This window comes from Methanosarcina mazei S-6 (assembly GCF_000970205.1).
GTDB lineage: Archaea > Halobacteriota > Methanosarcinia > Methanosarcinales > Methanosarcinaceae > Methanosarcina > Methanosarcina mazei.
This window is the reverse complement of the sequence record NZ_CP009512.1, coordinates 1035619-1093289: the sequence shown is the minus strand read 5'-3', so window position 1 is coordinate 1093289 and position 57671 is coordinate 1035619. Positions and strand designations below refer to the sequence as shown.

47 protein-coding genes, 3 tRNA genes and 1 pseudogene (2 of these 51 only partly in view) are annotated in these 57671 nt (G+C 41.0%); 16 read left to right on the top strand and 35 right to left on the bottom strand.

What is annotated here, in order from left to right; translation table 11 throughout:
* Positions 1 to 223, top strand: partial view of a PGF-pre-PGF domain-containing protein gene (locus MSMAS_RS04855; protein WP_155395394.1) — the 3' portion only. Its footprint begins 2096 nt before the window's first position; the window shows 223 of its 2319 coding nt (coding positions 2097-2319); its start codon lies beyond the left edge, outside the window; the stop codon is at positions 221 to 223.
* Between the two features lie 354 nt (positions 224 to 577).
* Here MSMAS_RS04855 and MSMAS_RS04850 read toward each other — a convergent pair.
* A tRNA-Ala gene (locus MSMAS_RS04850) sits at positions 578 to 649 on the bottom strand.
* Between the two features lie 226 nt (positions 650 to 875).
* Here MSMAS_RS04850 and MSMAS_RS04845 point away from each other — a divergent pair.
* Together MSMAS_RS04845 and MSMAS_RS04840 are read left to right on the top strand one after the other, a co-directional pair.
* Positions 876 to 952, top strand: a tRNA-Ile gene (locus tag MSMAS_RS04845).
* Positions 953 to 1011: 59 nt separating this feature from the next.
* Positions 1012 to 1085: transfer RNA gene (locus MSMAS_RS04840), tRNA-Ile, on the top strand.
* A 516-nt stretch (positions 1086 to 1601) separates the two neighbouring features.
* Here the strand turns inward: MSMAS_RS04840 and MSMAS_RS04835 are convergent.
* Positions 1602 to 2015 (bottom strand): transcriptional regulator, encoded by a 414-nt coding sequence (locus MSMAS_RS04835; RefSeq protein WP_011032339.1) that lies wholly within the window; start codon positions 2013 to 2015, stop codon positions 1602 to 1604.
* Between the two features lie 1000 nt (positions 2016 to 3015).
* A complete protein-coding gene (locus MSMAS_RS04830) occupies positions 3016 to 3417 on the bottom strand; it encodes a transcriptional regulator (RefSeq protein WP_048042983.1) in 402 nt (133 codons plus the stop codon).
* A 655-nt stretch (positions 3418 to 4072) separates the two neighbouring features.
* On the opposite strand from MSMAS_RS04830, the gene hdrA reads away from it, so the two are divergent.
* The 3 genes from hdrA to hdrB are packed head-to-tail and all read left to right on the top strand — an operon-like array spanning position 4073 to position 8095.
* Positions 4073 to 6490, top strand: coding sequence for a ferredoxin:CoB-CoM heterodisulfide reductase subunit HdrA (gene hdrA / locus MSMAS_RS04825; protein WP_048046348.1), 2418 nt, complete (start codon positions 4073 to 4075; stop codon positions 6488 to 6490).
* Entirely contained in the window at positions 6487 to 7197 is a 711-nt protein-coding gene (hdrC, locus tag MSMAS_RS04820) for a ferredoxin:CoB-CoM heterodisulfide reductase subunit HdrC (RefSeq protein WP_011032342.1), read from the top strand. The genes hdrA and hdrC overlap by 4 nt, the downstream gene beginning before the upstream one ends.
* The gene (hdrB, locus tag MSMAS_RS04815) at positions 7151 to 8095 is read left to right on the top strand and encodes a ferredoxin:CoB-CoM heterodisulfide reductase subunit HdrB (protein ID WP_011032343.1); all 945 of its coding nucleotides are present in this window, start codon (positions 7151 to 7153) and stop codon (positions 8093 to 8095) included. The genes hdrC and hdrB overlap by 47 nt, the downstream gene beginning before the upstream one ends.
* Positions 8096 to 8311: 216 nt before the next feature.
* On the opposite strand, the gene MSMAS_RS04810 is transcribed toward hdrB, so the two are convergent.
* Both MSMAS_RS04810 and MSMAS_RS04805 read right to left on the bottom strand, forming a co-directional pair.
* On the bottom strand, positions 8312 to 9655 hold the full coding sequence (locus MSMAS_RS04810) for a beta-propeller fold lactonase family protein (protein WP_015411062.1): 1344 nt from the start codon (positions 9653 to 9655) through the stop codon (positions 8312 to 8314).
* Between the two features lie 111 nt (positions 9656 to 9766).
* Positions 9767 to 12052 (bottom strand): PKD domain-containing protein, encoded by a 2286-nt coding sequence (locus MSMAS_RS04805; RefSeq protein ID WP_011032345.1) that lies wholly within the window; start codon positions 12050 to 12052, stop codon positions 9767 to 9769.
* Positions 12053 to 12698: 646 nt separating this feature from the next.
* Here MSMAS_RS04805 and MSMAS_RS04800 point away from each other — a divergent pair.
* Positions 12699 to 12950 carry a heterodisulfide reductase-related iron-sulfur binding cluster gene (locus MSMAS_RS04800; RefSeq protein ID WP_011032346.1) on the top strand — a complete coding sequence of 84 codons (252 nt, stop codon included), beginning with the start codon at positions 12699 to 12701 and terminating at the stop codon, positions 12948 to 12950.
* Between the two features lie 524 nt (positions 12951 to 13474).
* Here MSMAS_RS04800 and MSMAS_RS04795 read toward each other — a convergent pair.
* From MSMAS_RS04795 to MSMAS_RS04770, 5 genes and pseudogenes are all read right to left on the bottom strand, one after another.
* Entirely contained in the window at positions 13475 to 14011 is a 537-nt protein-coding gene (locus tag MSMAS_RS04795) for a UPF0228 family protein (protein ID WP_011024107.1), read from the bottom strand.
* Between the two features lie 27 nt (positions 14012 to 14038).
* Entirely contained in the window at positions 14039 to 14806 is a 768-nt protein-coding gene (locus MSMAS_RS04790) for a C39 family peptidase (protein WP_226987673.1), read from the bottom strand.
* A 396-nt stretch (positions 14807 to 15202) separates the two neighbouring features.
* Complete coding sequence (locus MSMAS_RS04785) at positions 15203 to 16462, bottom strand: YVTN family beta-propeller repeat protein (protein WP_011032348.1); 1260 nt, start codon at positions 16460 to 16462, stop codon at positions 15203 to 15205.
* A gap of 82 nt (positions 16463 to 16544) precedes the next feature.
* A pseudogene (locus MSMAS_RS04780) lies at positions 16545 to 17978 on the bottom strand (IS66-like element ISMma13 family transposase).
* A gap of 409 nt (positions 17979 to 18387) precedes the next feature.
* Complete coding sequence (locus MSMAS_RS04770; protein WP_015411066.1) at positions 18388 to 19596, bottom strand: C39 family peptidase; 1209 nt, start codon at positions 19594 to 19596, stop codon at positions 18388 to 18390.
* Between the two features lie 531 nt (positions 19597 to 20127).
* Between MSMAS_RS04770 and MSMAS_RS04765 the strand changes: the two genes are divergently transcribed.
* Complete coding sequence (locus MSMAS_RS04765) at positions 20128 to 20430, top strand: heterodisulfide reductase-related iron-sulfur binding cluster (protein WP_011032352.1); 303 nt, start codon at positions 20128 to 20130, stop codon at positions 20428 to 20430.
* A 94-nt stretch (positions 20431 to 20524) separates the two neighbouring features.
* On the opposite strand, the gene MSMAS_RS04760 is transcribed toward MSMAS_RS04765, so the two are convergent.
* The 3 genes from MSMAS_RS04760 to MSMAS_RS04750 form a co-directional block, all read right to left on the bottom strand.
* Positions 20525 to 20926 carry a UPF0228 family protein gene (locus MSMAS_RS04760; RefSeq protein ID WP_011032353.1) on the bottom strand — a complete coding sequence of 134 codons (402 nt, stop codon included), beginning with the start codon at positions 20924 to 20926 and terminating at the stop codon, positions 20525 to 20527.
* 423 nt (positions 20927 to 21349) lie between these two features.
* Positions 21350 to 21886, bottom strand: coding sequence for a UPF0228 family protein (locus tag MSMAS_RS04755; RefSeq protein ID WP_011032354.1), 537 nt, complete (start codon positions 21884 to 21886; stop codon positions 21350 to 21352).
* 26 nt (positions 21887 to 21912) lie between these two features.
* Entirely contained in the window at positions 21913 to 23121 is a 1209-nt protein-coding gene (locus tag MSMAS_RS04750) for a C39 family peptidase (RefSeq protein WP_011032355.1), read from the bottom strand.
* Positions 23122 to 23549: 428 nt separating this feature from the next.
* Here MSMAS_RS04750 and MSMAS_RS04745 point away from each other — a divergent pair, with 428 nt between their 5' ends.
* Positions 23550 to 23852, top strand: coding sequence for a heterodisulfide reductase-related iron-sulfur binding cluster (locus MSMAS_RS04745; protein ID WP_011032356.1), 303 nt, complete (start codon positions 23550 to 23552; stop codon positions 23850 to 23852).
* Here the strand turns inward: MSMAS_RS04745 and MSMAS_RS04740 are convergent.
* The 3 genes from MSMAS_RS04740 to MSMAS_RS04730 all read right to left on the bottom strand — a co-directional run bounded on the left by MSMAS_RS04740 (position 23849) and on the right by MSMAS_RS04730 (position 26895).
* Entirely contained in the window at positions 23849 to 24061 is a 213-nt protein-coding gene (locus MSMAS_RS04740; protein ID WP_011032357.1) for a hypothetical protein, read from the bottom strand. The genes MSMAS_RS04745 and MSMAS_RS04740 overlap by 4 nt on opposite strands.
* Positions 24040 to 25473 carry a beta-propeller fold lactonase family protein gene (locus MSMAS_RS04735; RefSeq protein ID WP_011032358.1) on the bottom strand — a complete coding sequence of 478 codons (1434 nt, stop codon included), beginning with the start codon at positions 25471 to 25473 and terminating at the stop codon, positions 24040 to 24042. Before MSMAS_RS04735 ends, MSMAS_RS04740 begins: the two co-directional genes overlap by 22 nt.
* Positions 25474 to 25656: 183 nt before the next feature.
* Positions 25657 to 26895, bottom strand: a complete 1239-nt coding sequence (locus tag MSMAS_RS04730) for a C39 family peptidase (protein ID WP_048038924.1) — start codon at positions 26893 to 26895, stop codon at positions 25657 to 25659.
* A gap of 418 nt (positions 26896 to 27313) precedes the next feature.
* On the opposite strand from MSMAS_RS04730, the gene MSMAS_RS04725 reads away from it, so the two are divergent.
* The gene (locus MSMAS_RS04725) at positions 27314 to 27616 is read left to right on the top strand and encodes a heterodisulfide reductase-related iron-sulfur binding cluster (RefSeq protein WP_011032360.1); all 303 of its coding nucleotides are present in this window, start codon (positions 27314 to 27316) and stop codon (positions 27614 to 27616) included.
* Positions 27617 to 27731: 115 nt separating this feature from the next.
* On the opposite strand, the gene MSMAS_RS04720 is transcribed toward MSMAS_RS04725, so the two are convergent.
* Complete coding sequence (locus MSMAS_RS04720) at positions 27732 to 28151, bottom strand: pyridoxamine 5'-phosphate oxidase family protein (protein ID WP_011032361.1); 420 nt, start codon at positions 28149 to 28151, stop codon at positions 27732 to 27734.
* 419 nt (positions 28152 to 28570) lie between these two features.
* Between MSMAS_RS04720 and hacA the strand changes: the two genes are divergently transcribed.
* A complete protein-coding gene (gene hacA / locus MSMAS_RS04715; RefSeq protein ID WP_394295859.1) occupies positions 28571 to 29803 on the top strand; it encodes a homoaconitase large subunit in 1233 nt (410 codons plus the stop codon).
* Between the two features lie 359 nt (positions 29804 to 30162).
* Positions 30163 to 30354 carry a hypothetical protein gene (locus MSMAS_RS04710; RefSeq protein ID WP_011032363.1) on the top strand — a complete coding sequence of 64 codons (192 nt, stop codon included), beginning with the start codon at positions 30163 to 30165 and terminating at the stop codon, positions 30352 to 30354.
* A 111-nt stretch (positions 30355 to 30465) separates the two neighbouring features.
* Here MSMAS_RS04710 and MSMAS_RS04705 read toward each other — a convergent pair whose 3' ends face one another.
* From MSMAS_RS04705 to tnpB, 12 genes are all read right to left on the bottom strand, one after another.
* Positions 30466 to 31464 (bottom strand): hypothetical protein, encoded by a 999-nt coding sequence (locus MSMAS_RS04705; protein ID WP_048045845.1) that lies wholly within the window; start codon positions 31462 to 31464, stop codon positions 30466 to 30468.
* A gap of 226 nt (positions 31465 to 31690) precedes the next feature.
* Positions 31691 to 33253: an archaellar assembly protein FlaJ gene (gene flaJ, locus MSMAS_RS04700; protein WP_048046347.1), complete on the bottom strand. Its 1563-nt coding sequence runs from the start codon at positions 33251 to 33253 to the stop codon at positions 31691 to 31693.
* Positions 33250 to 35097, bottom strand: a complete 1848-nt coding sequence (locus tag MSMAS_RS04695; RefSeq protein WP_011032366.1) for a type II/IV secretion system ATPase subunit — start codon at positions 35095 to 35097, stop codon at positions 33250 to 33252. Before MSMAS_RS04695 ends, flaJ begins: the two co-directional genes overlap by 4 nt.
* 63 nt (positions 35098 to 35160) lie before the next feature.
* Positions 35161 to 35955, bottom strand: coding sequence for an ATPase domain-containing protein (locus MSMAS_RS04690; RefSeq protein WP_011032367.1), 795 nt, complete (start codon positions 35953 to 35955; stop codon positions 35161 to 35163).
* Positions 35956 to 36216: 261 nt separating this feature from the next.
* Complete coding sequence (locus MSMAS_RS04685) at positions 36217 to 36738, bottom strand: hypothetical protein (RefSeq protein ID WP_011032368.1); 522 nt, start codon at positions 36736 to 36738, stop codon at positions 36217 to 36219.
* A 15-nt stretch (positions 36739 to 36753) separates the two neighbouring features.
* Entirely contained in the window at positions 36754 to 37245 is a 492-nt protein-coding gene (locus tag MSMAS_RS04680; protein WP_011032369.1) for a hypothetical protein, read from the bottom strand.
* Positions 37246 to 37575: 330 nt separating this feature from the next.
* Positions 37576 to 38352 carry a hypothetical protein gene (locus MSMAS_RS04675; RefSeq protein ID WP_048046346.1) on the bottom strand — a complete coding sequence of 259 codons (777 nt, stop codon included), beginning with the start codon at positions 38350 to 38352 and terminating at the stop codon, positions 37576 to 37578.
* A 74-nt stretch (positions 38353 to 38426) separates the two neighbouring features.
* On the bottom strand, positions 38427 to 39017 hold the full coding sequence (locus MSMAS_RS04670) for an archaellin/type IV pilin N-terminal domain-containing protein (protein ID WP_011032371.1): 591 nt from the start codon (positions 39015 to 39017) through the stop codon (positions 38427 to 38429).
* 449 nt (positions 39018 to 39466) lie between these two features.
* A complete protein-coding gene (locus tag MSMAS_RS04665) occupies positions 39467 to 40318 on the bottom strand; it encodes a 2-oxoacid:ferredoxin oxidoreductase subunit beta (RefSeq protein WP_011032372.1) in 852 nt (283 codons plus the stop codon).
* Complete coding sequence (locus tag MSMAS_RS04660; protein ID WP_011032373.1) at positions 40305 to 42044, bottom strand: 2-oxoacid:acceptor oxidoreductase subunit alpha; 1740 nt, start codon at positions 42042 to 42044, stop codon at positions 40305 to 40307. The genes MSMAS_RS04665 and MSMAS_RS04660 overlap by 14 nt, the downstream gene beginning before the upstream one ends.
* A 482-nt stretch (positions 42045 to 42526) precedes the next feature.
* Positions 42527 to 42676, bottom strand: coding sequence for a hypothetical protein (locus MSMAS_RS18635; protein ID WP_015411087.1), 150 nt, complete (start codon positions 42674 to 42676; stop codon positions 42527 to 42529).
* A gap of 514 nt (positions 42677 to 43190) precedes the next feature.
* Entirely contained in the window at positions 43191 to 44303 is a 1113-nt protein-coding gene (gene tnpB / locus MSMAS_RS04655) for an IS200/IS605 family element RNA-guided endonuclease TnpB (protein ID WP_048036549.1), read from the bottom strand.
* Between the two features lie 27 nt (positions 44304 to 44330).
* On the opposite strand from tnpB, the gene tnpA reads away from it, so the two are divergent.
* Entirely contained in the window at positions 44331 to 44744 is a 414-nt protein-coding gene (gene tnpA / locus MSMAS_RS04650; protein WP_011032375.1) for an IS200/IS605-like element ISMma19 family transposase, read from the top strand.
* Between the two features lie 192 nt (positions 44745 to 44936).
* Here tnpA and MSMAS_RS04645 read toward each other — a convergent pair whose 3' ends face one another.
* The 6 genes from MSMAS_RS04645 to MSMAS_RS04620 form a co-directional block, all read right to left on the bottom strand.
* Positions 44937 to 45347 (bottom strand): DUF1699 family protein, encoded by a 411-nt coding sequence (locus MSMAS_RS04645; RefSeq protein ID WP_048042970.1) that lies wholly within the window; start codon positions 45345 to 45347, stop codon positions 44937 to 44939.
* Between the two features lie 104 nt (positions 45348 to 45451).
* Positions 45452 to 46753, bottom strand: coding sequence for a histidinol dehydrogenase (gene hisD, locus MSMAS_RS04640; RefSeq protein WP_011032377.1), 1302 nt, complete (start codon positions 46751 to 46753; stop codon positions 45452 to 45454).
* 613 nt (positions 46754 to 47366) lie between these two features.
* Entirely contained in the window at positions 47367 to 49559 is a 2193-nt protein-coding gene (locus MSMAS_RS04635) for an ATP-dependent DNA helicase (RefSeq protein WP_011032378.1), read from the bottom strand.
* A gap of 173 nt (positions 49560 to 49732) precedes the next feature.
* Entirely contained in the window at positions 49733 to 51499 is a 1767-nt protein-coding gene (locus MSMAS_RS04630) for a ribosome biogenesis/translation initiation ATPase RLI (protein WP_011032379.1), read from the bottom strand.
* Between the two features lie 344 nt (positions 51500 to 51843).
* A complete protein-coding gene (locus MSMAS_RS04625) occupies positions 51844 to 52257 on the bottom strand; it encodes an EMC6-like membrane protein (RefSeq protein ID WP_048038149.1) in 414 nt (137 codons plus the stop codon).
* 156 nt (positions 52258 to 52413) lie between these two features.
* Positions 52414 to 53433, bottom strand: a complete 1020-nt coding sequence (locus tag MSMAS_RS04620) for an MBL fold metallo-hydrolase (RefSeq protein ID WP_011032381.1) — start codon at positions 53431 to 53433, stop codon at positions 52414 to 52416.
* 397 nt (positions 53434 to 53830) lie between these two features.
* Here MSMAS_RS04620 and MSMAS_RS04615 point away from each other — a divergent pair, with 397 nt between their 5' ends.
* The 3 genes in view from MSMAS_RS04615 to MSMAS_RS04605 are tightly spaced (at most 10 nt apart) and all read left to right on the top strand, a layout consistent with a single transcriptional unit that may run on beyond the window.
* Positions 53831 to 55561, top strand: a complete 1731-nt coding sequence (locus tag MSMAS_RS04615) for a class I SAM-dependent DNA methyltransferase (protein ID WP_011032382.1) — start codon at positions 53831 to 53833, stop codon at positions 55559 to 55561.
* Positions 55554 to 56873 (top strand): restriction endonuclease subunit S, encoded by a 1320-nt coding sequence (locus MSMAS_RS04610; protein WP_011032383.1) that lies wholly within the window; start codon positions 55554 to 55556, stop codon positions 56871 to 56873. The genes MSMAS_RS04615 and MSMAS_RS04610 overlap by 8 nt, the downstream gene beginning before the upstream one ends.
* Positions 56874 to 56883: 10 nt before the next feature.
* On the top strand, positions 56884 to 57671 hold the 5' portion of the coding sequence (locus MSMAS_RS04605; protein WP_048046345.1) for a type I restriction endonuclease subunit R. Its footprint extends 2371 nt past the window's final position; 788 of the gene's 3159 nt are visible here — the first part of the coding sequence; it begins with the start codon at positions 56884 to 56886; its stop codon lies off the right edge, out of view.

Here is a 57671-nt window from a genome sequence, read left to right as displayed (position 1 = left end):
TGAAGCGGCAGGTAGTGCAGGGAATATTTCCAGAGAGGAAAACGGGCTGGAAACGCGGGCTCTGCAGGGAGAAGATGATGGAACTGCGGGATCTAATGCCGGGACAAATTCGGGGCAGAAAGAAAAAATGAAATTCCCTGATGCTTCTCCTGTATACAGCATAGCAGGCATTCTCTTATTAAGCCTGATATGTATATTGATTTATAAAACGATTCCAAAATGATCAGGCGAAAAGTAAAATGAAACGTTTCACTGCGTTTCATTTTTCATACTTTTTTGTTAAAAAAGGTATTCTTCCGGAATTGACAGCTATAAAGTGAATCATTCTGTAATCACTGCAAACTATGGTAAAACAATTCCCAGGGAGATAATCTTTAATAATAATCTAAAAACGAATTTTAAGACACAATGCCAAAATCTAGTGATAACCATAAAAATCAAAAATCACTAGATTTTGGAACTGAGTCAATTTTAATAATAATTCAAAAAAGAAATCGAATTTTAATAACAATTTAAAAAGAGAGATCAAATTTTAATAACAATTTAAAAAGAGAAATCGAATATAAATATTTTTAAGTGGACCGGTCGGGAATTGAACCCGAGGCCTCTACCATGCCAAGGTAGCGATCTTCCCCTGATCTACCGGCCCATGTTGTGCTTTTGCTTTGTCAGCACTCCTCATACACTCAATATCGTATATAAAACTGTCGCCATAGGGGCTCAGCTTCCTGTAAATAAAATTTAGGACATGCAGAATCCCAAATATTCGAGCAAAAGTTATAAGTAGTAAATCGAGTATTAGAAGTGTTGTCGGATTGGGACGCTTTCCCTAAAAAAGCCTTTCAACTCTGATAATTCGAAATAACCTGACATCTGGGCCCGTAGCTTAGCCTGGTGGAGCGCACGGCTGATAACCGTGAGGTCCTGCGTTCGAATCGCAGCGGGCCCACCACAATCCAATGACCTCTTTTCGGAGAGTTCAGGTTATTAAATTATATATGTATTCCTTTCGGGCCCGTAGCTTAGCTTGGTGGAGCGCACGGCTGATAACCGTGAGGTCCTGCGTTCGAATCGCAGCGGGCCCATATACTTTTTTACTATATTTAATCCCGATTCCCTGTAAATTTTCTATCCTGGTCTAAATTTTCTATCCTGGTCTAAATTTTCTATCCTGGTCTAAATTTTCTATCCTGGTCTAAATTTTCTACCCTGGTCTAAATTTGTTATCCTGATCCTGTAAATTTATTATTTTCTTTTGCATCATTACAGGTATTTTAGAATACCCTTCTGCTGGCTTTGATTCAGAAAGTATCGGGATTGAAAATCTATTGCTGGCCGTAATTTTGAATCAATAACCTTGGCAATAGAGAAACTGATGTAGAAAAGTTACTGAGAAAATTGATGTAGAAACGTTGTGAAAAACGATTGATGTAGAAACATTATGAAGAAAAGTTGTTGCAAGAAAATTGCCCTTAATAAAAAAGTTAGGGTAGGGGTAGTCCCCTTAATTCAGAATGGCTTTCAGATAAAGTGGTTAACGCAATTTGCTGTATGGGAGCTTGCACCCGACTCTGACCCCATTCCGTTCCCTTTCATAAATTTCAGGCTATGTGCTTCAGGCGTTCTATGTTCCTCAGCACAAGTTTGCTTTCGGCTATGATTTCTTCTTCGATCTTGCTGACAATGCGGTCCATAGGGACTGTAAGTCTATACAGCTTGATCGGTCTGCCCTTACCTTTTGATTTCTTTTCTTCCCGGATATCAATCCAGTTGTTTTCGCGGAGGTAGCGCATTGCAACACTGACTTCCGGCTGTCTCAGGCCAGACACCATTTCAATGCTCTGGGAAGAGATTTCCCTTCCCTTTGCAAGACAGGCTAGGGTAAGAGCAATTGGCCTGCTGACATTAATCTTTCTGAACAATTCAATCATTTCGTATTCGCTTGACCCCATACATATAGGGGTTTCATTTGTCATGTCAGTAGTTTCTATAGCTGAACCACTTTCATCTACCATTAAAATCACCCGAAGAACCATTATAGAGTGAATTAATATAAATATCTACTTATGTTTTAAATTTAATATATTCTAAATTATAATTATATCTTATACTGTTACTCCGGTTAACATTACTTTGAATAAGGCTATTCATCATGTTTTATTCAATTAACAGAGGTTAACCTTTCCAGGGCATTCTTCTTAATAAATATACTTAAGTGCCTCAACCTAATTCTTATTAATATAATTTAGTCATATATGAAAATATCTATGCGTAAAATTTATATTTTTGCGTAATTAAAAAGCTTTATTTGCCTTAAAAAACAGTTTTAGTTCACTAAAAATTGCATTTAAGAATATTTTTCTCTGTTTTTCTAAAAAGCTGCTTTTAAATACATTAAATAAAAATAAAACTGAATTTTCAGAACCTTTCATATAAATAAATTTTCTGAAGAAACTTCTAAAAGATGAAAATGTGGATGAAAACCATAAACTTTTTTGATTAAATACTTGTGATCCCGAAGTAATGCAATAATATTGATTATGAAGTTAGCGCTATTGATATGGCCTGGAAGTAGTGATAAGAAGTTAATGATGTTAACAATGAAGTCATAATGGTAGACAAACAGATGGCAGATAGACAACTGAATGAAAAAACTTTATTAAATAGCTGGTTTGAGTAAATGAAACGTTAAACTGTTTTAACGGGATAAAAAATGTATAAAATGGAATGGATAAAAAATGTATAAAATGGAATAAATCAAAAATATATAAAAATGGAATAAAACACAGGTGATTACTGGAACTCCGGGTGGTTGACAAATATTTTTCTGGTATCTCAAAACAGCACAGAAGTAAAAAAGAGATGGTAAAAAAGAATAAGAAGGTTTTAATTAACCTCTCGGGTGTGGAGAGGAATTTCCCATTGATATAATCGTATTTTTGATTTAAGAATATACTTTTTGCATATGTGATTTTAAAGAAAAAACTGCTTTAACCTGTCTTTTTCGCCGATTTTTCAGGATAGATGCTTGAGACGTTCTATGTTCTGGAGAATAGTTTTGCTCTCAGCAATGACGTTTTCTTCAATTGTGTTGATAATCGTTTCCATCTGGACCGTCAGCCTGTAGAGCTTTACAGGTCTGCCTTTGCCGTGGTTCTTTTTTTCTTCCCTCATGTCTACCCAGTCGTTCTCACGAAGGTAACGCATTGCAATGCTGACTTCAGGTTGCCTTAGACCTGATACCATTTCTATACACTGGGAAGAAATTTCTTCCCCTTTTGAGAGACATGCAAGGGTCAGGGCGACAGGCCTGTTTATATTGAGCCTCCTTAGAAGCTCGACCATTTCGTACTCTACCTCTCCCATTTTAAAATCATTGCCTTCTAATGTTAGCCCATTATCTGCCACAACTATCATCTGCCGTTTATACCGGTAATTTCCTTGAGTCTATTCCGGTATCTTATCTTATCCAGTATCATCAGATAAATAGAAATATATTATTTTAAACGAATAATTTTATGGTTTACCGGACATTTAAAAATTGCCAGTGATTTTTTAACGGCAATTCAAATGACTATTTTTGTTTCTGTGCTTAATATATTTCTATTTTTAAATTTAAAATCTGAGACAGTGCCTGAAAAACCTGGCATCTCAGTTGGTTTAAATAATTATAATACTCTCTCCCTATATATAATAATATGTATATAATAACTTTTTGACAATGGGAAACACTAAATTAATTTAAAAGCTTTAGTAATCAACTGGTTAAGGAATAGTCATAATAATGGTTTTAAGCGGGACCTTTTTCAGTTCTTTGTTCAGGTATATATAGGATTAAAACAAATATCTTATACTTATCCGGTTAAGATATTTCCCGGGATAGCTGTTCAATTAAGACGTTTATTAAGAAAGTGGACCTGAGATTAACACTGTACATAAACATCAAAATTCCTCTTTTCTTGCCAAAACTATCCGGTTTCTGCAACAACTATCAAAAAAATGTCCTTTTTGAGACATTTAGCATACCTTTTCTGGCAAGTCTTATATACAAATCCCTGAAAGATTTAGTATAATGACTGACGGGACTACTGACGGGTTGAACAAAGCTGCTGTATTTATCTGCCACTGCAGCGGGAATATCTCGGAACACGTTGATATCAATATAGTGAAAAAGACCCTAAAGGCAGAAGGTTTTTCAGTTTATGATTATGAATACCTGTGTTCAAGCCAGGGACAGGCTCTGATTAAAAAGAAAATTTCGGAAGGGCATGTGGACAGGGTGGTAATAGGTTCATGTACTCCTTCCAAACACGGCACTCTTTTCAAAAAGTGCATACAGGAAACCGGATTGAACAGGGCAGGGCTTGAGATTGCAAACCTGAGGGAACAGTGTGCCTGGGTGCACCCTGACAGAGCAGGAGCTACTGAAAAAGCTCTCTCTCTCCTTAAAGCCAAGCTGAAGCGCCTGGAAAACATAGAGCCGCTGGAAGATATAAAAGTAGACATTGCCCAGCAGGTTCTTGTTATCGGCGGAGGGATTGCAGGGATCACGGCTGCTCTTAACCTTGCAGATAACGGGGTTCCCACTTTCCTTGTGGAGAAAGACTCAAGCATAGGCGGGCAGATGGCTAAAATCGGGAAAATCTTTTCTCCTGATAAACTTGCTGAAGAGTGTGCGATGTGCTCGCTCAGCCCTCTTATGAATGAGGTTGCAGCCCACCCAAGGATTACTCTTTTGACCTGGACAGAAGTAGAAAAGCTTAGCGGAAGCGCAGGAAACTTTACTGTCAAGCTAAAAAAGAAACCGAGATATGTGAAAGACAACTGTATAGCATGTGGGAAGTGCAGCAGGGTCTGTCCCGTCTCTGTTGAAGACGAGTTCAACTGCGGCTATATGGACAAAAAGGCAATTTCTCTTCGTTTCTCTCAGTCAGTCCCCAAGGTTTACTTCATTGACCCTGACAGCTGCCTGCAGTTAAAAGGGGAAAACTGCGGAAAGTGTGCAGAAGCCTGCAAAACAGGAGCTATCGATTTCTCTCAGAAAGAAGAGATCATAGAACTGAATGTGGGTGCAGTTATCGTTGCAACAGGCTTTGAAGAGTATGACGTTTCCCAGAAACCCCAGTACGGGTATGGGATTTTTGAAAATGTTCTTACCCAGATGGAACTTGCAAGAGTCCTGGGCATCAACGGACCTACAAAAGGGGAACTTCTCAGGATCTCCGATTTCAGCAAAGCTTCCAGCGACCCTGCTCCTTCAACATGTGATTCAAGGTGCGAAAGCTCGTCTGATCATCCCTTTGAGGTTGAAACTCCAGAAAGGATAGTCATGATCCAGTGTGTTGGTTCAAGGGACGAAAAGGAAGGAGGAAACCGCTACTGCTCAAGGTACTGCTGTATGGCAGCCCTGAAGCATGCAAGCCTGATAAAGAAAAGGTATCCGAAAACGGAAATCACGATCTGCTATATTGACATGAGGGCTTTTGGCTTTTACGAAAACTACTACCGTGCAGTCCAGGAGACCGGGGTTAACTTTGTGAGGGGGAGGCCTGCAGAAGTCATTGAAAAACCGGATAAGAGCCTTGTTGTAAGGGTTGAAGACACCCTTAGCCAGAAAATAAAGGAAATCCCTGCCGACATGGTAGTACTTTCCGCAGCTATGGTACCATCTCCGGGGACAAAGAAAATTGCCAGTGTGCTGAACCTCAGCCAGGACGAAAGCGGGTTCATCAAAGAGAGGCACTCCAAACTGAAGCCGGTGGACTGTTCCCTTGATGGGATTTTTGTCTGCGGCACTGCTCAGAGCCCCAAGGATGTTACTGATACAATTGCCCAGGCAGGACTTGCAGCCGTAAGAGCAAGGGCTTTCATTACAGACAGCCCGAAGGTGCTGGATAACGAAATTGCAGCCATAAACCAGCTACTCTGCACCCGGTGCGGGGAATGTCTTAAGTGCCCGTTTGATGCCCTTTCTATAAATGAAAATGGGAGGGTTGTTCTTGACCCACTTATATGCACAGGCTGCGGGTACTGTACCGAACTCTGTAGGGAAGGAGCTGTCCAGATTGCAGGTTTTACGAAATCCCAGCTAAAGGCTGAGTTAGAAGGCGTTCTTGAAGAAGGGGACGTACTTGGCTTTGTGAACAGCGGAATATCTTCCCTTACCTGTGACAATATCGGTAACAGTGTGCTCACATATCCTTCAAGTGTTAAATTGATCAAGGTTCCTACCTGCCTGATAGTTGACAGAGACCTGGTGCTGCATGCATTCAGGCATGGGGCGTCTTCTGTTCTTTTTGTGGAAGACCCGCCTGACAGCCCGAGAGCTGAAGTGATATATCCTCTTACTGTCAGCCATTTCGAAAAACTCAAAGAAGAACTTGGAGATTCAGGAAAGAGGATCCATTTCAAAAAAGCGTATGTTCCGAATATCAAAGGGCTTGCAGGAACTTTTACCAGCCTTGCCCGGGAAGGAGAGATGATAAAATGATTCCATATGTAAACGAATATGATACTCCGAACTGTAATACTCTTGCAGAGACAGCAAAAAAGAGTATCAGAACCCCTGAATCTCTGGGGCTTGACCGCTGTATCCAGTGCGGAGCCTGCACAGCTTCCTGCCCTGCAGCCCGGTTTACGGATTACAGTCCGAGGCAAATAGTAAAAAAAGTGCTGGAAAACGACCGCAGTGTACTTGAATCAGATATGATCTGGTCCTGCTTCTACTGCTATTCCTGCAATATGCGCTGCCCGAGGAACAACAGCCCTGTTACAATCGTGCAGGTACTGCGCCAGATGGCTATTAACGAGGGTATCGGAATTGGGAAGCTTGCCTATTTCCTTGAGATAGGAGAGTGCCTTGCAGAAAATGGAGCCAGCAAAGTCCCGGGCGCCGGCGTAAAGAATATGGAAAGAGACCTTGGAGAACGCTGGATTGGGATTAAAAGAAACCTTGAGCCAATCCGTTCCGAACTCGGGCTCAGCCCCAGGGATGTCAGGGACACGCATGGAGAGGTCCAGGCCATTCTTGAGAGCACAGGTTATTTTGAAAGGGAAAAGTGGATTAAAGCAGGGATACAGGAAAAAAAACTTCACGGGTTCCTGAAGGCAGACTGCAGTGATGAAGAAAAAAAGAACGGAGACTTTTGCTTTGAAAGCGATAGAGAGTATACCGGACAGGAAGCTATTACTGTTTAAAAGCTGCATGGTCGGACAGGAATATCCCGGAATAGAAACCGCCACAGCTTACGTATTTGACAGGCTTGGGGTGGATTACTGCATAAACGATGAACAGTCCTGCTGCACAGGTATAGGGCACTACACAGATGTATTTGAAGGGCTCACAACAGCAGCAATTGCAGCCCGAAACTTCGCAGTAGCCAGGAAGTGCGGATATCCGAACATCACCTGCCTCTGTTCAACCTGTTACGCAGTAAACAAGGAAGCATGTGAACTACTTAACAACAATCCAGAGGTCCGGGATAAGGTCAATTCAATATTTAAAGAAAAAGGCTTTGACGACCTTGTTTACGAAAAAGGCGATATGGACCCGCGGGCTAACTTTTATCATGTCGTTGAGGTCCTTCTGAGTAAAGCTGGTCAGATTAAGGAAGAAAAGAGAGTCGATTTCTCAGGGGTTAAAACAGCTGCCCACCACGCCTGCCACTACTATAAGGTCAAATATCTTGATGTGATCGGAAACCCGGAAAACCCCCAGCTTATAGATACGGTGGCTGCCGCCTGTGGGGCATCCCCTGTCAGGTGGTACGAAGACCGCTCCCTTACCTGCGGGATGGGTTTTTCGCAGATCCACCTTAACAAAAACACCTCATTGCAGGTTACCAAAGCCAAACTGGACAGCCTCCAGAGAGCAGGAGTTGAATTAATGCTTCACATGTGCCCGAACTGCCATATCCAGTACGACCGCTACCAGCCTGTAATTGAAAAAGAGTTTGGGGTAAAATACGATATGGTTCACATGAATATTGCCCAGTTCGTAGCTCTCTCACTGGGAGCAGACCCCTACAAAGTATGCGGTTTCCAGACTCATTCCGTGCCTCTGGAAGGTTTTCTTGAAAAGACCGGTATAATCTAAAAACCTGAGTTAAAGTTGAACCGGTCACTTTTTTATTTCGATTTTTTCCAATCACTTTTTTTGACTCTACCGAAATTTATCGAACTTCTTTGAGGAATTTTGGCTTATATATACGTTTTTTCTTGACTTGTGGGGAATTCAATTTTTGGCGTACCATTCGACCCAACAGTCATTGGATCATTAATGCCAGTGACTTTGGGTTGTCCAAGCCCTTTATTACTTCTTCCCGAGTTTCCATCCACCATACAGGCAGGTCAAGCTCCCCAATAATCCGAAGCCTGGAGTAGAGTTATTTTTGTTTGATTCATTTCCATTTGAACTACTACCATTATTAGATTCGGAATTATTATTGTTTGAATTATTTAGTTCGACAGCGTTTTTTTCTTCAGATGATGATAAGTTAGTTTCTTCAACTCCTATGTCTTCAGTTGCATTGGAGGTTGCCCCTATGCTTTGATCAGTCATATTAGAATCCATAAAAGGCACAATTACAACTCCAATAGGATAGTTCATATAATATTTTCCTGTATTCACCATAGCTGTAACTTTGTTTGTGGCTGTGTTAATTATAGAGACATTGTCGCTTTCGGCGTTTGTCACATATACCTTATTTCCATCTGGAGTGACTGCAACTCCTAAAGGAGTAATTCCTACAGGAACTGTGGCTGTAACAGTGTTTGTTGCTGTGTCAATTACAGAAACATTGTCGCTTCGTTTATTTGGCACATATGCCTTTTTTCCATCAGAACTGAATGCAACGTCACAGGGATCGTCTCCTACCGGCACAGTGGTTGTAACTGTGTTTGTAGCTGTATCAATTACAGAAACATTGTTGCTGCCTGAATTAGTTACGTACACCTTATTTCCATCAGGACTGATTGCAATATCAGTAGGATGGTCTCCTACAGGTACAGTGTCTGTAACTTTGTTTGTAGTAGCATCAATTACAGAAGTAGTGTTGTTGCGACTGTTTGTAGCATAAATTTTTTTCCCATCTGGTGTAAATGCAACGTTATAAGTACTCAGCCCCACATTAACCGTGCCCACTACACTGTTTGTGGATGTGTCAATTACAGAGACATTGTTGCTGTCATTATCCACCACGCTGTAACGATTTGTCACATAAACCCTTGATCCTGTCGGATCGACTGCAACTCCCCGAGGATAACCTCCTACATCCACCACAGCTTCAACCGTATTTGTCGCAGTGTCAATTACAGAGACAGTGGTGCTTGTGCCTGACAAGTCCGCCACATACACCTTTGTTCCTGCAGGGTTGATTGCAACTCCAAAGGGCCAGCCTTCTACAGGTACCACGGCTGTAAGATTGTTAGTCGTTGTATCAATTACAAAGACAGTTCCAGTGTCGACTCCCAGACTTGTCACATATGCAAATGGAGCTGCACCTGCTACGCCCGTCAGTATTAAAATTGCAAGTGCAGTTATTCCCAAAACTCTTATGAGGGTATCTTTTCTGCGTGCTTTATTAGACATTGCTACAGGTGGGAGTGAAATCGAAAAAGTGTCAATCGGTATTGTTGATATAGTTTTAATTTTCATCTTTTTTCCCTGATCAGTGTTTGTCTTTCATGCCAGTGCTATTATCAAAAGATTTGGACTTTGGATATTTTTCTAAAATCTCCATAATTTAAGTGAATTTCAGGATAAAAACTACTTTTTATTACTCCCCTTTATCCAGAATGCAACTAGCAGGCTTACAACCCAGTAAACTATTTCGAATCCAGGAGTTATTTTTCTTTCTTTTGTAGGAGCGCCTGTATCTTTTGTTAAGATTACCCCGTCACCACCAGTTTCTTCGCTTCCACTACTGTTTTCTTCAGTAGAACTGCTTGTATTCAGCACGAATATCTTAGCCACTTTTGAGGCTGTTCTGTTTTCATTGATTACTGTCAGGTTAACAGTATAGGTTCCTGCTGAAGAGTAAGTATGGATCGGATTTTGATTTGTTGAATTATACCCATCTCCAAAGTCCCAGTTCCATGAAGTTGCGTTCTGAGAATGGTCATTGAACTGGATCGAGAGAGGAGCGTAACCGGAGGTGATATTGCTACTGAAGTCTGCAACAGTAAATGCTGATTCTGGATTTGCTTTCAGAATAACAAGACCATTAACACCTTCGCTTGCATAGACATAATTGCCGGAAACTGCAATATCTCCAGCAGAACCTGCATAAAGCCCTTTAAGAATTGGAGAAGAAGGATTGCTTATATCAACAACCACAAGACTATCATCAACGGCTACATAGGCGTAATTGCCTGAAATTGAAACACATTCAGCATATCCGGAAGTATTGTAGTTTCCCACAAGAATTGGAGAAGAAGGATTACTTATGTCAATAATCGCAAGCCCATTTTTGCTATCAGCTACATAGGCATAATTTCCGGAAACTGCAACATCGTAAGCAAGTCCGGCAGTATCGTAGCTTCCTTTCAGAATTGGAGAAGATGGGTTGCTAATATCAACAATCAAAAGACCATTTCCTTCATCGGCTACATAAGCATAATTCCCGGAAACCGAAACACTCCAAATACTCCCGGTATAATCATAATTTTCTATGATAATTGGGGAAGTGTCATACATTCCCTCAAGAATTGGAGAAGAAGGATTGCTGATATCGACGATGAAAATACCATTAGCCATATCGATTACATATGCGTAATTGCCGGAAACTGTAATACCTTGAGCCCATCCGCCAGTATTGTAACTTTTATTTAGAATTGGAAAGGAAGGATTACTAATATCAACAATCACAAGACCATCATCATCGGCTACATAGGCATAATTCCCGGAAACTGCAACACCTTGAGCAGATCTAGGAGTATCGCAGCTTCCTTTGAGAAAGGGAGAAGAAGGATTGCTAATATCAACAATCACAAGGCCATTATCCCAATCGGCTATATAGGCATAATTTCCTGAAACTGCAATACTTTTAGCCCTTACGATAGTATCGCAACTTCCTTTGAGAGTAGGAGAAGAAGGATTGCTTATATCAACAATTACAAGGCCAGTATTACTATTCGCTACATAAGCGTAATTCCCGGAAACTTCAATACCATGAGCATATCCGGTAGTACTGCCGTTTCCTTTAAGAACTGGAGAAGAAGGATCGCTTATATCAACAATTACAAGACCATTATCATTATCAGCTACGTAGGCGTAATTACCCAAAACTGAAACATCACAAGCAATTCCTGCAGTATTGTAGTTTCCTTTGAGAGTCGGAGAAGAAGGATTGCTTATATCAACAATCACAAGACCAGTATCGCCATCAGCTACATAGGCGTAATTCCCGGAAATTGAGACACCGTAAATATCTCCGGCAGTATCGTAGCTTCCTTTGAGAACTGGTGAAGATGGATTGCTTATATCAACAATCATAAGACCATTACCCCAATCAGCTACATAGGCGTAATTGCCGTAAACTGCAACATCGCCAGTAGGACCGGCATAACGTCCTTTGAGAATTGGATCAGAAGGATTACTGATATCAACAATCACAAGACCATCATTATCAGCTACATAGGCGTAATTTCCGGAAACTGTAATACAATAAGTATATCCGGGAATATTGTAGCTTCCTTTGAGAGTCGGAGAAGAAGGATTGCTTATATCAACAATCACAAGACCATTATCGTCATCGGCTACATAAGCATAATTTCTGGAAACTTTTATGTCCCTTACAAAACCTTCTGTCATAATCTTACTCACTAAAACAGGTGAAGAGGGATTAGTAATATCCAATATCAAAAAATCCTGTCCCTGGCCAACGTAGGCATAATTACCAGCGACATCAACAGCGTCTGTCGTCCCGCCAAAATGTCCCACCAGTTCCATGTTTACTTCAGGAGCAGCTGCTGCCCCGGCAACTGATCCTGTTATCGTTACAAAAAAAGCAACAAATATAAGCGGATGAATTATTTGTCTATTTATTTCCATTAATTATACATCCTGTCCTTCAAGTTCTCACTCTCGTATTTTTCAAAGATCTCAAACCCTTAACCACAGATACTTTTCTACTTCCATTTTTTATACTTCCATTCAAACAGAATCCAGCTTTCCAAGTATACATTAAGAAATGATAACGGATTTAGAATTAAACTGAAAGTCGTTGACTGACAACCATGGCGTTTTATTGGCATAGACATCTATTCTACTTACTGTGCTGTTATATTTAGTTTGGATGGCATGAAAAGTACTTTTGAACTCCATAAATTCCTCTCACCTAACTCCTTATAAGTTTTCTGTGTAAACTCTCGAACAATTGTTTTTCATACTCATTTTGAGTCTGTAATAATTCCTTGACCTTTGATAGTTTGATGATTTGGCCAGAAATTATATATGTGAACATATTGCCTCATCCTATATTCAAGAATTTATATACAAACGTCAGGGGCACAATTTATACTCACATATGGTGATATTTGTGAATGCCTAACAATCTTACAGCAAAAGATCAGCTTTTGTATCCAATATGAGCCTGTAGAGCCTGTGAATATTCTAAACTTTGACCGGCCTCGCCAAAATTAGATCCTCTCTATAAGACAAATTCTGATAAAACACCGCCCTCACCCTTACTTGCGGAATGGGCTTTTCCCAGCTCCACCTTAACAAAAGCACCTCTCTCCAGGTTACCAAAACCAAACTGGACAGCCTTCAGAGAAACGGAGTGGAGTTAATGATCCATATGTGCCCGAACTGCCATATCCAGTACGACCGCTACCAGCCTGTAATTGAAAAAGAGTACGGAGTGGAGTACGACATGGTACACATGAATATTGCCCAGCTCGTAGCTCTCTCAATGGGCGCAGACCCCTACAAAGTATGCGGTTTTTAGACTCACTCCGTGCCTCTGGAAGGTTTTCTTGAAAAGGCCGGTTTAATATAAAATCCCGTTTTAAAGTTCAACCGGTCATCTTTTTTATTACATCGGGAGTGAAGAGGTCACGGTTTGAAGCGTTTTTAAAAACATGTATCTAAGTTACTGATTATAAATGTAGTCAATAGATACAGTAAAAATACTTTCATTATTTTCAAGCTCGTTGTTAGCTGGCGTTCTAATCTCACTTAGTGGGTTTGTAAACAATCCCAAAAGCGCTACGAGAGTTAGAAATACAATAAAAATAGTGATTACCTTGCCGATTTTACTCATGCCAACACCTATAAAATGAGGGGAGCATAAACCCCACTTATATACGGTTGATTTTTGAATCAGAGACTTCAATTATTTTTATTTCGAACCAGAATCTAAATGCATATACTTTTCCAACGACTTTTGCTTATCCAATCCACTGTAACTTCTTTTTGAACTTCCACTCCCATATTGGCAAGCCAAGCTTCCCAATGACGAAGCTTGGAGTATTACCCTACAATATCATCCAGACCTACAATCAAAACTTTCTCATTTGTTTCGAGTTCATTTTTTATCCTGATTGCATCCCTCTCCAGAATACAATTCTCTCCAACAACCCAGGGCGCTGATCCATCTCCAAACTGGATATAACACACAACAGCCTTTTTCAACTGAAGGTTATTTTTTTCCAGCATTGCGAGAACATTTTCATCTGGAACAAATTCTTCAGATAACATAATTATGTTATAATTTCCTTTTTTGATTTCAACTACAGAAGTCCAGTTTTCATCTTTCCTTAATTCATATATTTTATCTTCATCAACTTCTATGTAGTACATTCCTCGCCCAATATTAGAATTATAGTCTATGGTATAATTCACGGGTATGTCGTAATTTTCAAGAATGGCTTTAACTTCCGCCTCACTAGTTTCATTTTCAAATTGAATAAGTAAACCAGGTGTTTTAACTTCTTGAGATTGCATCATCAGTGCTAAGAAGGTTAGAAGAGCAATAAAAACAACTACTACTTTGCTAATTTTATTCACATCAATCACCGAAAAAAATGAGGAGTTTTAACTCCTCACATATATACGTTTATTTTCAGAACCGAATGCTTCCCAATAAGGTACACAGAAATATATGGGATTAGGATCACCTATACGCAAATATTCATTCGAACCACTTATTTTGTATCCACGACACATTCGAACATGACCTGGAACTCCACTCGCGAAGGGTCTACCATTGTTAATTTCATTCATAGCTCCAGCAAAAGATACAGTGTCTGTACTGAATGAATCAGGTTTATTCATTCCGTTGCTTGAACGATAATAAAGTAACTGATTGGGATAAGTAACCCCATTAGGAGCTACCCCATTCATCATTTCATATATAGTAGTTTGGTGAGGACTTTCATCATTGTAATATTTAGTAAGCATTTTGGCAGTTGCTGGAGCACAGTAGTAACTCGTTATTTGCGCATACACAGTAGCACCAAGATCTACTTCAACATCAGTTCTCGATTTTGTTATATCGGCACTGAGTTTTTTAATATTTTCTTCAGTGACTGCCGCATTAATACTAACCCCCTTATTAACTGCTGCTTGTTCTATAGATTTAGCAAGTTCATCACTTTTTTGCCAGTGTCTTAGGTTGTTGTCTATCCCATTCTTCAATCTCTGTTCATATATTGACCATATTCCGGGTTCAGTTTCAGTTGCAGGTTTATCTGGTACCACATCAAGGGTATAAGCATCCACAAATATCCGATGTTCAACTCCTGTAGTCTTGTCCTTTACTATAGTCATTGCTCCTACGATAGGATAATCGTATACAACCATCTGTGTTGATTTGATTTCCCCCTCAGGGTATTCATTTTTAGGACTCGTTACGAAATAACCTAGGTAACGCATAATTATGTTAGAAGTTAATCGAGCTGCTTGCTTGTGGAAATGGTTGAGGACAGTCTAAAAAGTTACCTATGTTATTTCGCGGTGGGTCCTTAGTGGGTTTGTAAACAATCCCAAAAGCACTACGAGAGTTAGAAATACAATAAAAATAGTTATTTCCTTGCTGATTTTCATACCAACACCTAAAAAAGATGTGAGGTTTTAATCCCTTTTATATATGGTTAATTTCAGAATTAATGGTTTACAAATGCTTGTGTATCAATCCGGATAGGAAATGAACAAATGTCGCCAAGGACTTTTGAATATCCGATCCCTCCGATCCCCCTGTTACTTCTTTCTGAACTTCCATCCACCGTACAGGCCGGCCAAGCCTCCCAATAACCCGAATCCTGGAGTAGAACTATTTTTGCTCGATTCATTTTCACCTGAGCTACTACCGTTACCCGATTCAGAATTATTATTGTTTGAACTACTGAGTTTGAGAGCGTTTTTTTCTTCAGATGATAAGTTAGTTTCTTCAACTCCTGAATTTTCAGTTGAACTGGAGTTTGTCCCTGTACTTTGACCAGTCGTATTAGAATCTATAAAATGGCCAAAAGCAACTCCTGATGGATGATATCCTACATTTACAATGGCTATAACATTATTTGTGGCTACGTCAATTACGGAGAGGTTATTGCTGTCATAATTCGCCACATATACTTTTGTTCCATCTGGATCGACTGCAACTCCATTTGGATGAGTTCCTACAGAAATTGTAGTTGTAACATCATTAGTTGCTGTGTCAATTACGGAAACCGAATCATCTTCCCAGTTCGTTACGTATACCCTTTTTCCATTCGGAGTGACTGCAACTCTACCAGGACGATTTCCCACAGAAATTGTAGTTGTAACATTATTAGTTGCTGTGTCAATTACAGAGACATTATTACTGCGAGCGTTCAACACATAAACTTTTGTTCCATCTGGAGTGACTGCAACTCCAATCGGAAAATTTCCTACATTTACAGTGGCTATAATATTGTTTGTAGCCGTGTTAATTACAGAAGTAGTGTTGCTGCGACGGTTCGTGACATATAGTTTCGTTCCATCTGGATTGATAGCCACTGCCCAAGGATCAGTTCCAACATTTAAAGTATCTATCACACTGTTTGTGGCTGTACTAATTACTGAGACAGTGTTACTGTCACGGATCGCCACATATGCCCTCGTTCCTGTCGGGTTAATGGCAACTCCACAAGAACTTCCTCCTACATCCACTGTGGCACTTCGTGTATTTGTTTCTGTGTTAATTACAGAGACAGTAGTGCTACCTATACTTGAATCTGTCACATATATTTTCGTTCCATCTGGTGTGGCTGCAACTTTGCCAGGGTAGCCTTCAATCTCCACCATGGTTGTAAGATTATTAGTTTTTGTGTCAATTACAAAGACAGTGCCAATGTTGATGTTTTTCCCCGGACTTGTCACATATGCAAATGGAGCTGCATATGTGATATTCGCCTTTACTATAAGTGCAAGCGCCATTATTACAAAAGCTTTTATAAGGATACGCTGACATGCTTTATCACATATTATTTCTTTCATTTTAGCCTCCCTTTTATAGACTCTTACAGTTGAGATAATTTCAGGATGGAATAACTTTATTTATAAATTAAATTGTAACTATTCAGGTTATAGTTAACGGCGCTCCCTTGAGCGCCGCTATAATACCCTCCAAAACAAGTAATCCGTTCTTTCTAATTGTAGAGATGTAAGCTCTCATTCTGCAGAAAGCTTGCGCTCCTTGTGTTGTTCTGAAAGTTCCTGATATCTTTTGCTGTAGTTTCATCATCCTGATATCTCTTTCTGCCTGATTATTCTCAAACGGAACTTTCAAATCTTTCAGGAATCTCAGGATCTTTTCTTTGTGTTCTATAAACCTATCCAACAGATTCCTTGCTTTTGTCTTTGGATTCTTTCCACGTTTTCCTTGTTTTTCAGGATTTAGAGATTGTGGATTTTCCTCAATCCCTTTCATGATTATAGCATCAAACCTTTCTTCCAATGCTTTAATTTGCTCAAAGTCCAGTTCTTTGACTTGCTCCTTACATTCATCAGTATACTTTTTCATCTCAGTGAGTAATTTATTCATTTCTTTAGCCCACTGCTGTTTATAGTTCTCTTCAATTCCAGTAAGTTCTCTCTGTAAATGAGCATTACAGAGAGCATGATCACAGTCATAAACGTTGTAAGGTTTCCATCCGTCGTGAACTGCTACTCCCTTAAACTCCGGAAGAATTCCCATAGCGTCTATTGCTTCTGCTCCTCTTTTTGAGTGAGGTAAATAACAGGTGTATTTGTCATTAGAAGCTACATGAAGCCAGTGTCTTTTTCCTTCGATTTTCATACCAGTTTCATCAAAATGGACAACATAAGAAGTCATTAATTTCTCTCGAATAATGTTTTCAAAACACTCTAAATTCTGGAAACATTCTTTTTCTGCTCTAATTATCGTAGCAGGACAGATTTTTATTCCCATAATATCCTCAAAAAACTCAGAAATTCTTTCATAGGGGATAAAATGGTGATTTTTACAGTAAATAGCTGAAGCTAAAATATTTGGACCATACTGAACTGGATATTTTACTGATTCAGGAAAAACAGCTTTATTTATTCTTCCACAGTGAGGACAGGTCTTAATCTGGCTTTTGTGTTCTGTAACAATCAGGTTTACAGGAGGAATATCAAAGACCTGTCTTTTCTCATAGGCTTCAACTTCAACATTCTCAAGAGTATGGCCACATTCTTTGCAGCAACTCAAAGAATGTTCTATTACCTACTCAGGATCATCAACCATTTCAAGAGTTGTTCCAGGATGACCATCTTGACCTCCAGGTTTCTTTCCGCTCTTTTTACGGAGACTCTTGGGATTAGGTTTCTCCTTGACAAAAAAATCAGTAGAAGGAGGGCGACTGCTGTTACGACTGTTTTGGTTTAAACGAGATTCTAAGGCTATCAACCTTTCAGTAAGTTCTTTAATTTGAGTTTCAAGACTCACAATGTAAGCAATGACTTCAGGGTTTGAAGCACACAAAGCAAGAATCTCTTCACGTGTAAGCATGATAACGAAACAAAATAGGATTCAATTTATATCCAATTTTTCCTCGAAAAGAGGAAAAATTGTAGCCTTTAAAAGGCTGCCTGAATAGTTACATTAAATTTTATATTTCGGAACACATCTATTTTTTGCTTTTTAAGTATCTTTGTCAATTTTGGCAAAACTTCAACTTAAACAAATATATGAAGTGCCCTTCCTGTATATCATTTCTACAGAGGAAGAAAAGTTCTATGAATTTCCATAGAGCATTATTTCACAGAAGGAGGTAAGAGTAAATTTATAATTTTAGCACAATATTATTTTTGGAATAGGATCTAATAATTAAAGGAGTTCGATAAACTCCACTCTTTGGCTTTTATATATACATATAATCAACCATTGGAACCAAGGTTTATCGAACTCCCGAGGAATTTTACCTCACATATACACGTCCAACTTCTGGGCCACCGTAAGTGCATTCATATCTTACTTGACCGGATGACCCAACAGGCCACGGATCATTAATATGCAAATGGAAATACCCATCTTGATATAGGTATCCTCGACAAAGTCGACAATGTCCAGAAATCATACTGAAAAAAGGTCTTCCGTTGTCAATCTCGGTAACAGCGTCAATATTATAAAGTGCGGAAGTCCTGACAGTTGGCGTTTTATCCCATTTATCTTCAACCCATTCCTCAATGTCATCATATGAGAGCCCATCATCGGGTACCCCATCCAAATAGTTGTAGATAGACGTTTGTGAAGGGGCAGGGTTCGGGTCATTAAAGTACATACAAAGCATTCGGATACTAGTTGGAACACAGTAGTATTCAGTTTCTTGTCCAAGATGGGGAACATAAATGTCTCCACTTGTTATAGATTTTATCGCTGCATCGCCACTGAGTTTTTCAATATTTTCTTCCGTGACTGCCGCATTAATATTAACTCCTTTATTAGTCGCTGCTTGTTCAATAGATTCTGTGAATTGACTACTTTTCTCCCACTCTTTTAAATTCTCTTCCACTCCACTCTTCAATTTCATTTCATACATTGACCAAACCCCTGGATTGGTTTCAGTTATAGGTTTATCTGGCACTTCATCAAGGGTATATGCATCTACAAATGTCCGATATTCATCTCCTGACTTGTCCTTTACCGCAGTCATCGCCCCTATTTTAGGATAACTGTATACAACCATTTTAGTTGATTTTATTTCTCCGGTCGGGTAATTTTTTTTGGCAATTTCTTTTGACTTCTTCATGGCTTCAGCTACTTTATAGGGTTCAGGATCAAACGTAATGTCGTTGAATGAATGTCCCAGCGTTTTATTGGCATAAATATCAATTGTACCTATCAATTTTTTTTCTTTGTATACTGAGAATTGATAAAATAATTTCTGACCATTTATGTCGTAAAGCTCAACCGGTTTGGGATCAACAGATGCCCCTGTCCAGTTTTCAAAGCCTGGTGCATCGGCTGCTATGAAACTTATCATGTTCGCACTGGCATGCTTAAAAGCTTCCTCAGCAGTTACAGAATAATCTTTTTCTTCTTGTGCACTTACTGCCGGTATTAACACCATACCAACCAGCAGTGTTGTTAAAACAAGTATACCTACTCCAATTTTATTATGGTTCATTACTTTATCTCCTGTGTATCTTATACCCAGGAGGCAGAATCAGACAAGCTAAGCCTTAAATACAGACAAAGCTAACATAACTCATGCCTTTAGGGCGTGTTTTGTGGAGTTCGGGCGGTACCTGGAAAGCACTTCTGAACTCCATAAATCCCTCTTATCTAACTCCTTATAAGTTTTCTGTGTAAATTCTCAAACAATTCGATTTTCGAACTGATTTTGAGTCTGTAATTGCCTGTAATAGTTCCTTGACCTTGACAGTTTGATGATTTGGCCAGAACTTATATATATATGTATATTGTCTCCTTATATATTCAAGTACTTCTCTATAAACTTCCCAATTCTACTGAATATTCTCATATATTGATTTTTGTTTAACTATTACAGTTTTGCCGCATAAAATCAGTGTTTGTATCTAATACGAGCCTGTATATATTCTAAGCCTTCTAATTTTTGGCATGTCTATTTAAAAATTATGTCTCCTATATTTTAGACAAATTATGACAAAATATCGCTCACGCCCTCACCTGCGGAATGGGCTTTTCCCAGCTCCACCTTAACAAAAACACCTCTCTACAGGTCACCAAAACCAAGCTGGACAGCCTCCAGAGAGCCGGTGTGGAGTTAATGATCCATATGTGCCCGAACTGCCATATCCAGTACGACCGCTACCAGCCCGTAATTGAAAAAGAGTATGGGGTAGAGTACGACATGGTGCACATGAATATTGCCCAGTTCGTAGCTCTTTCAATGGGAGCAGACCCCTACAAAGTATGCGGTTTCCAGACTCACTCCGTGCCTCTGGAAGGTTTTCTTGAAAAGGCCGGAATAATATAAAATCCAGTTTTTAAATAGAACTGGCTATCTTTTTTATTACAATGGGAGTGAAGAGGGTCACGGCTTGAAACGTTTTTAAAAATATGTATCTGATTTACTGATCATTAATATAGTCAATAGATACGGTAATAATACTTTCATTATTTTCGAGCTCGTTTTTCATTTTGACTGCATCTTCCTCCGGAATCCAATACCTGAACCCGTCCGGCTTTTCAAAGCGAATATAGCACCAGACGAACTTTTTCACCTGAGTGTCATATTTATTCAGTATCGAAAGAAACTTTTCATCATTGACAGCCTGTTCGGATACCGCGATTACGTAAGAATGTCCTTTTCGAATGCCAGTAGCAGAAGAAGATATAATCCAATCTTTATTCTCTTCTTCCATCCCTTTTCTCAATTCGCGTCTTATATCCCGATTATCTTTGTCTACCATAATGTAATATTTATTTCCCATAGAACCCGTGTTGCAATCTATGCTATAGTTCGTAGTCATGTTATAGTTGTTATAGTTTTCAAGAACATGTTTAACTTTCTATTAGGAAGTTCCGTATTCAAATCGGATGTTCATCCCACCCACCTTAAGCTCGTTGTTAGCTGGCGTTCTAATCTCACTTAGTGTGTTTGTAAACAATCCCAAAAGCACTATGAGAGTTAGAAATACAATAAAAATAGTTATTTCCTTGCTGATTTTCATACCAACACCTAAAAAAGATGTGAGGTTTTAATCCCTTTTACATACGGTTAATTTCAGAACCAGAGGCTTCAACAGTTTGTGTATCAATCCGGATAGAAAATGAACAAACGTCGCCAAGGACTTTTGAATATCCGATCCCTCCGATCCCCCTATTACTTCTTTCTGAACTTCCATCCACCGTACAGGCCGGCCAAGCTTCCCAATGACCTGAAGCTTAGAATATTATCCTTGAATATAATCGAGGCCTACAATCAAAACTTTCTCATTTTTTTCAAGCTCATTTTTTATCCTTATTGCATCCTTTTCCAGAACACAATTCTTTCCCACAACCCGGTCTGGTGATCCATTTCCAAAATGGATATAACACACGACTGCCTTTTTCAACTGAAGGTTATTTTTTTCCAGTACTGTAAGAAAATTTTCATCTGGAACAAATTCTGCAGATAACATAATTATGTTATAATTTCCTTTTTTGAGTTCAACTACAGAAGTCCAGTTTTCATCTTTCCTCAATTCATTGATTTTATCTTCATCTGCTTTTATGTAGTACTTTCCACGCGAAATATTAGAATTGCAGTCTATGGTATAATTCACAGGTATATCGTAATTCTCAAGAATGGCTTCTACTTCCGGTTCAGTAGTTTCATTTTCAAATTGAATAAATAAAGCAGCCACTTTAACTTCGTGAGATTGCTTTATCAGTATTACGATAGTTAGAATGACTATAAAAACAAGTACTACTTTGCTAATTTTATTCATATCATTCACCAAAAAAATGAGGGGTTTTAACTCCTCACATATATACGGTCAACTTCAGAACCAAATGCTTCCCAATAAGGTATACGGAAATACACAGGGTTAGGATCACCTATACGCAAATACTCATCCGAACCACTGATTTTGTATCCACGACACATTCGAGCATGACCTGTAACTCCACTCTTGAAAGGCCTTCCATTATCAATTTCATTAGTAGCTTCTTCAAAGTTAATAGAATCTTCTACATATGAATTAGGTTTATTTAATCCGCTGCTTGAATGATAATAAAGTAACTGCTCGGAATTATAAACCCCGTTAGGAGCTACCCCGTTCATCATTTCATATATAGTAGTTTGGTGAGGACTTTCATCATTGTAATATTTAGTAAGCATTTTGGCAGTTGCTGGAGCACAGTAGTAGCTCGTTATTTGCGCATATACAGTAGCACCGAGATCTACTTCAACATCGGTTCTCGATTTTGTTATATCGGCACTGAGTTTTTTAATATTTTCTTCAGTGACTGCCGCATTAATACTAACTCCCTTAGTAGCTGCTGCTTGTTCTATAGATTTAACAAGTTCATCACTTTTTTGCCAGTGTTTTATATTATTTTCTATCCCATTCTTTAATCTCTGCTCATATATTGACCATATTCCAGGTTCGGTTTCAGTTGCAGGTTTATCTGGTACCACATCAAGGGTATAAGCATCCACAAATATCCGATGTTCATCTCCTGTAATTTTGTCCTTTACTATAGTCATTGCTCCTACGAGAGGATAATCGTATACAACCATCTGGGTTGATTTGATTTTTCCATCTGGGTATTCATTTTTGGCGATTTCTATTGATTTATTCATAACTGTAGTGGCATCAAAAGGCTTTGGCTCAAATAAAACAAGTTGGACTGTTTGCCCAAGCCTTTTATCTGCAGCAATGTCGATTATACCTATCAGGGTTTTATTTTTATAGACCGAAAATTGATAATACAATTTTTGACCAGTTGGATCGTAAAGCTCCAATTGTTTGGAATCAATAGATGCCCCTGTCCAGTTTTCAAATCCTGATGTGTTAGTTGCGATAAAGTTTATCATTTGCGCATTGGCATGCTTAAAAGCTTCTTCAGCAGTTACAGAATAATTATCCTCTTTCTGTGCACTTACGGCTGGTATCAATGCCATGCCAATCAGCATTATTGCTAAAATTAGCGATCCTATTCCAATTTTGTTCTTAATCATTTGTCTAACTCCTAGTTATTTTTCCCTAGGAGGCAGAATCAAGCAAGCTTAAATATACGCAAAGCTAACATAATCATTGCCTCTTAGGGCAGATTTTATGGAGTTCGGGTGAACTTGGAAAGTACTTTTGAACTCCATAAATTACTCTTAGTTAGCTCCTTATAAGTTTTCTGTGTAAATTCTCAAACAATTCGATTTTCGAACTAATTTTGAGTCTGTAATAGTCTGTAATAATTCCTTGACCTTTGATAGTTTGATGATTTGGCCAGAAATTATATATATAAACATATTGCCTCATCATATATTCAAGAATTTATATTCAAACGTCAGGAGCACAATTTATACTCACATTTAGTGATATTTGTGAATACCTAACAGTCTTACAGCAAAAGTTCTGATAAAATACTGCCCGTACCCTCACCTGCGGAATGGGCTTTTCCCATCTCCACCTTAACAAAAACACCTCTCTCCAGGTCACCAAAACCAAGCTAGACAGCCTCCAGAGAGCCGGTGTGGAGTTAATGATCCATATGTGCCCGAACTGTCATATCCAGTACGACCGCTACCAGTCTGTGATTGAAAAAGAGTACGGGGTAGAGTACGACATGGTACACATGAATATTGCCCAGTTCGTAGCTCTTTCAATGGGAGCAGACCCCTACAAAGTTTGCGGTTTCCAGACTCACTCCGTGCCTCTGGAATGTTTTCTTGAAAAGGCCGGTATAATCTAAAAACCTGATTTAAAGTTTAACCAGTCATCTTTTTTATTTCGATTTTTTCCAATCACTTTTTTGGCTTTGCCGAAAGTTGTTCCTAAATGAGCAAGTCCTACAGGCACTGTGGCTGTAACAGTGTTTGTAGTCGCATCAATTACAGAAGTAGTGTTGTTGCTAACGACAGCAAAACCCATTTTGGCACTTACTTCTTCCTTAACTTCCATCCACCATACAGGCAGGTCAAGCTTCCCAATAGTCCAAAACCTGGAGTAGAGTTATTTTTACTTGATTCGTTTTCATTTGAGCTACTGCCATTATCGGATTCTGAATCATTCTTTTTTGAATTATTGAGTTCGACAGTGTTTATTTCTTCAGATGGCAAGTTCGTTTCTTTAACCCCTATGTCTTCAGTTGCATTGGATGTTGTCCCTGTACTTTGGGCAGTCATATTGGAATCCTTAAGAGGCACAATTACAATCCCAGTAGGATAGATTCCTGCATTTACCGTAGCCGTAACAGTGTTTGTGGCTGTGTCAATCACTGAGACATTGTCGCTTTCGGCGTTTGTCACATATACCTTTTTTCCGTCCGGTGTGACTGCGATTCCCAGGGGCCATTCTCCCACAGGCACTGTGGCCGTGACAGTGTTTGTTTTTGTATTAATTACAGTGACACTTTTATTGTAGAAGTTCCCTAAATATACCTTACTTCCATCTGGACTAATTACAATTTCACGAGAAGAAGTTCCTACAGGCACAGTGGCTATTACAGTATCCGTGGCTGTATCAATTACAGAGACAGTGCTGCTGCCAGCTACATATACTTTGTTTCCATCAGAAGTGACTGCAACACGGTCAGGTAAGCTTCCTACAGACACAGTGGTTATTACATTATCCGTGGCTGTATTAATTACAGAGACAGTGCTGCTGTTATAGTTAGTTATGTATACTTTTTTTCCGTCCGGTGTGACTGCAATGCCACAAGGGGAGTCTCCTACAGACGCGCTGCCTGTAACTTTGTTTGTAGCCGCGTCAATTACAGAAGTAATGTTGCCGCGAAAGTTCGTGACATAGATTTTTTTTCCATCTGGTGTGATTGCAACATTATGAGTACTTTGCTCCACAATAATCGGTGCCATTAAGGTATTTGTTGCTGTGTTAATTACAGAGATATCTGTGTTGTCACGCTGCTTCGGCACATAAACTCTTGTTCCTGCAGGGTTAACTGTAATTCCCGAAGGATAACTGCTTCCTATATTCACTTTGGCGCTAACCGTATTTGCAGCTGTATCAATTACATAAACAGTGCAAACGTCTATAGCTGCGGACGCTACATATAACTTTGTTCCTGCAGGGTTGACCACAATTCCTACAGGCCACCCTCCTCCAAGAGGCACTCTGGCTGTAACATTGTTAGTTGCTGTGTCAATTACAGCGACAGTAGGAGTAGGAACAGTACCATTATAATTCATGTCGTAATAATAACCTCTCTGATTATAATCCCCCAGATTTGTCACATATGCAAATGGAGCCGCACCTGCTACACCAGCCAATATTAAAATCGTAAGTGAAGTCATTCCCAAAACTCTTATGAGAGTATGCTCTCGATATGTTTTATCATACGTTATTTCTTCCATTTTAAATCCCAGCTTATGGACTCATCAAAAAGTAACAACATCAGCGACCCTCTCCTAGATTTAGTTTATACCAGCACCCTATAAATAAGGAGGTTTCGATAAACCCCAATCTTTGGCTGGTTATTATATAGGTTCATAGAAACCGTTGAAACCAGAAGTTTATCAACCTCCTCTGAGGAATTTTTACCTTACATATATACGTGTAGATTCTGAACTGCCGTATGTGCGTTCAAGTAATCCTGGATTACCATATGTCGAACCAACAGGCAGTGGGTCATTAATGCGCAAATATGTATACCCATCTTGAACTATGTATCCTTTACAAAGTCGAAAATGACCTGGAATCATACTGAAGAATGGTCTATTGTTTTCAATTTCTGATATAGCGACACTATCAGAAAAACTACTAGCTATAGTTCCCGTTTTTCCCCATCTATATGTAGCCCACACTACAACATCATTAGCTGAGAGCCCAGATGTGTATATGGAAGCAGGGTTCCAATTCCATAGTCCATCACCCCTATAGATTGTATCCTGCGTAGGGATGGGAGTCGGTTGATTATAATATTTACAAACCATTCGGATACATGCTGGGCCACAAAAGACATCTCGTTCTTGTCCAATACCGTTAATATCAAGTATTTTACCTGTAAATGAACTTTTCACTACTCCCTCGTCACTGAGTTTTTTAATATTTTCTTCAGTAACTGCAGCATTAATATTAACTCCTTTATTAGCTGCTGCTTGTTCTATAGATTTGGCAAGTTCATCACTTTTTTGCCATTCCTTTAAATTGTTTTCCTTTCCATTTGTCAAAATCTTGTCATACATTGACCATATTCCAGGTTCTGTTTCAGTTGCGGGTTTATCTTCAACCTCATTAAGGGAGTAAGCATCTACAAATATCCGGTGTTCAATTCCAGTGGTCTTGTCTTTCACCACAGTCATCGCCCCTATCCTTGGATAGCTGTATACAACCAAATTGGTTGATTTGATTTTCCCATCTGAATATTCACTTTTGGCTATTTCTATTGATTTTTTCATGGCTTCAGTCGCTTTATAAGGTTCAGGATCAAATACAATGTCATAGATTGAAGGTCCCAACGTTTTATCGGCACAAACGTCGATTGTATCTATTAATTTATTTTCTTTATATACTGAGAATCGAAAAAATAATTTTTTACCATTTATGTCATAAAGCTCTAGTGGATTGGGATCAACAGATGCCCCTGTCCAGTTCTCAAAGCCTGGTGTGCCGGCTGCTATAAAACTTATCATGTTTGCATTAGCATGCTTAAAAGCATTCTCAGTGGTTACAGAATAATCTTTTTCTTCCTGTGCACTTACGGCTGGTATCAATGCCATAACAACCAGCAGAATTAATAAAATTAGCGTTCCGATTCCAATTTTGTTCTTAATCATTCGTCTAACTCCTAGTTATTTTTTCCCTAGGAGGCAGGATCAAGCAAGCTTAAATATACGCAAAGCTAACATAATCATTGCCTCTTAGGGCAGATTTTATGGAGTTCGGGTGAACTTGGAAAGTACTTTTGAACTCCATAAATTACTCTTAGTTAGCTCCTTATAAGTTTTCTGTGTAAACTCTCGAACAATTGTTTTTCATACTTATTTTGAGCCTGTAATAATTCCTTGACCTTTGATAGTTTGATGATTTGGCCAGAAATTATATATATAAACATATTGCCTCATCATATATTCAAGAATTTATATTCAAACGTCAGGAGCACAATTTATACTCACATTTAGTGATATTTGTGAATACCTAACAGTCTTACAGCAAAAGTTCTGATAAAATACTGCCCGTACCCTCACCTGTGGAATGGGCTTTTCCCAGCTCCACCTTAACAAAAACACCTCTCTCCAGGTTACCAAAACCAAACTCGACAGCCTCCAGAGAGCTGGGGTGGAGTTAATGATCCATATGTGCCCGAACTGCCATATCCAGTACGACCGCTACCAGCCTGTGATTGAAAAAGAGTTCGGGGTAGAGTACGACATGGTACACATGAATATTGCCCAGTTCGTAGCTCTCTCACTGGGAGCAGACCCCTACAAAGTATGCGGTTTCCAGACTCACTCCGTGCCTCTGGAAGGTTTTCTTGAAAAAGCCGGTATAATATAAAATCCCGTTTTAATGTTGAGCCGGTCACCTTTTTTATTTTGATTTTATTTTTTTTCAGGCACCTTTCATGCAGGGCTTACTTTTTCCCTGCCTTTATTCTGTAAATTTTGAAATCTCAGATCGACTTCTCCCAGCCCTGTCCCATATCAACAAGAGGCCTCAGCTCAATGATCTCGAAGGTGGCAGTTGCGTATATCATTTTTCCCGCTTCCTCTCCGGCCATTTTTGCGATCTGACCTTTGATCATGTCAAGCATCTCTCCGGAAGTCGCAGATTCCTTCATCTTCATATAAACCCTGATCCCTTTCCAATCCATAATCTCAGCTCCTGGCTCCATGATGAGGAACATCGCGTAAGGATTTTCCTGAAGGTTTGAGAATGTCCTGTTCTTGCCTGTTGCAATTACAACGGTATTTTCATCGATCATATGGGGTGAGCCGAAAACAGCCGAATCTACCTTTCCGTCTTTGGTCGATGTGCTGAGGACCCCAATTCTGGGCTGTTTGTTAAAGTAGTCCATCAATTTTGACGTCATATTAAACCTCCTCTCATAACCTGTTTCAGTGCTCTTTTTGAGGACTTCAATTAGCAGACCGCTTCCGAATTACTATCACGAGAAGGTCCCCGTTAAAAGAGCCTTATTAATCTCCAGGCTGCAATAATAAGTGTCTTGAGCAGGCATAAAACTTTTTACTCCACAGTATCCCGGCGCTCAGGACACTTCGCAGGGCAGATTAAGAGAAATATAACTTAAATTTATTTTTGAATAGCCTAAATCCCCAAATCCATTAAGTATATATATTTCGTTATAATGAGTTCTAAAGCCTTAATTTCTTCACTATACCATTCATTATTATTTGATTATCTGAAATTATCATTTCACTATCGTAAATTATCATTTCATTATCGTAAATTATCATTCAATATTGGAAAGGAGGCTTACTTCTGGGAACAATCAGCGAAAAAATCTTTTCCCGGGCAGCAGGAAAAGAGGTAAAGGCTAATGATTTTGTGCTGGCAGATGTGGACTATGCGATGGCGCATGACGGCACATCAATACTTGCGGTAAATGCTTTTAAGGAAATGGAGATGGAAAGGGTCTGGGACCCCTCAAGAATTGTGATTCCTTTTGACCATATTGCCCCTGCAAACACCGAGACATCAGCTACCCTGCAAAAAGAGATCCGAGAATGGGTAAGGGAACAGAGTATACCCAATTTCTATGAAATAGGAGAAGGGATCTGCCATCAGGTTCTTCCTGAAAACGGCTTTGCACTGCCTGGAAAACTGCTCGTCGGAGCTGACTCTCATTCCTGTACATACGGGGCTTTCGGGGCTTTTGCAACTGGAGTCGGGGCAACCGATATGGCTGAAATCTTTGCTACGGGAAAGCTCTGGTTCAAGGTACCGGAAAGCTTCAGGATGACAGTTGAAGGAAGCCTTGACAAACACGTTTACGCAAAAGACCTTACCCTTTACCTGATAGGAAAAACAGGAATTGCAGGTGCAACCTATAAAGCAGTTGAGTTTTACGGGCAGGCAATCAGCGAACTTTCTGTTGCCGGCAGGATGACGCTCTGCAACATGGCAATCGAGATGGGAGCAAAGACCGGAATAGTCCCTCCCGACGAAAAGACCTTTGATTTCCTGAAAAACAGGGCAGTTGCTCCTTATGAACCTGTGTATTCAGACCCTGATGCTTCTTATCTTAAAGAGTTTGTTTATGATGCCGGAGACATAGAGCCCCAGGTCGCCTGCCCCCACCAGGTGGATAACGTAAAGCCAGTAGGGGAGGTTGAAGGGACTCACGTGGACCAGGTCTTTATAGGGACGTGCACCAACGGAAGGCTTGAAGACCTCGAAGTAGCAGCATCAGTCCTGAAAGGAAAAAAGGTTACAGTCAGGACAATCATAATCCCTGCATCCCGCTCAACCCTCCTTGCAGCAATCAAGAATGGGACAATGGAAATCCTGCTGAAAGCCGGTGTGACCCTTGCAACCCCTGGCTGCGGGCCCTGCCTTGGCGCTCATCAGGGCGTTCTTGGGGAAGGCGAAGTCTGTGTTTCAACCGCAAACAGGAACTTTAAAGGCAGGATGGGAAAAGACGGCTTTATCTATCTTGCGTCTCCCGCAACCGCAGCAGCTTCTGCACTTACAGGCGAAATCACTGACCCGAGGAAGATATAAAAGAAGAAAAAATCTAAAAGAAGAAAAAATCTAAGAGAAGAAAAAATCTAAGAGAAGAAAAATCTGAAAGGCAGTCTTCACGGCTGCCCTCTCGATTCTTCCTGAAACCGGTTTTTGTCTCATATCCGGGTTTGATTACCATATCCAGGGATTTTACCAGCTAGCCCGGAAGTTCTCCAAAAAAATAAGAAACAAATCAACGGCTTTTCCACTCTATATTTATATTTCCTTTTTTCTTCCGTGGTAACAGTATGAAAATTCATCTTAAATCCAGATAAAATTTATACCATGAATTCCATATTTCTAAACAGGAGGGAATAACAATAACTGAAGAACTTAGTCACGATAACCTTTCCCACTTGATTGAACACTGGATTGAACATAACGACAGCCATATACAGAGTTTTAGAGAATGGGCTCAGAAAGCCAAAAAAGATGGTTTTCTTGAAGCTTCAGAAGAAATTCTTGAGGCTGCTAACAAAATGGAGGAAGCAAACAAACTCCTTGGCAAAGCAAGGGAAGGGCTTTTCCATCTCCATGAGCACAAATAACTTTGATATTTAAATACCTGCAAAGAACATATTTTTAAAATTTATGTGCCGGGTTTGTTCCCGTCATCTTTTCTCTTTTGTTTTTTTATTAATTTCGGCTCTTCACCGGGTTTAACATGCAATTTTTTCCCTGGTTAGAAGTGACTTCATGTCCTTTAACTCTTTAACCAGCTCTCCTATTTCCGGTTCCTGCAGGTATTTAACAAAACCCTGCTCTTCTTCAGGGCACAGGTCATCACTGCTCAATAGCTCTTCAATCAGATTTTCTCCAAGCAGGCATGCTGCAGGGTTGTTCTTACTTTCAGTATTTTTCATTTCAGCTGGACTGGTGCTGGAATCTCTATCCGGGATCTTATTTTCACTTAATTTCACTGCTGAGAAAGAGGACACGGTTTTTGATTTATCTTCTTTCTGCGGAAAAACCGTATCTTCGTCTTTTTTCCCGATTACGTTTATCCTGTCTCCTTTTCCCTCAATATCTACAGTCACAGCCTGGATAATATCAGATGCCATATCTTGTGAGACCTTTTCTTCAGGTGTACTGCTTTCAGGTGTCTTATCCTCAGGTGTGTTAATTTCAGATACATTATCTTCAGGTGTGTTAATTTCAGATACATTATCTTCAGATGCATCATTTTCAGATATATTATCTTCAGATTTTTTATTTGCCTCTTCGGCTTTTATTTTCATCCCTTTGTCTTTTGCCTCTGAAATTTCAAAACCTTCCCCAGGTGCAGAATCTCCCTGAACTTCAGGAGTTTCGGCTATTGTTTCAGGTATTTTTACATATTCTTTTCTCGGAAGAGGGGGAAATATTTCTTCTCTCCAGGGATATTCTGTTATTTCTTCACATTTCTCTTTTCCTGTTTTCCGGATAAGATGAATCCGGGTTTCTATTCCCTTTTTCTCCCGGTTCAGTTTTTCTATTTCTTTTTTAATATCTTCTCTCTTTTTTACCAGATCCTCAAGATCTGCAATGCCTGTGCATTCAGTTCCGGGCTTTTCCGGCTTAACTATTAAATTCTTTAAGCCGCCGATTTTCAGCCCCTTGAATCCGTTTTCCTTCAGTTCCCTTAACCCGCCTATGCTTATATTTTTTAAACTTTCCATTTCTTTACCCCCCAACAATTCTGATTAATCCCGATTTCAAAAATCTTTTCTGCCGCTTTCTTTAATTCTCTTTAAACTCCTTTTTCATAACTCCTTTTTTCATAACTCCTTTTTTCATAAACTCTTTTTTCATAAACTTTTTTTCATAAATTCCCTTTTCATAAACTACTTTTTTTATAAACTACTTTTTTCAGGCACATTTTTATTTTTCTGAATAAAACTCCGTTCATATCTGGAATGTGAACACCCTGGATACTACCGGAGGGATAAGGATCATGCAGAGCCCTGAAATTCCGGACATCAGCCCCCCATAGAATAAAAGTTTGTAATTTCCTCCTCCTTCTACAATCTTCACCACGAGCGTATTTGAAATTGTCAGGATAATTATCACGGAAAAAGTGAATTTGTAAAGCAGGGGCACGCTTTCTGCCACATTAAACATGCTCATGCCCATTCCGGACATCCCGTTCATACTCCCTTCTGCGGACATATAAGCCTCGCTCATCTTTGAGACAAGCCCGCTAAACCTTGAAATTATTTCCATTACAAAAATAAGAAGCCCGACCATAACAGCATGAAGGGTTAAGGCAAGACCCTTGAATCCGGAACTTACAAGCTGCCTCTTCATCCTGAGCAGGACGATTGCCAGGCTTGAAGCTGAAACTATATTCCCTATTTCAGCGGGATCGCCTCCCAGCTCGACCGCATCGTTAAAGATCCTTGAGGACCTGTTTATCAGCTCTGATCCTGTTTCGCCTATGAATTTTTCCCAGCAGAGCCTGGACTTAAACCCCATGGAAAGGCCTTTGTGAAGTTCTTCGACTCCTGGCTTGAGACAGCCTATAGTTTCCCGGTCGAGGTTTTCCATAGCACTCCTTATAGTGATTCCTGTTGTCCCGGCAAGGGTTCCCAGAGTTTTTATAAATGCAGGAAAACTGCTGTCCCTTTCATCTATTTTTCTGTCATCAGCCACCGCAAGGACGCCTATCGGAAGAGTAAAGAACGGAACTCCAAGCAGGATATACTCTTTTCTGGTTCCGAGCAGAATCAGGACAGTAAGAGAAAATGCACCCAGAGGAAGCAGGACCCGGCTCAGAAACTTTATCCTTTCCTGTTCCCTGGACTTACGGCTGAGGGCATGCAATTTCTTTTCTGCCGGAGCCGCCTTATATATTATGTAAAGGGCAAGCCCGCATATGAAGAGAGTCAGCAATACAATAAGGAACGCAATGGTTTCTATGTTCTCTATATTGTAGATCATGACCGAAACAAGGATTATGGTAACAACAAGAGTTACGGAAACCATCAGGGCAGTGTATCCGTCAGTCCATTTTTTCAGGGATTCTATGCTCCTTTCGTATGCGTTGGAATAGATCTCTTCCCTTGTGATCTTTTCCTGTTTGAGGAAATTTTTCTCAGGCTCTCCTGAAGAAAGGATGTTTGCCATCCTGCCGAACAGTTTTGAAAGATAGGCATCCTTTAATTTCTGGGAAATGTACTTGCATGCTTTTGCATACTCATATCCCCATTTTGAAGCAAGGATATGTATCTGCCAGAAATATTTTGAAGCCTCATATTCCTTCTGTCTCCCTGCATAATCGAATATCCTGTCCCTTTCGATATCCGCGGTTGAGATAGCTGCCATATACGTCAGCAGGAAGAGCATATCATCATTGACCCTTTCAACGACTTTTGTGCTCTTCAGTTTTCGGGCAAGACTGAAATACCCTTCAACTCCCCGCTTCGCAGAATTTATTTTTAAGTACGGAGCCATCTCTGCATAATTCATGATATTACCCCCGCTTCCTCAAGCTGGATCAGGGTAGTAAACAGGTCATAGAAATTCGTAATATTTGCCTGGTGGATTTTTCTCAGGATTTTTGATCTCCTGTCAAGCTCAGAGTATATCTTCCTGACCTGGGTTTCGGGAATTCCCATTCGCGGGGCAATTTTATGTTCCAGAAGGTAGGAGTTGTTTTTTCCCGTGAATTTGAACGTATCTGTCGCAGGGTCCCATTTGAAAATATCCATAAAATTAAAAGCCTGGTTCACAGCATCATAGCCAACTATCTCGTTTATGCTCAGTACCCTTCTTCCAAGCCCTTTCCCGGGGACGTTTACAGCACTCTGGATAATGACCACATTCAGGTTATCCACATAATTTTTGGGCACATTTATGGGGTCTCCGGTAAGCCTCTGGATCAGTTTTTCAACCGATGCTGCATGGAACGTTGACATTACCGGGTGCCCTGTTTGCATCGCCTGAAAAGCGATACTTCCCTCAACCCCACGGATCTCTCCTATCATAATCTCATTCGGGCGCTGTCGCAGGGCTGCCTTAAGGAGGTCAAACATGGAAACATCAGACCCGCTGTCGTCCCTCGTAGTCCTTGTAACCTCACGGGTCCAGTTCTTGTGGGGAACCTGCAATTCCGGTGTGTCTTCTATAGAGACTATTTTTGAATCCGGAGGAAGGAAAGTGGTCACAGCGTTCATCATTGTGGTCTTCCCGGAAGCTGTTTCTCCCGAAACAAAACAGTTCATCCCTGCCCTGAGCATCATCCACATGTATGCAGCCATTGTATAGTCAATTGTACCGAACTCTACAAGTTCGAGGATTGAAATTGGGACTCCCATGAATTTCCTGATTGTAAAATTGCTCCCACGTTTTGATACATCTTCTCCGAATACGATATTAATCCTTGACCCGTCCGGAAGAGCCGTATCTACTATAGGGTCCCTGTAGGTGATCGGCTTTCCTACTTTTTCGGACATCTGTATGACAAAAGAATTGAGTTCTTCAATTTCCTCAAACGAGATTGTTGTTTTAAGGGACGAAAATACCTTATGCTCAACAAAGATCCTTCCAAGACCGCTGCAGCTTATATCTTCTATGTTTGAGTCAAGCAGTAAAGGTTCGAGCACTCCCATCCCCACCTTATCCCTGACCATCCGATATTTGATTGCATTGAATTCCTGAGGAGTTACGGAAATTTTCTTCGGTTTTCCTGAACCGAATAATTTACCGGCTCCCTTAAGGTTTCCGATAAATCCGGTTTTTCCGTCATTCTTTCCTTCTTTCAGGGAATCTTTTTCCTTATTTTTTTTCTGATCTGTATCTTTTTGATTTTGTCCGCCTTTTTCTTCTGATTTTCCGGGTTTTTCCTTCAAATTCTCTTTTACATCACAGGTCTTTTCAAGAGCCTTTACGAGAAGTTTCTTTTTTTCCTCAGGGTCATTTGTATTAATTTCCTGGTCATGTATCACGTCAATGAGTAATTTTTCCACTTCCTCAAGCATGCTGTCCAGTTTTTGGAACAGGCAGGGCTCTATGGGAATGTAGTAATTCCTTACGTCTTCCTTATCCGGATATATATGAACAGCAAGCCCTTTTCCGGCAGGATAAATCAGATTGGGGCGTTTAATGCTTTTCATGGACCTGGAAATTCTCGGGTAGAACTCCGGAAATCCTATTTCTTCCGCTGGAAGCCTGCAGATATAATCAAGGATATGGTGATTTTCTTCCCTGCCAACGAACTCCTGCATTTCCGGAGAAAGGATTGCATATACCTCTTTTCTGGAACGCCCCCCATTCTCCGGTGCAGGCAACGGGTTAAAAGGCAGAGCTTCCATCTAGATTCCTCATTCGGGTTTTTCTTTCCGGGAACCATCTCTCCGGACGCTTTTTTCATTTTTTCAGGCTTTAATCTTTGAAACAGGAATTATTTTCAGCCCGAATTCGCTGTCCACATCAAAGCTAAGCAGATTTCCCGTAGTTTTCCTGGCACCCCTCAGTTTCTGGATTTCCATAGTTTTTACCCACTGGTCCCCAACCTGCTCTATCCTGAGTTCCAGACAGGCGCTGCAAACTGATCTCAGCCTGTAGAGTACCGCCTGCGAAAAAGCGTACCCGTGCACGCTGATGAGAATGGTTTTTCCCCTGTCACAAAGTTTTACACATTCCGTAAAGAAGTTTAACACCGCATTTTCCGAGGCATTAACTGCAAAAATTGTAAGGGAATCTATAAGGACCAGTTCTTCTTCACATCTCTGTATGCATTCGAGAAGCACCTGCAGCAGGCTCTCACTTAAACGCGGGTTTTCTTCAACATAACCTGCATTGATTTCAAATATCTTTGACCTCCCTATTATGAAATAGTCCGAAATCCCGCGCTTTAAGCTCTCCATCTGGTTAAGGACTTCTTTTGAGGTCTTTTCCGTTGTCAAAAAAAGCACAGTTTTATCCTGGTTAAGGGCCCCCCATATTATCTGCTGCAGAAAAATAGATTTGCCACTGTCGTTTGCACCTTCCAGGAGGCAGAGTGAACCCGCAGGAATACCCCCTTCCAGTCTCCTGTCTATTTCCAGATTTCCGGAGGATATAAACTCCAGAAGCTCTTTCTCTTCCTCTTCTTCTATCAGGTAGCCAGGTTCCTCTTCACAAAAAAATTCTTTTCCTAATACTGCTCCTTCCCCTTTGTTTATTTCCATGTCTCTCCCCCCTTCTCAGACCTGTCAATCCCTGAGGTCCCTTAAAAGTCCCTTGGCTTCTCACATCTGGCTTTACAGCCAGCTTTACAGGAACAGGTTTGTTGCCTGTGTGAGTTATTTGCAGAATATTACTCTGTCTCTAAATATTACTATCTTTGATTATTACGATCTCTGAAATTACGATTTCTGAAATTAATGTCTCGGATTATTACTATCTCTAAATATTAGTATATTTGAATAATGTTTACTCAACTTGAAAGATCATCCTTTGAAATACCATGAAGCCTTTACTCCATTCGGGGCAGTCACAAGAAGCCATTTAATGCTGGAATAGCCGGAAAGGTCTGAAGCGTTCAGCCGGACAATCAGTTCCATCTTCTCTCCCGGGTCAAAGACTCCGGGGTTTATGAGGTCCGGAATGATTCCCATTTTTGTCCAGTTGTTTTCGCAAAGGACTTCTTCCTGATAGGGAATCCATACTGTTTCCATGCTGTTCGATTCATTTTGATAGGCAACTATTATGTCCATATAAGTGAAGTCCCCGATTTTTGTCGAGCCTGTGTTTTTCAGGGATACAAGAATGTCCACTCCATCTGTGGAGACGTTTTCAGCACCTTTAACCTCTATTTCGGTCTTCAGAATTTCATTTCTGTTTTCCTGCATTTCAATAACCGAATTTGAGAGCCCGTTTGCCATGTAAAACCCCCCTTTAGAGCAGACGTAAGAGGCTAGAAGGATGGTTGAAACCGAAATCATTGCTGCAATTATTGACCCGAACCCCATCACTCGAACCCCTTATTAAACCGTGAAATAGGCCTCTTCAGAAACCCCGTTGTATGTACTGAACTTAATAAAATATTTTTCCCCGCTTACAGGCAGACCTGAAGGTTTAATTTTTACGCATAGAGTTTCCCCTTTATCCCAGTCACTGTCCCCCCCCTGTTCGATAAGATAACTCCACCCTGGGGCCAGATTCCCGTTTTCGTCATAGGGGATATGCTCAAAGTTCCCGGCCTCTCCGAAAAAGAGGTCTGAATCGGGAAGTGTGTATGAGGGTATTTCCTTACATCCCACATTTTTTATCCATACATGAATTTCCGTACCTTCAGCCCCTCTTGCTTCATGCAGGATTTCGATATCTGTCATGATCTGGTCTCCCATAGAGTCCGTTCGGCTCATTATAGGGTCTCCGGCAGAGATGACGGAGGGGTAGACAGCTGAAACAAACCCGAATGCACAAATGACGGATGCTATTGTCAGAATTGCAGAGCTTATCGATTCCCCACCCAATTTTCGACCCCCGCTTTACTTTTCCGATCTTTGGACCGGAGAAATTGATTTTGATTTTGATTTTGATTTTGATTTTGATTTTGATTTTGATTTTGATTTTGATTTTGATTTTGATTTTGATTTTGATCAGCCGGTTTATCAGGCTGGCCAATGTATGATTTGAAGCTGTATCAAACAGGACAATGCTAAATGGGCAATGCCAGATGATACCGTTAATAAAGATGACAATTCCAGAGATGACAATTTCTCAATTATAGAATCTTAATTTACGAAGATTTGATTTTAGTTTATGAAAGTTTGATTCGATTTATGAAGATGTATCTACCTGCCTCAAATGCGCCGCCTGGTATCAGATTTGCTGGAAGCAGCTCGTTTTGACCTCTCAGCTTTCTGAGGCTTAAATTCAACTGAGACAAGCCCTGTTTTTTTCTCATTTTCTTTATCTCTCCAGCCCGGAGTTTCATAAAATGGCTGGATATTCTTCCTGAAACCTTCAGGGCTCAGGATTGCACTCAACTGCGAAAGTACAGTTATGTTATCTTTCATACTGACCCTGTCTTCTTCAGCGGGCTCTTCAATTGAGAGGTTTGCAATGTTTTCGATGATCTTTTTCGTCTCTTCAGGGAGATGTCCCGTAAGAGCATAGAGGTTCAGAAGTCCTTCGAGGTTTTCGTGACCTACTGTCCTGACAGCATAGTCCACCCAGCGCATAAGTTCGACAAGCATAAACGTATCGATTTTCCGGAAGCTCTCAGGTTTAGGTCTGTGTTCTTCCTGTTTCCTGATATTTTGTACAGGACTTTTCCGGTCTGATATGACTGGTTGCAGGGAATCTTCGTTCTTCTTTATAGTTTGATTCTCTGTTTCCGAAGCTCCTTCACAAAGCCTGCATTCTGCGTCTTCATTCCCGGCCACGCCTGGCTGGTTACATTCAATTTCATCTTTAGCCGGTGCCGGGCTTTTTAATGTCTCAGAGCATGGGATGCTGCAGAAAGGATTTTCATTTTTATTCACAAGGTCTCTTATGTCAACGAGTAATTCTTTGATCTCCCCTTTCATGATTTTAAGTTCGATTTCTATTTCGTCAACTCTTTTATCAAGTTCCATACTTACCACCTGATAACGAAAATAAAAATTTCCGTTTTTATAGCAGTAAAAGGGGAAGTATCCCCTTACTGGGGTTACTTCAGGACCATAACTTTATCAAGCTGTGGTGGAGTCACTCTTGTTATCGGAACTATTGCACCTATTTTCGGTTTAATCTCAAGCTTGAATTCTCTGTTTACAACCTGATCAGAGGTACCTTGAAGCATTGAGCCAGAAGGTACAGCGAGAGTTAATTGAACTTTTTCATGCTGTTCTAGAATCGCGTCTTTATCATTGTCTCCCACAAAATCCTTAGTCCAGCTCAAGCTTTGGTTGTATGTAGCGTTGTCTGCATAAGCTACCACCAGCATTCCGGCATTACTATCGGCTCCTATATCCACAGGAGATTGTCCTGCTGTGAGTTGAAGGGTGACAACAATAGTATCCACTTTTGATCGATCGGCACTATTTGCAATCACATCACCTGCAAGCTCTACGGAAGAAGTGGTCTGTTTGACGCCTTCGTCAATGGTCTTCTTGGCGGTATCTGAGGTTGTAAAACCAGCCCCGAGCACGACATAAGAGAAAACTGCTGCCACCACTACGAAGGCGGTCAGCACTATTGCGGATTCAAGCCCTGTAAAGGCTTTATCATCTTTTCTAAAGATACTAAAAATCCCTTTCATTCTGTTTTCACTCCATCATTTCTTTTGAATGAAGGTATATAGAAAAGCCAGAAGGCTCCATCCCCAGCACCTAATATTATTTTTTTGATTGTGATCTACTATAGGGAATATATGTTCAGGAGCTGATGCTTATGGTTCCCATCACTGACTCTCTACATACAGGTTTATAATTTTACAACAGATACTACACCCTCTTAATTTATTAACTTTTGCTAGAAAATTATAAAGTTTTTATATTAGTGCTTATTTAATTTATAGAAGTTATGATTAAAGATTAGATTATTTTCAGACAGAGTATTTTGAAGAAGAACAGGGATTTTGGACCTTATCAGAATAATAAAGGTCTTAAACTAAAAGTAAAACAAATAAATAAATAAATAAATAAATAAATAAATAAATAAGTAAATAAGTAAATAAATAGAAAAAGAGATAGGAAGTTAGTGAAGTTTTCAATAAAACTTCTCAATCTCGTGCTTCACGTCTTCGGGTGAGAACTTTTTCCTCACGAGAGGCATTTCATGAAGTGTCGGCATCATTTCTTCAAGGGTTTCCTTGTCGCTTTTGTAAAATATGCCGTTGGGTATTTTATCTCCCCATTCAAGGGCTTTTTCGAAAGCTTTTGTCTGGTTGTAAGGGTCATAGTCGCTCTCGAGCCTGTAAACCCTTTCACGGTACCATTTGAAGGTATTCACTTTATTAAACGTTACACAGGGCTGGAGGATATCAAGCAGAGAAAAGCCCCTGTGAGTAATTGCGGCTTTAATAAGCTCTTTCAGGTGCTCCTGGTCTCCTGCAAACCCCCTGGCTACGAAACTGCAGTCCTGAGAAATTGCCAGGGCAAGCGGATTAAATGGGTGTGCAAGGTAGCCGAAAGGCTGGGCTGGCGTATGTGTCCCTTTAGCTGATGTCGGAGATGCCTGCCCTTTGGTCAGCCCGTATATCTGGTTGTTGTGAACGAAAAGGCTGATATTCGGGTTCCTGCGTATTGCATGAAGGAAGTGGTTTCCGCCTTCGGCATAACAGTCCCCGTCTCCTGCAACCGCAATTACATGCAGGGAGTGGTTAGCAAGCTTTGCAGCAGTGGCAACAGGGAGAGTCCTTCCATGCAGCCCGTTGAAAGTATGGCACTTTATGTAATGGGGCAGTTTACCTGCCTGTCCTATTCCCGAGACCAGCAGGACTTCCCGGGGCTCGATTCCAAGTTCGGCAAGTGCCTGTTTGATGGTTGAAAGTATCTGGAAATTTCCACATCCAGGACACCAGGCAGGGACCTGGCCTTCATAATCTTCAGAGGCAGGCATCGATTTCCTCCTTCAGTTTTTCTATGGTAAAAGGTCTTCCGTCATATTTCAAGATCTGGCGGGCGAATTCGAAGCCTGTTTCGGCTCGCATGAGTTTTGCAAATTGCCCTGTGGCGTTGTTTTCAACAGAAATAACAAGATTTGCATTTTTAAGGAATTCTATGTAATCAAACCTGTCCCTTTCGGGAAACGGATAAATCTGGCTGAAGTGCATCATTGCAATTTTTTTATCCTTTGAAAATATGTCCACTATTTCTTTTATCACACCGTAAGTAGAGCCGTGCCCTACGAGCACTATTTCCGGAGAGGAATCCCCGTACAGCAACGGAGCTTCGATTTCTTCCTTTATTAGAGGCAGTTTTTTCAGCAGCCTTTTCTGGACCATTTTTATGCGCGTTTCGGCGTCCTCTATAATGTGCCCTTCTTCGTCATGCTCATCACTATCTGCAACAACGAGATGCTTTCCTGCTTCTCCGGGGACTGCGAGAGGAGAGATTCCAGTATCTGTGTATCCGTAGCGTTTATAATCTTCTGCCCCCTCCAGATCTTTTTCCCTGACCCTGTAATCATTATATACAGGGCGTTTGAGGTCAAAGCTTTCAAAAGTCCATTCAGACTCCCCGAGATACTGGTCTGACAGGATAAAAACAGGGATCTGGTACTTTTCTGCAAGTTCAAAGGCTTTACTGGTAAGGTAAAACGCCTGTTCCGGGGTTCCCGGCTCAAAGATTACCCTTGGAAATTCTCCGTGCCCTGCATTCAGGACAAAAAGCAGGTCTCCCTGTTCTGTACGTGTGGGCAACCCGGTAGCAGGCCCCGGGCGCTGCATTTCTGCGAGCACGAGAGGGGTTTCGGTAATCCCTGCCAGGGAAATGCCTTCTGCCATGAGGGAAAAACCTCCTCCGGAAGTGCCGGTCATAGCTCTGGCGCCTGCAAAGGAAGCCCCTATTGTCATATTGATTGCCGCTATTTCGTCCTCAGCCTGCTCAATCACAAGACCGTATTCTTCAGCCCTGGAAGCAAGATAGTTCAGAATTCCTGTTGAAGGTGACATCGGGTATGCCGAGTAGAAAGTGCAGCCTGACATGAGGGCTCCCATACCTATTGCCTGAACCCCGTCTATTAGCAGAAGTTTTCTTGCTTCAGGCTCGGGAATTCCGAAAGCTTCACAGCGGGAGCAGTTTGAATGGGCATAATTATACCCCGCCTCTGCACAGGCTATGTTTTGTTCTATTATTTCCTTCCCTTTGTCTTCGAAAGTTACCCTCAAAATATCGTTCAGAAGATCCAGCCCAAGGTCAAGGAGTCCCAGCACTGCCCCCGTTGCTACGGTATTTGCCATGACACTTTTCTTTCCGACGTCGAGAGCTATTTTTCTGAAAGGGATATCTATAAACTGAGGGCCTTCAAATTTCTTTTTCATGCTCTCGGAGTCATATAGAATAAACCCGTCTTCTCTAACACTATTCTTATGGATTTCTATCGTATTAAGGTCGAGAGCCAGAAGAATATCAACTAGCTCTTTAGAAGCCATTACTTCCCGGTCAGAAAAGCGGAGTTGATAGAAGTTATGTCCACCGCGTATCCTGGACATATAGTCCTGGTGCGTGAAAACGTGATACCCTTTTCTGGAAAAGATTTTTGCAAGGGCTCCTCCTATTGTCTGTAACCCCTGCCCGGCTTCTCCCCCTACTCGAAGTGTGTAGTCCAGAAACTTAACCTCCAAACTTCCTGTATGTTTATAATTGCTCAGTGCTTTTCTACAATTTCTTTCAGTTAATCTTCACATCCCTTCCTTCAATAGCTCCCGCACATTCCTTAAATATAATTTAAGAACTGCGAGATTATGGGGTTGTGAAAAATGGAGCAATAATTTTCTAAAACAATTAAGTAAAACAGGAACTTCTTTTATTTCAAATTCTTTCGTTTCCTGTTCTTTTCTGCCTTTTAAGGCTTTAATCCCCTTTAGCTAAAAGTATTAATATTAAACCTTAAATAATCTTGCTTCGGGGTCCGATCCTGAATTTGGGAGAAATACTGACGATAATACGTGACATTGAACAATAATAAATAAGTCCGTTTATATGCACAAAATTAAGGCGAACCTTATAATCAGGAACTTACCGGATGCCTTACAGGACTGACCTGTCCTGAAATATTTGTCCTTACAGAGAGAAGCATTTTCAGGAATAGAATTTCAAAAAAATATTAGAATAAATAAAGCATCTTTCCAAAAAGGATGCAGCCTATCAATACAACTCCAAGTATAAGTATGTCCGTCTGAAGTACGGCATATAATATGAAAAAACAAATCAATGAGGTAACTGCACAGGCCAGAACATCAACAGGATTACTCATGCCTGCCTCCATTAATTATTACATAGAAGTTTACAGTGTGATAAGCATTTCTAATTTGAACCGAATTTTATATTAATTTACATATAATTAATGATATGCATTTAACTTGGAAAGCGAGAAGTCATCTTCCTTGAAACTGATCCGCCAGGCGAAGAATTCAGGAAGAAATAGTTCACTTTTTATTATCCTAAAATTCTGAGTTTCATTTTTACTGGATTTCTATATTCTCTGAATTTCTTTATCCCCTGGACTTCTATATTCTCTGGATTTCTTTATTTACGCAATTTACTCAGGAAGTGACCTGCAGCTGCTGTTAAAAAAATCATGGAGAATATTGGAGAAAACTGGTCAAAGATAGAAATTCCAGCCCTGAAACCTTACCTGTTGAAACCTTACCTGTTAATAGTCCGGAAAGTGAACTACCCACTAAATCTAAAGATTTAATGGGCTTCTTGGTTCATTCCTCCCTCTATTGAGGGCAAGTCCCCAAGCTCTTCCCCACGTTCCGCAGGTGTTACAATCCAATTAGATTTTGATCTACGAGAGCAAATTTCTTGATATTGATAGCGGCATTAATGTCTCTATCATGTTTTGTTTTACAGTCAGGACAAGTCCATTCCCTGTCTTTTAACTGAAGCTCTTTATTGTGGTATCCACATACACTACAGAGCTTGGAAGATGGTTCAAATTGTCCGATTCTTAAGATAGTTTTCCCGAACCATTCAGCCTTATATTCTAACTTTGTTACAAAACTACTCCATGCAGAATCACTAATAGACTGTGCTAAATGATGATTCTTAACCATGCCTTTAACATTTAATGTTTCCAGAGCTACAGCTTGGTTTTCGCTTATCAGTTTAAAAGAGAGTTTGTTCTGGAAATCATTTCTCTGATTAGTTATTTTATCATGGAGTACAGCAAGTCTTTGTTTAGCTTTTGCCCTATTCTTAGAGCCTTTTTGTTTCTTCGAAACTCTTTTCTGAAGAACTTTAAGCCTCTTAAGAGAGTTTTTCAGGTACTTAGGATTTTCAATTTTTTCTCCATTAGAAAGAACTGCAAAATCTTTGATACCTACATCAATTCCTATTGTTGTTGATTCTGCGAAAGCTTCCTTTACTGGAAGTTCTTTACCATCTTCAACAAGGATACTGATATAGTAATGCCCTTTACAAGTCCTTGATACCGTAGCTGTTTTAAGTTCTCCTTCAAACTTCCGGTGAAAAACTGCTTTAATTGGTTCTATTTTAGGAAGCTTAATAGTGTTTTTTTCAAAGTCTACGGAGTAGTGCTGAGGTACAGGGAAAGATTGTATAGGATTTTTCTTAGACTTAAACTTAGGGAATCCGGTCTTCCCTCTAAAAAACCGAGTGAAAGCAGATTCAACCTGCTTAGTCATCCCCTGTAATGATTGAGAGTTGACTTCACCTAACCATTCATTAGAAGCCTTTAGAGTAGGAATTAATTTGTTTAAGTCAAATCTGGAAATTGATTTTCCTGTTTGTTCGTAAGTTTTAATTTTTTGATCCAACGCCCAATTGTAGACAAATCTACAGCTACCTATATGCTGATTCAATTGAACAGCTTGTGCAGTTGTAGGATAGAGTCTAAATTTGAACGCTTTCACCATACAAGGTATTATGCTCTTTAACAACATATGTACTTTTTAGTAAATATGAAGTATGAAACACGGAATCATAGAAAATTTTTGTTAATGTACCATGTTATTTTTGTTTGCAAATACCGAAAAGTCATACTTGAACCGATTAGCGAAGAACTAAAACAGATTATGATTGACATTTCAAAAGAGTCAAACTTTGAAATCCTTGAAATGGAAACAGACAAAGACCATATCCATTTCCTGATTAAGAGTGAACCGAAAGTTAGTGTTTTGTCAATTGTCAGAAAATTGAAACAAGAATCGACAAACCGATTGTGGAAAACTCAAAAAGATTATCTGGAAAAGTATTATTGGGGTGAAAATACGTTATGGAGTGATGGATATTTTGCGTCTACTATCGGAAACGTTAGTAAAGAGGCGGCAGAATATTACATACGGAATCAGGGTTGAAGTTGACGCTTATATCCCCTGAGCTAAAGACTCAGGGGTTTTACGCTTCGTCATATAAATTTCCAAAATAGAAAAAACTTTTTAAGACATGGTCTTAAAAAGTTACCTGCCCTTTCAGCAAATCATCTTTTACGGGTCAGAAGAGAATAAGGCTTTTTCCCTGAGAGCTGTGAAAAGGCAAAAATGCGTACTTCAGGATATTTCGCCTTTTCTGCCGAGGATATAGAGAATCATATCCGAATTCAGCTTACTTTCTCTTGACAGCTTCTCGGCAATCATTTCATTTGAAAACCGATCGGCTTTTAACTCCTGAATTTTCTCCAGGACATTCTGAGAGACATTATAGTATTCATTTATATCCTTTCGGTGGCCCCAGACATCCCCCTCCAGGAGATTTATCTTCTGCATCTCCAGGAACATCTCTATTGACTTTGAAACCGTCCTCCTGTAAGATTTAGGAAGCTGTATGGCTTCAATTTTAGGACATGTTTCAGCAAGCATGAATACATCCTTGTTAGACGGCCTGAAAGCAAGGTGGATAACCTTCTCATTCGGATTAAGGGTAGGAATTTCCTCCCGTGAACTAACCACTCTGATTTTCATATTATAGTCCCCACTCATTATTTACGAATTAAATTTTTATTTATTTAAAAATCAAATTTTGTTTACGCATTAACATTTTATATACGTATCGATTAGCAGAAATATTATTTAGAGGGTCTGTATCCGAAACGAGCCCTGATAGAGTCAGCATGTGCCTTCAAACCTTCTTCCTCAGCTAATGCGATTACAGTTTCTTTCAAACTTTCAAGCCCACTCTTGCTGATTTTCTGTATACTGGAATACTTGAGGAAGTGATTTATGTTCAGCCCGGAATAGATCTTCGCATACCCTGCCGTAGGAAGCACATGATTGGTACCGGAAGCGTAGTCTCCGACAGGAACAGGAGCATAGTTCCCTATAAATATCGATCCTGCATTTTTAATTCTGTCAAGCACAAAATCGGAATCTTCCACCATAATTTCAAGGTGCTCAGGTGCAAATTTATTGCTAAAGTCAATGCACTGATCAAGAGAGTCTGCAATCAGAACTGCTGCATTTTCAAGAGAAATTTTCACAATTTCACTCCTTGCAGTACTTTCGGCCTGGGCGAGCACTTCCTGCTCCACTTCTTCTGCAAGAGTTTCCGAAGTCGTCACAAGCACGGAAACCGCATTCGGGTCATGTTCTGCCTGGGCTATAATATCCGAAGCAGCCATAGCAGCATCTGCAGACTCGTCTGCTATGATAAGGACCTCACTCGGACCTGCCGGAAAATCAATCTCAGCAATATCCCTTACCTGCATTTTGGCAGAGGTCACAAAAACATTTCCTGGACCGACAATTTTGTCCACCCTGGGAACGGTTTCAGTCCCGTAAGCCATAGCCCCTATTGCCTGCACTCCCCCGAGCTTGAAAACCTTATCCGCACCTGCAACCTTTGCAGCAGCAAGGGTAAGAGGGTGTACGGAACCGTCAGCCCTGGGAGGAGTACACACAATAACCTGCTCAACTCCTGCAACCCTGGCAGGGATTACTGTCATCAATACAGTCGATGGATAGGAAGCCCTCCCTCCGGGAGCATAAGCCCCTACACTTTCAAGGGGTGTTGCCTTCTGCCCGAGGACAACCCCGGGCTGAAGTTCCATAAACCAGGTAGTTTCAGGCATCTGAGCCCTGTGGAAAGCCCGAATATTTTCAGCTGCAATTCTAAGGTGTCCAAGCAGTTCCGAACCGATCTCGGAGAGAGCTTTTTCAAACTCTTCTTCACTTACCTCAAAATTTGCAAGTTCAACTTTATCGAACTTTTTTGTATACTCCCTGAGGGCAGCATCTCCTTTCATGCGCACGTCAGAAAGTACGGCTGATACGGTATCTCCAACATCTGCAAGCCCGGACCCCCGGGAAATTAACCTCTGCATTTCAGCTTCCGAAACATCAGACAACTTTTTGAATAACATTATAATCATCTCTGAGATTACCCAATAAAACTGAATATAATTGATCCTGATCGGATTGAATAAATTCGGTACTAATTTAGAATCTGATATAATCTGCTCTCATTAAATCTCTGATCTCATTTAATATTTTACCCTGGATTCAAGCAAAAAAGCGGAGAAATAAGAAAGCAGTGCTTTATAGAAAAGGACTGATTCAATAAGAAAGACCTGTAAACATCATAATTCGTACAGCCATGTTCGCTTTACTAAACCTTTCTTGTCCCGATCAACGAAGGAGAGTGGCCTATTTCCTTTTCCTTTGGAAAGAACCGCCAGAAAAACTGATGAGTTTCTACATTTAGCTGGAAATTTAAATCCAATTTTGGGAACAAAGAAAGATAGTAAAAATATTACTTCAAGCCAGGGTGTACTTCTTCAGCATTCTCTTTCATATAATTGCGGCACCGGTTCAAACCTATTTTAGGTCTGCTGACTGTCATCCTGTTGGCCCGGCGCAGGGCAGGCAGAGAAAAATTAAAAATCCTCTCGGAACTCAGGGATAGAGAAAACAATTAATCCCAAAAAGCAATAAATTAAAAAACATGAAAGAAAGCTCAAAGTAACCGGTAATCATTAGTCAGAATCAATAATCACTAATTGTCCTCTGCCCATCGGAAGAACCTTTTTCCAGAGGCTCAATATCAGAAAATTCAGATACCGCTTCTCTACGTCCGATCTGCTTGAAAATCCTTTCAGTAATCTTTGGTCCTACAAGTACGGCTATATGTTCAGGAGAAGCTGCTGCGAGTTCAGCTGTGGACTTAAAGCCTGCCTCATAAAGTTTTCTTGCTCTCACGCGCCCCACACTTCTGATATCAAGCAGGTCCATAAGTTCCGGGGCTGCTCCATACCTGATCCTCTTTTCCAGTTCTGAGGCTTCTTTTGCACCTTTAAGGTCGAGAAGTCCTGCAAGCTGGGCTGTAACATGCATTATCCATTCGGCAATATCTGCAGTTGCATGGATATCACCTTCCCCTATCCCGAACTTCAGACAGATCTCGTTTTCAGGCTTCTCATGTATCCAGTCCATCAGAAGGAGAGAGGTCTTTACCTCACCAAGGAACCACTCGTACTCGGCGATATTGAAGGGATTCGGAACCTTTGAAAACTCGCCTGCGTGAGCCATTACGTAGTCGTTGACTTCCTGGTAGTCCTGGCTCCGCATATACATAAGACGCATATCCGGAGTGCTGCATATCAGGTGCAGAAGGGTAAGCTCGGTAAGGGTACCTGCTTCCCTCAAGCCCTTTGCAATAAGAGCTGCAGAGAGAGGGTCGATGTAGAGCCTTGATACGAGTTTTCCGAAAACCGTGGAAACAAGGGCATCGGGGTCTTTTTCAAGCATACCTTCCCGCCTCAAAAAGTCCAGGCATTCGTCCACAACCGCGGAGAGCCCGAAGTTTGAGTACTGGAAAGCGAAAAATGTTGCCTCGAGGAAATCCATGAGTTCTTCCCTTGTCCGGGCAAACCCGTTCGAGATCGTAGAAAGTATATGCGTCCTGAGGGCATTTTCCGTACCCAGCTTGGACCATATATCTTCAGCTCCGGCTTCGATGTATTTTTCGAAAAGGAAGACAAACTCCTCGTAAGACTTTGCAAGCAGGACAGCTTCTCCGTAAGGGTCAAGCCTCGGCCTCCCTGCCCTTCCTGCCATCTGCTTGTATTCAAGTACCGGGATTGGCTGCATGCCCGAATCTGAAGAGTAACGCCGGTAACTCCTTATTATCACACGCCTGGCAGGAAGGTTCAACCCTGCTGCAAGGGTAGGAGTGCTTGAAATAATTTTTATACGCCCTTCACGAAAGCCGTTTTCTACAAGCTCCCTCAAAGGCGTTGTAAGGCCTGCGTGGTGGAATGCTGTCCCTGAACGGACACAGGTGGCAAGAACTGATGAAACATCGGTTTCACTGTTTTCAATGATCTCGTCAGCAATGCCTGCAAGAGTTTCACGGTCTTCATTAGAAAGAGTCTTTTTTACTGCAGAAACTGCTTTTTTTGCAAAACCCATGCAGTTCTTCCTGCTGCTCTCGAAAACAAGGCACTGTCCTCCTTCCTTTATAGTATCGAGAACCAGGTTTACTGCCTCATCTTTTGTTGGCTGCCCAACAGGCTTCTCCTTATCCTTGCAGTAAAAAATCCCGTTATAAAACACCCCTTCCATAAGGTCGGTGGGCCTCCACTCGCTTAATACAAGTTCGGCATCAAGCCAGGCTGCAAGCTCATCGGCATTTCCTACTGTTGCCGAAAGTGCAAGGACCTGACAGGAAGGGTTCATTCGCCTGAGCTTTGAAAGGGTGATTTCAAGCGTCGGACCCCTGTCTGGAGAATCAATAAGGTGAACTTCATCTGCCACAACAACAGAGATCTCCTGCATCCAGGCAGTCTCGTTCCTGAGCAGGGAATCTGTTTTTTCAGAGGTTGCAACAATAATATCATTTATGCCGAGCCCTTCGTCTCGCCTGTCGTAGTCTCCTGTTGAAATCCCGACCCTCATGCCCAGTACGGAAAATTCCTGAAACCGCCTGAATTTCTCGGAAGCAAGAGCTCTCAGGGGCACGATATAGAGTGCCTTTCCTCCATTAAGCACAGACTTCAACATCGCAAGCTCGGCAAGAAGAGTCTTTCCCGAAGCCGTAGGAATTGCAGCAAGCAGGTTTTTTCCTTCAAGCAGGCCTTTCTCAACAGCTTCTGCCTGTGGCGGATAAAGTTCAAGAATCCCGGAGTTTTCGTAAAAGCGCTTTATTTCATCGGGCAGGTCGAGGCTTTCTATCTTCATTGAAAATCAGAAACTCACACATAAGATAAAACTATTTTGAAACCGCAGTGCAAATGCCGGAGCTGTTCCCCTGAAAAGGTTGAGGTTTTCATTGAGTAAACCTTAAAGCATTTCATAATCTGGAACAGCAGGCTTTTGCAGGATCATTCCCTGGCAAACTGGCTCTTAAGAGGTCACTCCTTAGCAGAATAATAATAGTTTCCACTTTCTTTCTGCTCCCGGTCAAGCCTTGAGCCAAGGTTGTTTACACGGGGACGCCTTGTTTCTTCATCCCTTCGGAAGGTTATGCCGAGGTTTTTCAGGAACCTGTTCATGCCGCCTTCCATGCTGAAAGGACCGTGGGCTTCACCGTAAACTGAGGGTTCTCCTTCAAAAACAAGGAGACGCTGGCTGAGCATATCTATCATGTAAATATCGTGATCAACCACCAGAGCGGTTTTCTGGTTGTTTTCGGCAAAACGGTTGATGACTTTGGTGACCATGGAACGCTGCTCAACATCAAGGTGGGCGCTCGGCTCGTCAAGAATATAGAGGTCTGCTTCCTGGGAAAGGCAGGCAGCAACTGCTACCCTCTGAAGTTCCCCACCACTGAGGTCTGTAAGCAGGCTGTCGTAAATTTTCTCAAGCTGGAGAGGGTTTGAGATCTCAACCTCATAATAACTGCTTCCGAACTGCTTTGAAATGCCCCTTAAGAAGTCCTGGACACTCAAAGGAATATCGGCTTTGATGTACTGGGGCTTGTAGGAGATTTTTACCTCGATTCCCGGGTCTCCTTCGTCGGGCTTTATTTCACCCGCCAGAACTTTTACGAAAGTTGATTTCCCTATCCCATTAGGACCAACTATCCCGAGCACCTCGCCTTCACGCAGGTTTCCTCCTGTGGCTTTGAGGGAGAATCCGTCCCCAAACTTCTTTGAGAAACCGTTAAAGGAAATCATGGACCTGAACTGGGCATCTTCCCTTGGAGGATGGATCTCAAACTTGATGGATTCAGGGCGAATCCTTATGTTTTCTTCAGGGAGGTAGCCTTTAAGGTACTGGTTAATCCCCACACGCACACTTTTCGGAAGAGTAACCACACCAAAGCCTGCGGGTTCACCGTAAGCTATGTGAATTACATCTGTAAGCATATCAAGAAGTGCAAGGTCGTGCTCGACCACAAGTACTGCCCTGTCCTTTGAAATTTCCTGGATAAGGCGAGCTGCGTTGATCCTCTGGTAAATATCAAGATAAGGGCTTATTTCGTCAAAGAAATAGAACTGAGCATCTCTTGCCGCACAGGCAGCAATAGCAACCCTCTGCAGTTCTCCACCGCTCAATTCGGTAATATTTCTTCCTATAACACTTCTCAGGCCAAGATGGTCGATAAGCTCGTCCAGAACGCCTCTTTCATCGGTTTTCTCAAGCAGCTCAGAGGTTTTTCCTTTGAAGGCTCTGGGAATGAGGTCAACATACTGGGGCTTCTGGGAAACCTTTACCCTCCCATCCACAACGTCCTTGAAATAGTCGTGAAGCGCAGTTCCGGCATAATGCTCGAGTACAGTGTCCCAGTCTCCTTTTCCCTTCCCGAAATTGGGGACCAGGGCTCCTGAGAGGATCTGGACCGAAGTACTTTTTCCTATACCGTTAGGTCCCAGAATACCGGTTACTTTTCCTGTCCTGGGTACCGGAAGCCCGAAAAGGGCAAAACCGTTTGGTCCGTACCTGTGAGTTGGTTCCTGCAGGGCTTCAGGGAGCCCTATGATCATAATGGCTTCGAAAGGACATTTGTTGACGCATATTCCACAGCCCACACAGAGTTCCTCGGAGATGACCGGCTTTCCGTCTGCCTCAAAAACAATGGTCTCATCTCCTGTCCTGACTCTGGGACAGTACTTTTCGCACTCCTTGCTGCACCTTCTGGGCTGGCACCTGTCTTTGTTAAGTATAGCTATTCTCATATTAGTCCCCGGAATTACGTTTTTGATTGGATAAGTGTAAGTAATTCAGCAATGTGGAAAACATAAATTAGTTCAGTAATGTGGGCTTACACAGGTAAGCCACTGTGAATTCCATAATATGGCTCAGTCATTTGATTTCAGTTTTGTGAGTTCTTTTTCTTATTCAATCCCGGTTATGAAATGCCTGATCTGGTATATGAAACGTTGGAATGCTGCAGGCATGAAATGTCACCGTGGAAAGGATTTACACATAAAAATAAAAATAAAATCAATAGCAAAAGAGCCCGGGTAAAAGGTTCTCTTTTTTTATAAAAGCCTTTTCTGAAACCCGGGAGAAGATTTTTTTAATTCAGGAGCAGAGTCCAGGTTACAAGGAAGAAGTCAATAACCATGAATTCGACATAAAACCAGTCTTTAAACTTGAATTCCTTTACATTTATCTTAAGAGACGGATATATAAGCTTCTGGACGTAATACGTTATTCCTATTACGATCATGAGTATAGCATACCACATCCTGTCTTCGCCTGTACCGTACTGGCTGTAGAGTATTAACCCGGCAAGTATTCCGAGTATTGAAGAAACAATAGTTTTTATAATTCCTTCCCTGTGAGCTTTCTGCTTCTCTTCAGGGGTCAGCTGTTTGATAAAGCTCTTTTTTTCAGGAACTTCAACATCGGCTGCAGTACCTTCTATGGAAGCCTCGGCAGCTTTTGTTAACTCCTTCCTGGACTTTGATTTTGGGCTTTGTTTGCTCAACCTGTATTCTCTCCTGAACGACAATTATCTTCCCGGGGATATATTATTAACTGAAGTTAAAAAGGTTAAAACCGGATTACCAGATTTAGATCATCAGATTTAGATCATCATATTTAAATTTTTAGAATTAAATTTTTAGGACTGAGTTTCAGCGACTTAAATAAATTCATTGCTTAAAACATTACCGATCTGATCTATTGATATCGAATCGATCCCTATAGAATTTAAATGTTTTGAAAATTTTGAGGGTCTGTGCCCTCCAGGGTGGTAAACAACCGTGACTTCGGGATTGAGTTTTCTGACCATAGCCTCAAGCCCGCAGGCATCAAGGTGGTCGCTTATTTTAATAATCGGATAGGAATAATCTGCCCGGCAACTCAATACATATTTTTTCACGTTCCATGGGAGCCTGTCAAGTTCCCAGGGAGCCACAACGAAAACTTCATCATCTCCTTCGGATTCAAGCCCTGCAAGTTCTCCAGCGTCCTCAAGCATGCTCCTGGTAAGCGCTCTTACCCTTGCTTCCATCCGGATCGCTCCATTGTATCCAAAGCCTCTCATCAGTTCAACCGCACGCTGTGCTTTTCCGAACTCATAAGCTCCAAAGGCTACGGGGCCGCTCTCAAAGAGGGCGCATTTCATGCTGTCAAGATCATCTGCAAAGTGACACGACGGGTCTTCAGGATCGCCGTAGTTAGCCTCGGTGATAAGGACATCACACGGAGGGAGCTTGCTGGCGTCTTTAACGTCCCCTGTGACCAGAATTCTTGTCCCTACATCGTTCTCCCAAAAAAAAGCAGCTGCACCGGCAGTATGCTCCGTCGGGTAAGTCTTTACCACTGTCCCTTCGATTTCAATTTCATCTCCCAGTCTGCATGTGCTGCCCACGTATTTTTTGTCGTGCCTGATTTCAAGAGCTGCTGCCGTTTTGTCCGTACAGACCGCCCTGGGGGAGAGCATGGCTGATTTTCCGTGATGGTCGGAGTGAGCATGTGTGATGAGATAAGCATCGGGCTGGGGGTGTTTTCCCGGAGTCCGGGTCGTATCAATGGAAAAGGTACGTAAATCTCCTGCATTGTCCCGGAAACGGATGGAAATGTGGGGTTTAAAAGTACCTCGCGAGTTGCGTTGCCTGAGCGCAAGCACTCCAAGGTCAATAAGTTTTTTAGAAATCACGCCAATCCCTGAGGAGATTACACTTAAGTTATTTAAGCTTAGGGAAAGCAAATAAACTCGTAATTATACTACCTATTACAAAAAATAAAAGAGGATGTATAAAATTTGAGCCGCCGCTAATTGAAAAGAGTCAGGCAAATTTTAGTAAATGTTTTATATCAAAATCAGTATTTTGAATTAAGATTTATTAAGTTTATACAATTTTAAATCAGGTCATACAACGGCCAAGATACAATATTCGGTGTATAGTTCAGCAAATTTAAAGCGCTGAAAAACACCAACTTTAAGGGCCGAAGTGCCATTTATGGCTAATATCTCTATTTATAAATGTTGATAAACTAATTACTGCACTGTTTTATCAAATTGATTCACAATTGAATAACGGAAGGCATTAATAATGATTGATATCGAACAGCAATTTTTAAATGATCTCGATAACCAGCTCTGGAGGGCTGCCGACAAACTGCGCTCTAACCTGGATGCCGCCAATTACAAACATGTGGTGTTAGGGCTTATTTTCCTTAAATACGTGTCTGATGCCTTCGAAGAGCGCCAGCAAGAACTTACTGAGCTGTTTCAAAAAGACGATGACGACAATATCTATTACCTGCCCCGCGAAGATTATGACAGCGATGAAGCCTACCAGCAAGCCATAGCAGAAGAGCTGGAAATTGGTGACTACTACACCGAAAAAAATGTTTTCTGGGTACCCAAAACCGCCCGCTGGAACAAACTGAGAGATGTAATTACTCTTCCCACTGGCAGTGTTATCTGGCAAGACGAACAGGGCGAAGACGTTAAACTGAGATCCGTGTCATGGCTGATTGATAATGCATTCGATGACATTGAAAAAGCCAACCCAAAGCTCAAAGGCATTCTCAACCGCATCAGCCAATACCAATTGGATGCAGACAAGCTTATTGGCCTGATCAATGAATTTAGCCTTACCAGTTTTAATAACCCCGAGTACAACGGCGAAAAACTTAACCTTAAGTCCAAAGACATTCTCGGCCATGTTTACGAATACTTTTTGGGCCAATTTGCCCTTGCCGAAGGCAAGCAGGGAGGCCAGTATTATACACCCAAATCTATCGTTACTTTGATCGTGGAAATGCTGGAGCCCTACAAAGGCCGTGTGTACGACCCAGCCATGGGCAGCGGCGGTTTTTTTGTTTCGAGTGACAAATTCATTGAAAAACACGCCAATGTAAAACATTACAATGCTTCCGAACAGAAAAAACAAATTTCGGTATACGGGCAGGAATCCAACCCCACCACCTGGAAGCTTGCTGCCATGAACATGGTCATTCGTGGCATTGATTTTAATTTTGGCAAAAAGAACGCTGACTCCTTTTTAGACGACCAGCACCCCGACCTGCGAGCCGACTTTGTCATGACCAACCCGCCTTTTAATATGAAGGACTGGTGGCACGAAAAGCTTGCCGACGATCCGCGCTGGACCATCAATACCAACGGCGAAAAACGCATCCTTACTCCACCGACGGGTAACGCCAACTTCGCATGGATGTTGCATATGCTGTACCACCTGGCTCCCACGGGCAGCATGGCGCTTTTACTGGCTAACGGTTCCATGAGCAGTAACACCAATAATGAAGGGGAAATTCGCAAAACTCTTGTCGAGCAAGACCTGGTGGAATGTATGGTAGCACTTCCGGGACAACTCTTTACCAACACCCAAATCCCCGCATGTATCTGGTTTTTAACCAAAGATAAGAATGCTAAAAATGGCAAGCGTGATCGCCGCGGCCAGGTGCTGTTTATTGATGCTCGCAAATTGGGTTATATGAAAGACCGCGTACTGCGGGATTTTAAAGATGAAGATATCCAGAAACTCGCAGATACCTTCCATAATTGGCAGCAAGAATGGTCAGAAGAAAATAACCAGGCAGGTTTCTGTTTCTCCGCTGATCTCGCCTTAATCCGAAAGAATGACTTTGTATTGACCCCTGGCCGCTATGTGGGCGCAGAAGCTGAGGAGGACGATGGTATATTATTTGCCGATAAAATGGCTGTACTCACCAGCCAGTTAAAAGAGCAGTTTGAAGAAAGCAGGAAACTGGAAGCTCAGATTAAACAGAATTTGGCGGGGTTGGGCTTCGATGTTTGAGAAAACAATAGCTCTAAATGAGTTTATCATACTTCAAAGAGGATTTGACCTTCCGGCAAGCGATAGGAAAAATGGGAATGTACCTGTCGTTGCTTCAACAGGGATAGGAGGCTATCACGATGAAGCAAAAGTTGAAGCTCCTGGAGTAGTTATTGGTCGAAGTGGCAGTATTGGGGGGGGGCAATTCATCACAGAAAATTTTTGGCCACTAAATACAACATTATGGGTTAAAGATTTTAAAGGGCATCATCCTCGCTATGTTTACTATCTTCTAAAAAGTATAGATTTCAAACAATTTAATGTTGGTTCTGGTGTTCCGACATTAAACAGGAACCATTTGTCGAGCATTCTTGTTTCAGATATTGGCATTAATTATGAGACGAAAATCGCAGAAATACTTGGCAAAATTGACGACAAAATAGAACTCAATCTCAAGATCAACTATACTCTCGAAGCAATGGCACAAGCCATTTTCAAAAGCTGGTTTGTAGATTTTGATCCGGTCAAAGCCAAAATCGCCGCCATTGAAGCCGGTGAAGATTCTGATGGTGTAACTCGTGCCGCTATTAGTGCCATCTCCGGCAAGACCGATGAAGAGTTAGACCAATTACAGGCCGAGCAGCCAGAACACTACATACAACTCAAAAACACCGCCGAACTGTTTCCCTCCACAATGCAGGAGTCGGAATTGGGAGAGATTCCAGATGGGTGGGAAGTAAAATCACTCTATGATTTTGCTCAATACATAAATGGTGCGGCTTTCAAAAGTGAGGATTTTTCTTCAAATCATGAAGGATTGCCCATTATAAAAATAAGGGAATTAAAATATGGAATAACACCTCAAACTGAATTTACAAAAAAGGAATTCGATCAAAAATATCGAATAAACAACGGGGAAATATTATTTTCGTGGTCTGGTAGTCCAGACACCTCCATTGATATCTTTTTGTGGACAGGTGGAAATGGATGGCTAAATCAACACACCTTCCGAGTAATTCCTCAAGAGGCGGAAGAAAAGGAGTTTATATTTTTCTTGCTTAAATTTTTCAAAAAAAGTTTCATAGAAATTGCAAGAAACAAGCAAACAACGGGCCTGGGTCATGTTACATCGAAAGACCTAAAAAATATGTTTGCATCATTTCCAACTAAAAACGTCATAAAATTATTTAATGACGTTGGTGAGCCAATCGTTAGTAAAATATTTTTCAACAGTACGGAGAATAATAATCTCTCTAAAATTCGTGATTTCCTTCTTCCCAAACTCCTCTCCGGTGAACTATCCGTTGAAGCCGTCGAGTTCGCGGAGGAATAGGGGTTAAACTATGAATGAAGACCAATTAGAACAACTCTGTCTCGAATGGTTCCGAGATAATAGCTGGGATGTTTTATATGGCCCTGACATTGCCCCCGATTCAGACAATCCCGAACGCAAAGATTACCGCGAGGTAATTTTAAAGCATTATCTACAGGAATCACTGGAGAAAATTAATCTCCATCTCCCTTTTAATGCCATTGAGCAAGCCATCGCTCTTGTTTTAAAGCCCGAAAGTCTGGATTTGATAACCAATAATCGCGCCTTCCACCGCCTGTTATTGGAAGGTGTACCGGTTGAATATCGTAAAGATGACGAGACGATTCACGACCGCGCTTTTTTAATTGACTTTGAAAACATTGCTAATAACCGTTTTTTAGCAGTAAATCAGTTCACCATTCAAGGAACTAAAAGACCACGCCGCCTTGATGTGGTCTGTTTTATTAACGGCTTGCCCATTGCAGTATTAGAGCTTAAAAGTCCTGAAGATGAGAACGTCGATATCTGGGATGCCTTTAATCAGCTGCAAACCTACAAAGATGAAATCAGCGACCTCTTTGTTTTTAATGAAGCACTGGTTGTAAGTGATGGTTATAACGCCCGGATTGGTGCGCTGACGGCAAACAAGGAGCGCTTTTCACCCTGGCGTGCTGTAAAAAATGAAGATGATAAGCCACTGCTGGAATGGCAGCTGGAAACCCTGGTGCGGGGTTTTTTCGACCGCGAGATGTTGCTTGATTACATCCGCTTTTTTGTGCTTTTTGAAAACGACGGTGGAGCAATCATCAAAAAAATAGC

What these genes read in the sequence shown, in the direction of transcription:
- MSMAS_RS04835 (WP_011032339.1), bottom strand. Translation starts at nt 2,015, where the DNA reads ATGGTAGATGAAAGTGGTTCAGCTATAGAAACTACTGACATGACAAAT.
- MSMAS_RS04830 (WP_048042983.1), bottom strand. Translation starts at nt 3,417, where the DNA reads ATGATAGTTGTGGCAGATAATGGGCTAACATTAGAAGGCAATGATTTT.
- hdrA (WP_048046348.1), top strand. Translation starts at nt 4,073, where the DNA reads ATGACTGACGGGACTACTGACGGGTTGAACAAAGCTGCTGTATTTATC.
- hdrC (WP_011032342.1), top strand. Translation starts at nt 6,487, where the DNA reads ATGATTCCATATGTAAACGAATATGATACTCCGAACTGTAATACTCTT.
- MSMAS_RS04810 (WP_015411062.1), bottom strand. Translation starts at nt 9,655, where the DNA reads ATGAAAATTAAAACTATATCAACAATACCGATTGACACTTTTTCGATT.
- MSMAS_RS04805 (WP_011032345.1), bottom strand. Translation starts at nt 12,052, where the DNA reads ATGGAAATAAATAGACAAATAATTCATCCGCTTATATTTGTTGCTTTT.
- MSMAS_RS04800 (WP_011032346.1), top strand. Translation starts at nt 12,699, where the DNA reads ATGGGCTTTTCCCAGCTCCACCTTAACAAAAGCACCTCTCTCCAGGTT.
- MSMAS_RS04790 (WP_226987673.1), bottom strand. Translation starts at nt 14,806, where the DNA reads ATGGTTGTATACGATTATCCTATCGTAGGAGCAATGACTATAGTAAAG.
- MSMAS_RS04785 (WP_011032348.1), bottom strand. Translation starts at nt 16,462, where the DNA reads ATGAAAGAAATAATATGTGATAAAGCATGTCAGCGTATCCTTATAAAA.
- MSMAS_RS04770 (WP_015411066.1), bottom strand. Translation starts at nt 19,596, where the DNA reads ATGAACCATAATAAAATTGGAGTAGGTATACTTGTTTTAACAACACTG.
- MSMAS_RS04765 (WP_011032352.1), top strand. Translation starts at nt 20,128, where the DNA reads ATGGGCTTTTCCCAGCTCCACCTTAACAAAAACACCTCTCTACAGGTC.
- MSMAS_RS04760 (WP_011032353.1), bottom strand. Translation starts at nt 20,926, where the DNA reads ATGACTACGAACTATAGCATAGATTGCAACACGGGTTCTATGGGAAAT.
- MSMAS_RS04755 (WP_011032354.1), bottom strand. Translation starts at nt 21,886, where the DNA reads ATGAATAAAATTAGCAAAGTAGTACTTGTTTTTATAGTCATTCTAACT.
- MSMAS_RS04750 (WP_011032355.1), bottom strand. Translation starts at nt 23,121, where the DNA reads ATGATTAAGAACAAAATTGGAATAGGATCGCTAATTTTAGCAATAATG.
- MSMAS_RS04745 (WP_011032356.1), top strand. Translation starts at nt 23,550, where the DNA reads ATGGGCTTTTCCCATCTCCACCTTAACAAAAACACCTCTCTCCAGGTC.
- MSMAS_RS04740 (WP_011032357.1), bottom strand. Translation starts at nt 24,061, where the DNA reads ATGGAAGTTAAGGAAGAAGTAAGTGCCAAAATGGGTTTTGCTGTCGTT.
- MSMAS_RS04735 (WP_011032358.1), bottom strand. Translation starts at nt 25,473, where the DNA reads ATGGAAGAAATAACGTATGATAAAACATATCGAGAGCATACTCTCATA.
- MSMAS_RS04730 (WP_048038924.1), bottom strand. Translation starts at nt 26,895, where the DNA reads ATGATTAAGAACAAAATTGGAATCGGAACGCTAATTTTATTAATTCTG.
- MSMAS_RS04725 (WP_011032360.1), top strand. Translation starts at nt 27,314, where the DNA reads ATGGGCTTTTCCCAGCTCCACCTTAACAAAAACACCTCTCTCCAGGTT.
- MSMAS_RS04720 (WP_011032361.1), bottom strand. Translation starts at nt 28,151, where the DNA reads ATGACGTCAAAATTGATGGACTACTTTAACAAACAGCCCAGAATTGGG.
- MSMAS_RS04705 (WP_048045845.1), bottom strand. Translation starts at nt 31,464, where the DNA reads ATGGAAAGTTTAAAAAATATAAGCATAGGCGGGTTAAGGGAACTGAAG.
- flaJ (WP_048046347.1), bottom strand. Translation starts at nt 33,253, where the DNA reads ATGAATTATGCAGAGATGGCTCCGTACTTAAAAATAAATTCTGCGAAG.
- MSMAS_RS04695 (WP_011032366.1), bottom strand. Translation starts at nt 35,097, where the DNA reads ATGGAAGCTCTGCCTTTTAACCCGTTGCCTGCACCGGAGAATGGGGGG.
- MSMAS_RS04690 (WP_011032367.1), bottom strand. Translation starts at nt 35,955, where the DNA reads ATGGAAATAAACAAAGGGGAAGGAGCAGTATTAGGAAAAGAATTTTTT.
- MSMAS_RS04685 (WP_011032368.1), bottom strand. Translation starts at nt 36,738, where the DNA reads ATGGGGTTCGGGTCAATAATTGCAGCAATGATTTCGGTTTCAACCATC.
- MSMAS_RS04675 (WP_048046346.1), bottom strand. Translation starts at nt 38,352, where the DNA reads ATGGAACTTGATAAAAGAGTTGACGAAATAGAAATCGAACTTAAAATC.
- MSMAS_RS04670 (WP_011032371.1), bottom strand. Translation starts at nt 39,017, where the DNA reads ATGAAAGGGATTTTTAGTATCTTTAGAAAAGATGATAAAGCCTTTACA.
- MSMAS_RS04665 (WP_011032372.1), bottom strand. Translation starts at nt 40,318, where the DNA reads ATGCCTGCCTCTGAAGATTATGAAGGCCAGGTCCCTGCCTGGTGTCCT.
- MSMAS_RS18635 (WP_015411087.1), bottom strand. Translation starts at nt 42,676, where the DNA reads ATGAGTAATCCTGTTGATGTTCTGGCCTGTGCAGTTACCTCATTGATT.
- tnpB (WP_048036549.1), bottom strand. Translation starts at nt 44,303, where the DNA reads ATGGTGAAAGCGTTCAAATTTAGACTCTATCCTACAACTGCACAAGCT.
- tnpA (WP_011032375.1), top strand. Translation starts at nt 44,331, where the DNA reads ATGTACTTTTTAGTAAATATGAAGTATGAAACACGGAATCATAGAAAA.
- MSMAS_RS04645 (WP_048042970.1), bottom strand. Translation starts at nt 45,347, where the DNA reads ATGAAAATCAGAGTGGTTAGTTCACGGGAGGAAATTCCTACCCTTAAT.
- hisD (WP_011032377.1), bottom strand. Translation starts at nt 46,753, where the DNA reads ATGATTATAATGTTATTCAAAAAGTTGTCTGATGTTTCGGAAGCTGAA.
- MSMAS_RS04635 (WP_011032378.1), bottom strand. Translation starts at nt 49,559, where the DNA reads ATGAAGATAGAAAGCCTCGACCTGCCCGATGAAATAAAGCGCTTTTAC.
- MSMAS_RS04630 (WP_011032379.1), bottom strand. Translation starts at nt 51,499, where the DNA reads ATGAGAATAGCTATACTTAACAAAGACAGGTGCCAGCCCAGAAGGTGC.
- MSMAS_RS04615 (WP_011032382.1), top strand. Translation starts at nt 53,831, where the DNA reads ATGATTGATATCGAACAGCAATTTTTAAATGATCTCGATAACCAGCTC.
- MSMAS_RS04610 (WP_011032383.1), top strand. Translation starts at nt 55,554, where the DNA reads ATGTTTGAGAAAACAATAGCTCTAAATGAGTTTATCATACTTCAAAGA.